The 57,333-nt window shown below is 72.4% G+C and carries 49 protein-coding genes and 1 pseudogene (2 of these 50 only partly in view); 31 read left to right on the top strand and 19 right to left on the bottom strand.

Annotated elements, in window-relative coordinates:
• Positions 1–1,964: pseudogene (locus ACGFXC_RS10035) on the top strand (ComEC/Rec2 family competence protein); its annotated part reaches 430 nt to the left of the window's first position; the annotation flags it as partial.
• A gap of 157 nt (positions 1,965–2,121) precedes the next feature.
• Positions 2,122–2,982: a YceI family protein gene (locus tag ACGFXC_RS10030; RefSeq protein WP_393711333.1), complete on the top strand. Its 861-nt coding sequence runs from the start codon at positions 2,122–2,124 to the stop codon at positions 2,980–2,982.
• Between the two features lie 14 nt (positions 2,983–2,996).
• Here ACGFXC_RS10030 and ACGFXC_RS10025 read toward each other — a convergent pair whose 3' ends face one another.
• The gene (locus tag ACGFXC_RS10025) at positions 2,997–3,239 is read right to left on the bottom strand and encodes a hypothetical protein (RefSeq protein ID WP_393711331.1); all 243 of its coding nucleotides are present in this window, start codon (positions 3,237–3,239) and stop codon (positions 2,997–2,999) included.
• A gap of 61 nt (positions 3,240–3,300) precedes the next feature.
• Between ACGFXC_RS10025 and holA the strand changes: the two genes are divergently transcribed.
• On the top strand, positions 3,301–4,293 hold the full coding sequence (holA, locus tag ACGFXC_RS10020; protein ID WP_393711329.1) for a DNA polymerase III subunit delta: 993 nt from the start codon (positions 3,301–3,303) through the stop codon (positions 4,291–4,293).
• Between the two features lie 225 nt (positions 4,294–4,518).
• On the opposite strand, the gene rpsT is transcribed toward holA, so the two are convergent.
• Positions 4,519–4,785 (bottom strand): 30S ribosomal protein S20, encoded by a 267-nt coding sequence (rpsT, locus tag ACGFXC_RS10015; protein WP_266788134.1) that lies wholly within the window; start codon positions 4,783–4,785, stop codon positions 4,519–4,521.
• Between the two features lie 211 nt (positions 4,786–4,996).
• Between rpsT and lepA the strand changes: the two genes are divergently transcribed.
• From lepA to hemW, 3 genes are all read left to right on the top strand, one after another.
• Positions 4,997–6,862, top strand: a complete 1,866-nt coding sequence (gene lepA / locus ACGFXC_RS10010; RefSeq protein WP_393711327.1) for a translation elongation factor 4 — start codon at positions 4,997–4,999, stop codon at positions 6,860–6,862.
• A 289-nt stretch (positions 6,863–7,151) separates the two neighbouring features.
• A complete protein-coding gene (locus tag ACGFXC_RS10005) occupies positions 7,152–9,044 on the top strand; it encodes an AMP-dependent synthetase/ligase (RefSeq protein WP_393711325.1) in 1,893 nt (630 codons plus the stop codon).
• 80 nt (positions 9,045–9,124) lie between these two features.
• Positions 9,125–10,357 (top strand): radical SAM family heme chaperone HemW, encoded by a 1,233-nt coding sequence (gene hemW, locus ACGFXC_RS10000; protein ID WP_393711323.1) that lies wholly within the window; start codon positions 9,125–9,127, stop codon positions 10,355–10,357.
• A gap of 18 nt (positions 10,358–10,375) precedes the next feature.
• On the opposite strand, the gene ACGFXC_RS09995 is transcribed toward hemW, so the two are convergent.
• Together ACGFXC_RS09995 and ACGFXC_RS09990 are read right to left on the bottom strand one after the other, a co-directional pair.
• A complete protein-coding gene (locus ACGFXC_RS09995) occupies positions 10,376–11,179 on the bottom strand; it encodes a DUF3097 domain-containing protein (protein WP_393711321.1) in 804 nt (267 codons plus the stop codon).
• A 28-nt stretch (positions 11,180–11,207) separates the two neighbouring features.
• The gene (locus ACGFXC_RS09990; RefSeq protein ID WP_393711319.1) at positions 11,208–11,939 is read right to left on the bottom strand and encodes an MBL fold metallo-hydrolase; all 732 of its coding nucleotides are present in this window, start codon (positions 11,937–11,939) and stop codon (positions 11,208–11,210) included.
• 193 nt (positions 11,940–12,132) lie between these two features.
• Between ACGFXC_RS09990 and hrcA the strand changes: the two genes are divergently transcribed.
• The 12 genes from hrcA to ACGFXC_RS09930 all read left to right on the top strand — a co-directional run bounded on the left by hrcA (position 12,133) and on the right by ACGFXC_RS09930 (position 23,949).
• On the top strand, positions 12,133–13,152 hold the full coding sequence (gene hrcA / locus ACGFXC_RS09985) for a heat-inducible transcriptional repressor HrcA (RefSeq protein ID WP_393711317.1): 1,020 nt from the start codon (positions 12,133–12,135) through the stop codon (positions 13,150–13,152).
• Positions 13,153–14,289: a molecular chaperone DnaJ gene (dnaJ, locus tag ACGFXC_RS09980; protein WP_393711315.1), complete on the top strand. Its 1,137-nt coding sequence runs from the start codon at positions 13,153–13,155 to the stop codon at positions 14,287–14,289.
• Between the two features lie 145 nt (positions 14,290–14,434).
• Positions 14,435–15,526, top strand: a complete 1,092-nt coding sequence (locus ACGFXC_RS09975) for a nitronate monooxygenase (RefSeq protein ID WP_393711313.1) — start codon at positions 14,435–14,437, stop codon at positions 15,524–15,526.
• A complete protein-coding gene (locus tag ACGFXC_RS09970) occupies positions 15,523–16,266 on the top strand; it encodes a 16S rRNA (uracil(1498)-N(3))-methyltransferase (RefSeq protein ID WP_393711311.1) in 744 nt (247 codons plus the stop codon). Before ACGFXC_RS09975 ends, ACGFXC_RS09970 begins: the two co-directional genes overlap by 4 nt.
• 78 nt (positions 16,267–16,344) lie before the next feature.
• Positions 16,345–16,704: a histidine triad nucleotide-binding protein gene (locus tag ACGFXC_RS09965; RefSeq protein ID WP_393712186.1), complete on the top strand. Its 360-nt coding sequence runs from the start codon at positions 16,345–16,347 to the stop codon at positions 16,702–16,704.
• Positions 16,705–16,707: 3 nt separating this feature from the next.
• Positions 16,708–17,613, top strand: a complete 906-nt coding sequence (locus ACGFXC_RS09960) for a ribonuclease Z (RefSeq protein WP_393711309.1) — start codon at positions 16,708–16,710, stop codon at positions 17,611–17,613.
• 184 nt (positions 17,614–17,797) lie between these two features.
• A complete protein-coding gene (locus ACGFXC_RS09955) occupies positions 17,798–18,937 on the top strand; it encodes a carbohydrate kinase family protein (protein ID WP_393711307.1) in 1,140 nt (379 codons plus the stop codon).
• Between the two features lie 185 nt (positions 18,938–19,122).
• On the top strand, positions 19,123–21,231 hold the full coding sequence (locus ACGFXC_RS09950) for a PhoH family protein (RefSeq protein ID WP_393711305.1): 2,109 nt from the start codon (positions 19,123–19,125) through the stop codon (positions 21,229–21,231).
• Positions 21,232–21,244: 13 nt separating this feature from the next.
• Positions 21,245–21,742: an rRNA maturation RNase YbeY gene (gene ybeY, locus ACGFXC_RS09945; protein ID WP_393711303.1), complete on the top strand. Its 498-nt coding sequence runs from the start codon at positions 21,245–21,247 to the stop codon at positions 21,740–21,742.
• Positions 21,739–23,046 carry a hemolysin family protein gene (locus ACGFXC_RS09940; protein ID WP_393711301.1) on the top strand — a complete coding sequence of 436 codons (1,308 nt, stop codon included), beginning with the start codon at positions 21,739–21,741 and terminating at the stop codon, positions 23,044–23,046. The genes ybeY and ACGFXC_RS09940 overlap by 4 nt, the downstream gene beginning before the upstream one ends.
• Positions 23,043–23,396 (top strand): MmcQ/YjbR family DNA-binding protein, encoded by a 354-nt coding sequence (locus ACGFXC_RS09935; RefSeq protein ID WP_393711299.1) that lies wholly within the window; start codon positions 23,043–23,045, stop codon positions 23,394–23,396. Before ACGFXC_RS09940 ends, ACGFXC_RS09935 begins: the two co-directional genes overlap by 4 nt.
• Before the next feature lie 187 nt (positions 23,397–23,583).
• Positions 23,584–23,949, top strand: a complete 366-nt coding sequence (locus ACGFXC_RS09930) for a cytidine deaminase (RefSeq protein ID WP_393711297.1) — start codon at positions 23,584–23,586, stop codon at positions 23,947–23,949.
• 77 nt (positions 23,950–24,026) lie between these two features.
• Here ACGFXC_RS09930 and ACGFXC_RS09925 read toward each other — a convergent pair whose 3' ends face one another.
• The gene (locus ACGFXC_RS09925; RefSeq protein ID WP_393711295.1) at positions 24,027–25,367 is read right to left on the bottom strand and encodes an MFS transporter; all 1,341 of its coding nucleotides are present in this window, start codon (positions 25,365–25,367) and stop codon (positions 24,027–24,029) included.
• Positions 25,368–25,438: 71 nt separating this feature from the next.
• On the opposite strand from ACGFXC_RS09925, the gene ACGFXC_RS09920 reads away from it, so the two are divergent.
• The 3 genes from ACGFXC_RS09920 to era all read left to right on the top strand — a co-directional run bounded on the left by ACGFXC_RS09920 (position 25,439) and on the right by era (position 29,805).
• Positions 25,439–26,518 carry a GlxA family transcriptional regulator gene (locus ACGFXC_RS09920; protein WP_393711293.1) on the top strand — a complete coding sequence of 360 codons (1,080 nt, stop codon included), beginning with the start codon at positions 25,439–25,441 and terminating at the stop codon, positions 26,516–26,518.
• Positions 26,519–26,581: 63 nt separating this feature from the next.
• A complete protein-coding gene (locus ACGFXC_RS09915) occupies positions 26,582–27,910 on the top strand; it encodes a beta-xylosidase (RefSeq protein WP_393711292.1) in 1,329 nt (442 codons plus the stop codon).
• A 944-nt stretch (positions 27,911–28,854) separates the two neighbouring features.
• Positions 28,855–29,805 carry a GTPase Era gene (gene era / locus ACGFXC_RS09910; protein ID WP_393712184.1) on the top strand — a complete coding sequence of 317 codons (951 nt, stop codon included), beginning with the start codon at positions 28,855–28,857 and terminating at the stop codon, positions 29,803–29,805.
• 44 nt (positions 29,806–29,849) lie between these two features.
• Here era and ACGFXC_RS09905 read toward each other — a convergent pair whose 3' ends face one another.
• From ACGFXC_RS09905 to ACGFXC_RS09890, 4 genes are all read right to left on the bottom strand, one after another.
• On the bottom strand, positions 29,850–30,524 hold the full coding sequence (locus tag ACGFXC_RS09905; protein WP_393711290.1) for an SAM-dependent methyltransferase: 675 nt from the start codon (positions 30,522–30,524) through the stop codon (positions 29,850–29,852).
• Between the two features lie 95 nt (positions 30,525–30,619).
• Entirely contained in the window at positions 30,620–31,435 is an 816-nt protein-coding gene (locus ACGFXC_RS09900; protein WP_393711288.1) for a GNAT family N-acetyltransferase, read from the bottom strand.
• Positions 31,436–31,513: 78 nt separating this feature from the next.
• On the bottom strand, positions 31,514–31,774 hold the full coding sequence (locus ACGFXC_RS09895) for a protealysin inhibitor emfourin (protein ID WP_393711286.1): 261 nt from the start codon (positions 31,772–31,774) through the stop codon (positions 31,514–31,516).
• Between the two features lie 27 nt (positions 31,775–31,801).
• Entirely contained in the window at positions 31,802–32,884 is a 1,083-nt protein-coding gene (locus ACGFXC_RS09890) for a M4 family metallopeptidase (protein WP_393711284.1), read from the bottom strand.
• A 366-nt stretch (positions 32,885–33,250) separates the two neighbouring features.
• Between ACGFXC_RS09890 and leuA the strand changes: the two genes are divergently transcribed.
• From leuA to ACGFXC_RS09865, 5 genes are all read left to right on the top strand, one after another.
• Positions 33,251–35,014: a 2-isopropylmalate synthase gene (gene leuA, locus ACGFXC_RS09885; RefSeq protein ID WP_393711282.1), complete on the top strand. Its 1,764-nt coding sequence runs from the start codon at positions 33,251–33,253 to the stop codon at positions 35,012–35,014.
• Positions 35,015–35,282: 268 nt separating this feature from the next.
• The gene (locus ACGFXC_RS09880) at positions 35,283–35,978 is read left to right on the top strand and encodes a TerB family tellurite resistance protein (protein ID WP_393711280.1); all 696 of its coding nucleotides are present in this window, start codon (positions 35,283–35,285) and stop codon (positions 35,976–35,978) included.
• A 603-nt stretch (positions 35,979–36,581) separates the two neighbouring features.
• Positions 36,582–38,093, top strand: a complete 1,512-nt coding sequence (locus tag ACGFXC_RS09875) for a nucleobase:cation symporter-2 family protein (RefSeq protein WP_393711278.1) — start codon at positions 36,582–36,584, stop codon at positions 38,091–38,093.
• A gap of 94 nt (positions 38,094–38,187) precedes the next feature.
• On the top strand, positions 38,188–38,934 hold the full coding sequence (gene recO, locus ACGFXC_RS09870) for a DNA repair protein RecO (RefSeq protein ID WP_393711276.1): 747 nt from the start codon (positions 38,188–38,190) through the stop codon (positions 38,932–38,934).
• Between the two features lie 11 nt (positions 38,935–38,945).
• The gene (locus ACGFXC_RS09865; protein ID WP_393711274.1) at positions 38,946–39,767 is read left to right on the top strand and encodes an isoprenyl transferase; all 822 of its coding nucleotides are present in this window, start codon (positions 38,946–38,948) and stop codon (positions 39,765–39,767) included.
• A 142-nt stretch (positions 39,768–39,909) separates the two neighbouring features.
• Here ACGFXC_RS09865 and ACGFXC_RS09860 read toward each other — a convergent pair whose 3' ends face one another.
• The 4 genes from ACGFXC_RS09860 to ACGFXC_RS09845 are packed head-to-tail and all read right to left on the bottom strand — an operon-like array spanning position 39,910 to position 43,069.
• Positions 39,910–40,338: a transcriptional repressor gene (locus ACGFXC_RS09860; protein WP_323183433.1), complete on the bottom strand. Its 429-nt coding sequence runs from the start codon at positions 40,336–40,338 to the stop codon at positions 39,910–39,912.
• Between the two features lie 51 nt (positions 40,339–40,389).
• A complete protein-coding gene (locus ACGFXC_RS09855; protein WP_393711272.1) occupies positions 40,390–41,256 on the bottom strand; it encodes a metal ABC transporter permease in 867 nt (288 codons plus the stop codon).
• Positions 41,256–42,071, bottom strand: a complete 816-nt coding sequence (locus ACGFXC_RS09850; protein ID WP_362123417.1) for a metal ABC transporter ATP-binding protein — start codon at positions 42,069–42,071, stop codon at positions 41,256–41,258. Before ACGFXC_RS09850 ends, ACGFXC_RS09855 begins: the two co-directional genes overlap by 1 nt.
• Entirely contained in the window at positions 42,071–43,069 is a 999-nt protein-coding gene (locus ACGFXC_RS09845) for a metal ABC transporter substrate-binding protein (protein ID WP_393711270.1), read from the bottom strand. The genes ACGFXC_RS09850 and ACGFXC_RS09845 overlap by 1 nt, the downstream gene beginning before the upstream one ends.
• A 154-nt stretch (positions 43,070–43,223) precedes the next feature.
• Between ACGFXC_RS09845 and ACGFXC_RS09840 the strand changes: the two genes are divergently transcribed.
• Complete coding sequence (locus ACGFXC_RS09840; RefSeq protein WP_393711268.1) at positions 43,224–44,600, top strand: glycine--tRNA ligase; 1,377 nt, start codon at positions 43,224–43,226, stop codon at positions 44,598–44,600.
• Positions 44,601–44,694: 94 nt separating this feature from the next.
• Here the strand turns inward: ACGFXC_RS09840 and ACGFXC_RS09835 are convergent, their stop codons facing one another.
• The 4 genes from ACGFXC_RS09835 to ACGFXC_RS09820 form a co-directional block, all read right to left on the bottom strand.
• Entirely contained in the window at positions 44,695–45,414 is a 720-nt protein-coding gene (locus ACGFXC_RS09835) for a VC0807 family protein (protein WP_393711266.1), read from the bottom strand.
• 199 nt (positions 45,415–45,613) lie between these two features.
• Entirely contained in the window at positions 45,614–46,207 is a 594-nt protein-coding gene (locus tag ACGFXC_RS09830) for a TetR family transcriptional regulator (RefSeq protein ID WP_393711264.1), read from the bottom strand.
• 21 nt (positions 46,208–46,228) lie between these two features.
• On the bottom strand, positions 46,229–47,287 hold the full coding sequence (locus ACGFXC_RS09825; protein WP_393711262.1) for an aldo/keto reductase: 1,059 nt from the start codon (positions 47,285–47,287) through the stop codon (positions 46,229–46,231).
• Positions 47,288–47,407: 120 nt separating this feature from the next.
• Entirely contained in the window at positions 47,408–48,859 is a 1,452-nt protein-coding gene (locus ACGFXC_RS09820; RefSeq protein WP_393711260.1) for an MFS transporter, read from the bottom strand.
• 52 nt (positions 48,860–48,911) lie between these two features.
• Between ACGFXC_RS09820 and dusB the strand changes: the two genes are divergently transcribed.
• The 4 genes from dusB to ACGFXC_RS09800 all read left to right on the top strand — a co-directional run bounded on the left by dusB (position 48,912) and on the right by ACGFXC_RS09800 (position 55,113).
• Positions 48,912–50,054 (top strand): tRNA dihydrouridine synthase DusB, encoded by a 1,143-nt coding sequence (dusB, locus tag ACGFXC_RS09815; RefSeq protein WP_393711258.1) that lies wholly within the window; start codon positions 48,912–48,914, stop codon positions 50,052–50,054.
• A 366-nt stretch (positions 50,055–50,420) separates the two neighbouring features.
• Entirely contained in the window at positions 50,421–53,129 is a 2,709-nt protein-coding gene (gene ppdK, locus ACGFXC_RS09810; protein WP_393711256.1) for a pyruvate, phosphate dikinase, read from the top strand.
• Positions 53,130–53,542: 413 nt separating this feature from the next.
• Positions 53,543–54,571 (top strand): ArsR/SmtB family transcription factor, encoded by a 1,029-nt coding sequence (locus ACGFXC_RS09805; RefSeq protein WP_393711254.1) that lies wholly within the window; start codon positions 53,543–53,545, stop codon positions 54,569–54,571.
• Between the two features lie 137 nt (positions 54,572–54,708).
• Positions 54,709–55,113 (top strand): VOC family protein, encoded by a 405-nt coding sequence (locus tag ACGFXC_RS09800; RefSeq protein WP_393711252.1) that lies wholly within the window; start codon positions 54,709–54,711, stop codon positions 55,111–55,113.
• Positions 55,114–55,142: 29 nt separating this feature from the next.
• On the opposite strand, the gene nirD is transcribed toward ACGFXC_RS09800, so the two are convergent.
• On the bottom strand, positions 55,143–55,475 hold the full coding sequence (nirD, locus tag ACGFXC_RS09795; RefSeq protein ID WP_393711250.1) for a nitrite reductase small subunit NirD: 333 nt from the start codon (positions 55,473–55,475) through the stop codon (positions 55,143–55,145).
• Positions 55,472–57,333, bottom strand: partial view of a nitrite reductase large subunit NirB gene (nirB, locus tag ACGFXC_RS09790; RefSeq protein ID WP_393711248.1) — the 3' portion only. The gene runs 661 nt beyond the window's last position; only the last 1,862 of its 2,523 coding nucleotides appear in the window; its start codon lies beyond the right edge, outside the window — the gene reads right to left on this strand; it ends in the stop codon at positions 55,472–55,474. Before nirB ends, nirD begins: the two co-directional genes overlap by 4 nt.

Genomic DNA, 57,333 nt, shown 5'->3' with positions numbered 1-57,333 from the left:
GGCCGGACGGGACGCGCACCCGGGTGCGGACGCCGGTACGGGTGCTGGCCGGGCATCCGGGATGGGCCGGACTGCAGCCGTCGACCCGGGTGGCGGTGGTCGCCCGGCTGGCTCCGGGCCGGGACGGGGAACGGGCCGTCGCGCTGCTCCGCCCGGCGGCCGACGCCCCGCCCGCGGTGCGTGGGGGCCCCGATGCGGCGCAGCGCGTCGCCGGGACCCTGCGGGCCGGGCTGCGGGAGGCCACCGAGGGGCTGCCTGCCGACGCCAGGGCCCTGCTGCCGGGGCTGGTGGTCGGGGACACCTCCCGGGTGCCGGCCGACCTGCACGCGGCGTTCGAAGCCACCGATCTGCTGCACCTGCTGGCCGTCTCCGGATCCAACCTGACCGTGGTGCTGTACCTGCTCATCGGGGCCCCGTCCCGCGCGCAGCACGCCGAGCGGGGCGGGCTCGCGCCCCGCCTGGGGCTCTCGCTGCGGGCCACGGCGCTGGGCGGGGCCGCGCTCACGCTGGGCTTCGTGGTGGTGTGCCGGCCCGAGCCGAGCGTGCTGCGGGCCGCCGCCTGTGGCGCCGTGACCCTGCTCGCCATCGCCACCGGGCGGCGCAGGTCCCTGATCCCGGCGCTGGCCGGGGCGGTGCTGCTGCTGGTGCTCTACGACCCGTGGCTGGCGCGGAGCTACGGGTTCCTGCTCTCGGTGCTGGCCACGGGGGCGCTGCTCACCCTCGGGCCCCGGTGGGGGGAGGCCCTGCGGCGGCGCGGGATGCGGCCGCGCCTGGCCGACGCCCTGGGGGCCGCCGCCGCGGCGCAGGCGGTGTGCGCGCCGGTGGTGGTCGTGCTCTCCGCCCGGGTGAGCCTCGTCGCGGTGCCGTGCAACCTGCTGGCGGAGCTCGCGGCGGGGCTGGCGACGGTGCTCGGCTTCGCGTCGCTCGCCGTGGCCCCGGCGTGGATGGGGGCGGCGAAGGCGCTCGCCTGGTGCGCGGGGGTGCCGGCCGGGTGGATCGCCGCCGTGGCGCGGACCGGGGCGCGGCTGCCGGGGGCGGAACTGCCGTGGCCGGGCGGGGCCGTCGGGGGGCTGCTGCTGGGGGTGGTCACGTTGGCCGTCGTGGGGCTCGGGGTCCGGTACGGGCGCCTGCGGGCGGTGCGGTGGGGGCTGGTGGTGGTGCTGCTGCTCGTGGTGCTGCGGCCGCCCCTGTTGACCCGTACGCTCACCGGCTGGCCACCGCCGGACTGGCGCTACGTCCAGTGCGCCGTCGGCCAGGGGGACGCCGCCGTCCTGTCCGCCGGTCCGGGGACGGCCGTCGTCGTGGACGCGGGCCCGGAACCCGGGCCGGTGGACGCCTGCCTGCGCGCCCTGGGTGTGAGCCGTGTCCCACTGCTCCTGCTGACCCACTTCCACGCGGACCACGTCGGCGGGCTCTCCGGGGTGCTGCGGGGCCGGTCCGTCGGTGTGATTCAGACCACCACCCTGGAAGAGCCGCCCGGGCAGGCCGCGATGGTCCGGCGGATCGCCGCGGCGGCCGGGGTGCCCGTGGTGGCGGCGGGTGCGGGGGAGCGGCGCAGGGCCGGGCCGCTGGAGTGGCGGGTGCTGTGGCCGCCCGCCGCGGGGCCGGCGCCGGAGGGGCCCAACGACGCCAGCGTCGTCCTGCTGGTGCGCACGGCGGGGCTGACGCTCCTGCTGCCGGGCGATCTCGAACCGCCCGCGCAGCAGGCCCTCTTGAGGGAACACCCGGAGCTGGGGCCGGTGGACGTGCTCAAGGTGGCCCATCACGGTTCGGCGCACCAGGACCCCGGGCTGCTGGAAAGGATCCGGCCAAGGCTCGCCATCGTCCCCGTCGGTGCGGACAACCGCTACGGGCACCCCGCACCAGGTACGCTCTCGCAGCTGAGGGCCCGTGGGACGGCCGTACTGCGCACCGACGAGGACGGCTCCGTGGCCGTTACCGCGAGCGGTGCGGGGATACGAGCGTTTCCGGCCGGACGGCGGCGGACCCGGCCCGGGCATACCGGGCGCGACCGCTCTGTTTGCCCACAACCCGACAGCATGATCGAATGCGTCTTCGCCAGAACGGTCCAAGTCCACACAGCACGGGGGTGCATCAGTCATGTTCGGACGCCGACGGGGGATGGAAACGGCCGGAAGTGCCGGCTCACACACATCAGCGACCCTGACCCTGCCGCCCACGGCCCGGCTGCTGAGCTGCCGGGTCCTCGACACCGTCCACCAGCCCGTGCGCCAGGCCAAGTTCGAGGTCACCGACCCGATCGGCAGACGGGTCGTCAGCGGGGAGACGGACCCCTACGGGGGGTTCACGGCCGCCATGCCGGAGGGGGAGTACCGGCTCTCCGTCACCGCCGAGGGCTACGCGCCCTTCCACGGGGCGACGCTGGTCGGGGACCCGGCGCAGCCCGGTACGGCGGAGATCATCCTGGACTCGGTGGAGCCGCCGCTGCTGCCGCAGCCCGGCCACTGGGAACTCGACCCGACGCATTCGTCGATCGGGTTCACCGCCCGTCACATCGGCTTCGCCCGGATCCACGGCCGGTTCACGACCTTCGCCGGAGCGGTACGGATAGCCGAGCGCATGGAGGACTCCTCCATGCACGTCATCATCGACGCGGCGAGCATCGACACGGGTCTGCGGATGCGGGACGACCACCTGCGGTCCGCGGACTTCCTCGACGCCGCCCGCTACCCGACGGTGGAGTTCTACAGCGAGCGCTTCATCCACCGCAGCGGCAGCCGCTGGGCGGTGGCCGGCGCGCTCACCCTGCACGGCGTCAGCCGGTCCGTGACCCTCGACACCCAGTACCTGGGCACGGGTACGGGCCTGGAGGGGGAGCCGCGGGCCGCCTGCCGGTCCACCGCCGAGCTGCCCCGCGAGGACTTCGCCCTGAACTGGCAGTCGATCCTGGCGCACGGCATCGCGGCGATCGGGCCGAGCGTGGAAGTGGGGCTGGACGTGCAGATCGTCCACAAGGCGTAGCCGCGGGTCCGCTGCTACGGGGCTTCCAGCCAGCCCTCGTACTCGGCGGCGAGGTCGTCCAGCGCCGTGACGTCGAGGCGTTCGCGCGGATCCTCGACGACGACCAGCCACTGGGCGTCCTCGGCGTCGTCCTCGCCGGCGAGGGCGTCGCGGACCAACTGGGGTTCCTCGGGCAGGCCGAAGCGGTCGGCGGCCTCCCGGGCCACCTCCTCGGCGGCGTCGCGGTCGGGCAGGACCAGTACATGTCGCACGTTCACCCGACCATTCTCGGGCACCGGGAGCGGGGGACTGTCGGTGGGCCGTGGGATGCTGGGGACGATGGCCACCAGGAAGAACCCCACCGACGAACCGCTCGCCCCGCTCACCCTCGCGGTGGGGCAGGAGGACCTGCTCCTCGACCGTGCCGTGCGGGAGGTGGTGACGGCGGCCCGCGCCGTCGACGCCGATACCGATGTGCGAGACCTCACCTCCGACCAGCTCCAGCCCGGTACGCTGGCCGAACTGACCAGCCCCTCGCTGTTCTCCGAGCGCAAGGTGCTGATCGTCCGCAACGCGCAGGACCTGGGCGCGGACACGGTGAAGGAGGTCAAGGCCTACATCATCGCGCCGTACGAGGAGATCACCCTGGTCCTGCTGCACGCCGGCGGGGTCAAGGGCAAGGGCCTGCTGGACGCGGCCCGCAAGGCAGGGGCCCGGGAGGTCGCCTGCCCGAAGATGACGAAGGCGGCGGACCGGCTGTCGTTCGTACGGGGCGAATTCCGGACGCTGGGGCGTTCGGCGACCCCCGAGGCCTGCCAGAACCTGGTCGACGCGATCGGCAGCGACCTGCGGGAACTGGCGAGCGCGGTGACGCAGCTGTGCGCGGACGTCGAGGGCACCATCGACGAGGCCGTGGTCGGCCGCTACTACACCGGGCGGGCCGAGGCCTCCAGCTTCACCGTCGCCGACCGGGCGGTCGAGGGCCGGGCCGCCGAGGCCCTGGAGGCCCTGCGCTGGTCCCTGTCCACCGGGGTGGCCCCGGTGCTGATCACCAGCGCGCTGGCCCAGGCGGTCCGGGCGATCGGGAAGCTGGCCTCCGCACCGCGCGGGGCCCGCCCGGGCGACCTCGCGCGGGACCTCGGCATGCCGCCGTGGAAGATCGACCGGGTCCGTCAGCAGATGCGCGGCTGGTCGGCGGACGCCGTCTCCGACGCGCTGCGCGCGGTGGCCGCGGCCGACGCGGGGGTCAAGGGCGGCGGCGACGACCCCGAGTACGCCCTGGAGAAGGCGGTCGTCGCGGTGGCCCGCGCGGCCCGCCCGCAGCGCCACTAGCCCGAGCCCTGCACCGGCCCGGGCCCGCACCGGTCCGGCCGGGCACCGCGGGGCAGCACGAAGGCCCCGGCCGCCGCCCTGGGGAAGGGTGGTGGCCGGGGCCTTCGTCTACTGCTGGTGTGCGCCGCACCCGCGTGGCGAACGCAGGCCGCGTGCGGCGCGGTGAGCCGGTCCGGAGCGGGAGAGAGGGCCCGCTGGGTCCTTACCGGCGTTTCACATCAGAGCTCAGCCCTGGAGGGTGGCAACCTTGGAGGCCAGCGCCGACTTCTTGTTGGCGGCGGCGTTCTTGTGGATGACACCCTTCGAGACAGCCTTGTCGAGCGCACGCGCGGCGGCGCGGGAAGCCACGGTGGCCTTCTCGACGTCACCGGCGAGGACGGCCTCGCGGGCCTTGCGGATCGCGGTCTTGAGCGACGACTTGACGGCCTTGTTACGCAGGCGCGCCTTCTCGTTGGTCTTGTTCCGCTTGATCTGGGACTTGATGTTCGCCACGAAAGAGCCTTTTCAGGTTCAGAGTTTGATCTTCGGATTGTGTCCCGACAGCTGAGAGGGCATACGAGACACAGCTGCCCAGGCTACCAGGCGCGCTCCGACCGGCCCAAACCGAGCGCACTGCCCCGTCCATGGGACCATGGGAGTCTGCGTAAAGATCCGACGAGAGCCGGAAACGCTTCCGACTGCGACCCGAGAATCAGGACACTGCGTGCCCGCGATCCCCAGCCACGTGCCCGAGCCGAGCCGTACCGACCCGGCGCTGATCCGCAACTTCTGCATCATCGCGCACATCGACCACGGCAAGTCGACGCTCGCCGACCGGATGCTGCAGCTCACCGGCGTCGTCGACCAGCGGCAGATGCGCGCCCAGTACCTCGACCGCATGGACATCGAGCGTGAGCGCGGCATCACGATCAAGTCGCAGGCGGTCCGTCTGCCCTGGTCCCCCACGGAGGGTGCGGGCCAGGGCAGCACGCACATCCTGAACATGATCGACACCCCCGGTCACGTCGACTTCACCTACGAGGTCTCGCGCTCCCTCGCCGCCTGCGAGGGCACGGTCCTGCTCGTGGACGCCGCCCAGGGCATCGAGGCGCAGACCCTCGCCAACCTCTACCTGGCGATGGAGAAGGACCTCGCGATCGTCCCGGTCCTGAACAAGATCGACCTGCCGGCCGCCCAGCCGGAGAAGTTCGCCGAGGAGCTGGCGAACCTGGTCGGCTGCCAGCCGGAGGACGTGCTGCGGGTCTCGGCGAAGACCGGTCTCGGCGTGGACGCGCTGCTGGACAAGATCGTCGCCACGGTTCCGGCCCCGGTCGGCCCGAAGGACGCCCCCGCCCGCGCGATGATCTTCGACTCGGTCTACGACTCGTACCGCGGCGTCGTGACCTACGTCCGTGTCGTCGACGGCCAGCTCAACAAGCGCGAGCGCATCCGGATGATGTCCACCGGCGCCACCCACGAGCTGCTGGAGATCGGCGTCTCCTCCCCGGAGATGACCCCCTCCGACGGCCTGGGCGTCGGCGAGGTGGGCTACATCATCACCGGTGTGAAGGACGTCCGTCAGTCCAAGGTCGGTGACACCATCACCAGCCTGAACAACGGCGCGACCGAAGCCCTCGGCGGCTACAAGGACCCGCGTCCGATGGTCTTCTCGGGCCTGTACCCGCTCGACGGTTCGGACTACCCGGACCTGCGCGAGGCCCTGGACAAGCTCCAGCTCAACGACGCCGCGCTGGTCTACGAGCCGGAGACCTCGGCGGCGCTGGGCTTCGGCTTCCGCGTCGGCTTCCTCGGCCTGCTCCACCTGGACGTGGTCCGCGAGCGCCTGGAGCGCGAGTTCGGCCTCGACCTGATCGCCACCGCGCCCAACGTGGTGTACCGGGTGGTCATGGAGGACGGGAAGGAGGTCACCGTCACCAACCCGAGCGAGTTCCCCGAGGGCAAGATCAAGGACGTGTTCGAGCCGGTCGTCCGCGCCACCCTGCTCGCGCCCTCCGAGTTCATCGGCGCGATCATGGAGCTCTGCCAGCAGCGCCGCGGCACCCTCCTCGGCATGGACTACCTCTCCGAGGACCGGGTCGAGATCCGTTACACCCTCCCGCTCGCGGAGATCGTCTTCGACTTCTTCGACCAGCTGAAGTCCAAGACGCGCGGCTACGCCTCCCTCGACTACGAGCCCACCGGCGAGCAGGCCTCCGGCCTGGTCAAGGTCGACATCCTGCTGCACGGCGACAAGGTCGACGCCTTCTCCGCCGTCACCCACAAGGACGCCGCCTACGCCTACGGCGTGCGCCTGGTCGCCAAGCTGCGCGAGCTCATCCCGCGGCAGGCCTTCGAGATCCCGATCCAGGCCGCCATCGGCTCCCGCGTCATCGCCCGCGAGACCATCCGCGCCATCCGCAAGGACGTCCTCGCCAAGTGCTACGGCGGCGACATCTCCCGCAAGCGCAAGCTGCTGGAGAAGCAGAAGGAGGGCAAGAAGCGGATGAAGATGGTCGGCTCCGTGGAGGTCCCGCAGGAGGCCTTCATCGCCGTCCTCTCCAGCGACGAGTCCGGCGCCAAGAAGAAGTAACCGGCCGGTAACCGAAAGCTGCGGCGACCGGCAGTGCCAAGCGGTCACCAAGGGCGGGTCAAGAAGTAGCCTCGCCCCATGTCTGACAAAAGGGCCCACATGCATACGCATGGGGGCCCTTTTCGTTATCAAGCGGCCGCTCGGGGGCTCTTACGCGGCGGGCGCACGGCCTCTACGCTGATCACTGCTCGATGGTTACTCGCCAGTTTCAAAAGCTGCCAGCACCACCCGCCCGTCCCAAGCGCCCCCACGCCCACGCCCTGCCGCGTGGACCGGTCCGGAGGATGTCGTGAGCGACACACAGACCATGATCGAGAACCGTCCGCCCACCGTGGCGGCCCTCTTCCTTGAGCGGGTCGCCGCCACGCCGAACGCGGAGGCCTACCGCTTCCCCGTGCCGGCGGCCGGTCCGGAGGGCGGCCCCGACGACTGGAAGTCGCTCAGCTGGGGCCAGGCGGCCGAGCGGGTCTTCGCCATCGCCGGCGGTCTGATCGCCCTCGGCCTGCGCTCCGAGGAGCGGGTCGCCCTCGCCTCCAACACCCGGGTCGAGTGGATCCTCGCCGACCTCGGCGTGATGTGCGCGGGCGGCGCGGTCACCACCATCTACCCCAGCACCAACGCGGAGGAGTCCTCCTACATCCTCGCGGACTCCGAGAGCCGGGTGCTGATCGCCGAGGACGCGGCCCAGCTGGCGAAGGCGCGCGAGCGCCGGGCCGGCCTGCCGAACCTCGCCCACGTGGTGGTCCTGGACGCGGCCGACGCGGTCGCCGCCGAAGGCGACCCCGAGGGCTGGGTGCTCTCCCTCGCCGACCTGGAGGCGCTGGGCAACGCGCACCTCGCCGAGCACCCCGAGGCGGTCCGGGAGCGGATCGCGGCCATCACCGCGGACCAGCTCGCCACCCTGATCTACACCTCCGGCACCACCGGCCGCCCCAAGGGCGTCCGGCTGCCGCACGACAACTGGTCGTACATGGCCAAGGCCACCGTGGCCACCGGGCTGATCACCAAGGACGACGTCCAGTACCTGTGGCTGCCGCTGGCCCACGTCTTCGGCAAGGTGCTGACCTCCGGCCAGATCGAGGTCGGCCACGTCACCGCGGTCGACGGCCGGATCGACAAGATCATCGAGAACCTGCCGATCGTGCAGCCGACCTACATGGCGGCCGTTCCGCGCATCTTCGAGAAGGTCTACAACGGCGTGGCCGCCAAGGCCCGGGCCGGCGGCGGCGCCAAGTACAAGATCTTCCAGTGGTCGGTGGGCGTCGCCCGCGAGTACGCCAAGGTCACCCAGGACAACTTCCGCCGCACCGGCCGGGCCACCGCCCCCTTCGGCCTCGCCACCAGGCACAAGGTCGCCGACGCGCTCGTCTACTCCAAGCTCCGCGAGGCCTTCGGCGGCAACCTGCGCGCCGCCGTCTCCGGCGCCTCCGCGCTCGCCCCCGAGATCGGCTACTTCTTCTCCGGCGCGGGCATCCACATCCTGGAGGGCTACGGGCTCACCGAGTCCAGCGCGGCCTCCTTCGTCAACCCCGGCGAGGCCTACCGCACCGGGACCGTCGGCAAGCCGCTGCCCGGCACCGAGGTCCGCATCGCCGACGACGGCGAGGTCCTGCTCCGCGGCCCCGGCATCATGCAGGGCTACCACGGCCAGCCCGACAAGACCTCCGAGGTGCTGGAGAGCGACGGCTGGCTGCACACCGGCGACATCGGCGAGCTGTCGCCCGACGGCTACCTGCGCATCACCGACCGCAAGAAGGACCTGATCAAGACCTCGGGCGGCAAGTACGTCGCCCCCGCCGAGGTCGAGGGCCAGTTCAAGGCGATCTGCCCGTACGTGTCGACCATCGTCGTGCACGGCGCCGACCGGAACTTCTGCTCCGCCCTGATCGCCCTCGACGAACCGTCGATCCTGGTCTGGGCGGCCGAGAACGGCCTGGAGGGCAAGACGTACGCGCAGGTCCTGGCGGCGCCCGAGACCGCCCGCCTGATCGAGACCTACGTCCAGACCCTCAACGAGGGCCTCCAGCGGTGGCAGACGGTCAAGAAGTTCCGTCTCCTGCCCCGCGACCTGGACGTCGAACACGGCGACCTCACGCCCAGCCTCAAACTGAAGCGGCCGGTCGTCGAGCGCGAGTTCAAGTACCTCATCGACGAGATGTACGAGGGCGCCCGCGAGGCCTGACCGGGCCCGGCGGCGAGCACGCCGGCCGGCCCGGCGGCGAGCGCGTAAACGACCTTCGGGCAGTGCGGGACAATGGATCCATGCCTTCCGCACTGCCCGACGGTGAACCCATGCCCGAAGACGGCTCGCTGCCGTCGCACGCCCTGGCGGGTGCCGGGGACCGGCCGCTCGGGTTCTACCTGCACGTCCCGTACTGCGCGACGCGCTGCGGCTACTGCGACTTCAACACCTACACGGCCACCGAGCTGCGGGGCACCGGCGGTGTGCTCGCCTCCCGGGAGAACTACGCCGACACCCTGATCGACGAGGTCCGCCTGGCCCGCAAGGTGCTCGGCGACGACCCCAGGGCCGTGCGCACCGTCTTCGTCGGCGGCGGCACGCCCACTCTGCTGCCCGCGCGGGACCTCGTACGGATGCTCGCGGCGATCCGGGACGAGTTCGGGCTGGCCGAAGACGCCGAGGTGACCACCGAGGCCAATCCGGAGTCCGTGGACCCGGCCTACCTCGCGGAGCTCCGCGCGGGCGGCTTCAACCGGATCTCCTTCGGCATGCAGAGCGCCCGGCAGCACGTCCTGAAGGTGCTGGACCGCACCCACACCCCCGGCCGCCCCGAGGCCTGCGTCGCGGAGGCCCGCGCGGCGGGCTTCGAGCACGTCAACCTGGACCTGATCTACGGCACCCCCGGCGAGTCCGACGAGGACTGGCGGGCCACCCTGGCCGCCGCCCTCGGCGCGGGCCCCGACCACGTCAGCGCCTACGCCCTGATCGTCGAGGAGGGCACGCAGCTGGCCCGCCGGATCCGCCGCGGCGAGGTCCCGATGACCGACGACGACGTCCACGCCGACCGGTACCTGATCGCCGACTCCGTGATGGCGGAGGCCGGGTACTCCTGGTACGAGGTCTCCAACTGGGCCACGACCGAGGCCGGGCGCTGCCTGCACAACGAGCTGTACTGGCGCGGCGCCGACTGGTGGGGCGCCGGCCCCGGGGCCCACTCGCACGTCGGCGGGGTCCGCTGGTGGAACGTCAAGCACCCCGGCGCCTACGCGGCGGCCCTGGCCGCGGGGCGTTCCCCGGGCGCGGGGCGCGAGCTGCTGTCGGCCGAGGACCGGCGCGTGGAGCGGATCCTGCTGGAGCTGCGGCTGGCCGACGGCGTCCCGCTGTCGCTGCTCGCCCCGGCCGGGCTCGCCGCGGCCGGCCGGGCACTGGCCGACGGGCTGCTGGAGGCGGCCCCGTACGGCGCCGGGCGCGCGGTACTGACCCTGCGCGGGCGGCTGCTGGCCGACGCGGTGGTCCGGGACCTGGTCGACTGACCGCGCCCGCTGCGGCGCCTAGGCGGGCGCCGTGACGAAGTCGATCAGTTCCTCGACGCGGCCCAGCAGGACGGGCTCCAGGTCCCGGTACGAGGACACCCGGGACAGGATGTGCTGCCAGGCGGCCCCGGTGTTCTCGGGCCAGCCCAGGGCCCGGCACACGCCCGTCTTCCAGTCCTGGCCGCGCGGGACCACCGGCCAGGCCGGGATGCCGAGGGCGGACGGTTTCACCGCCTGCCAGACGTCCACGTACGGGTGGCCCACCACCAGCACGTCGGGGCCGTCCACGGACGCCGCGATCCGGGACTCCTTCGAGCCCGGCACCAGGTGGTCGACCAGCACGCCCAGGCGGGCGTCCGGGGCCGGGGCGAAGCCGGCCACCACCGCGGGCAGGTCGTCGACGCCCTCCAGGTACTCCACGACGACCCCCTCGACGCGCAGGTCGTCGCCCCAGACCCGCTCCACCAGCTCGGCGTCGTGGCGGCCCTCCACGTAGATCCGCCCCGCCCGCGCCACCCGGGCCCGCGCACCGGGGACGGCCAGCGAGCCCGAGGCCGTGCGGGCGGGCGCGGCGGGCGCCCGGGAGGGGCGGACCAGGGTCACCACCGCGCCCTCCAGCAGGAAGCCGGCCGGCTCCATCGGGAAGACCCGCCGCTTGCCGAAGCGGTCCTCCAGGGTCACGGTGCCCGCCTCGCAGCCCACCACGGCCCCGCAGAAGTCGGTGCCCGCCACCTCGACGACCAGGTCGGGGTCGGCGGGCACCTCGGGCACGGGCCGGGCGCGCTTCCACTGCGGGGTCAGGTCGGGGGAGTACTCACGCATCCGGCCGACGATAGGAGAGCGGCCCCGCTCACGCCTCCGACACGCCGAACCGGGCCGCCAGTGTGGCGCGTTGCGCACGGACGAAGCCGGCGTCGACCACCGCTCCGTGGCCGGGCACGTACAGCGCGTCCTCCCCGCCCAGGGCGAGCAGCCGGTCCAGGGCCGCGGGCCACTGTCCGGGCACCGCGTCCGGGCCGGCCTGGGGCTCGCTCGACTCCTCCACCAGGTCCCCGCAGAACACCGTCTCCCGCTCGCCGGGCACCAGTACGGTCAGGTCGTGCTGCGAGTGCGCGGGCCCGAGGTTGGCCAGCAGCACCCGGGCGCCGCCCAGGTCCAGGGTCCGTTCGTCCGACACCGGGTGCTGCGGCGCCCGCGTCAGGGCGGCCGCCCCGGCCGCCTCCGTCGCGTCCAGGCCGTGCCGGCGGGCGCTCGCGGACAGCTCCTCGCGGCCGCCCGGGGTCCCCAGGAGCCGGTCCAGGCCGACGGCCCCGTAGAACGATGCCTCCGGGAAGGCGGGAGCACCCAGGACGTGGTCGAAATGTCCGTGTGTGAATGCGATATGGGTCACGCTCCGGCCGGTCAGCCGCTCCGCTTCCGACCGCACCAGCGCCCCCTCGCGCACGCACGAACCGGGGTCGATCAGGAGCACCGACTCGTCCCCCACCACCAGTCCCACCGTGCAGTCCCACACCGGAAGCCGTCGGCGTCCGACGCGTCCGGTCAGCCGTTCCCAGCCCGCCTCTTCCCAACGTACGTCCATGCGGCGACGCTACCCTGGCGGGCCGCCCTTGCCCGGGGCGCACTACCCACCCGTACACTGACCGGGGGATCTCTGGCACTCGGGCGCTCAGAGTGCCAACGAGGGGACCAGCGGGACCGGCCGGGCCAGCCAGACCGGCGGACCGGCCACAGACCGACGACCGACAGACCGACCGCATCCGGAGGTGTGCGCGATGCTCAGTGAACGCAGACTCGAAGTGCTGCGCGCCATCGTCCAGGACTACGTCGGAACGGAGGAGCCGGTCGGCTCCAAGGCCCTCACCGAGCGGCACCGGCTCGGCGTCTCGCCCGCGACCGTGCGCAACGACATGGCCGTGCTGGAGGAGGAGGGCTACATCGCCCAGCCCCACACCAGCGCGGGCCGGATCCCCACCGACAAGGGCTACCGCCTCTTCGTCGACCGCCTCGCGGGGGTCAAGCCGCTGTCCACGCCCGAGCGAAGGGCGATCCAGAACTTCCTCGACGGGGCCGTGGACCTCGACGACGTGGTCGGCCGGACGGTGCGGCTGCTCGCGCAGCTCACCCGGCAGGTCGCCGTCGTCCAGTACCCCTCGCTGACCCGCTCCACCGTCCGGCACGTCGAACTGCTGTCGCTGGCCCCGGCCCGGCTGATGCTCGTGGTGATCACGGACACCGGGCGGGTCGAGCAGCGGCTCGTCGACACCCAGACCCCCTTCGGCGAGACCTCCGTCGCCGACCTGCGGGCACGGCTCAACAGCCGGGTCGTCGGCCGTCGGTTCACCGACGTGCCGCAGCTCGTGCAGGACCTTCCGGAGTCGTTCGAGACCGACGACGACCGGGCGACCGTCAAGGCCGTCCTGGCGACGCTCCTCGAAACGCTGGCCGAGGAGGCGGAGGAGCGGCTGATGATCGGCGGCACCGCCAACCTCACCCGCTTCGGACATGATTTCCCCCTGACGATCAGGCCGGTGCTCGAAGCGCTGGAGGAGCACGTCGTGCTCCTCAAGCTGCTGGGCGAGGCCAGTGAGTCGGGGATGGCCGTACGCATCGGTCACGAGAACGCTTACGAGGGGCTCAACTCCACGTCGGTCGTCTCGGTCGGCTACGGTTCGGGCGGCGAAGCAGTCGCCAAACTCGGCGTGGTCGGACCGACCCGCATGGACTACCCCGGAACGATGGGAGCGGTACGCGCAGTGGCACGTTACGTCGGACAGATCCTGGCGGAGTCGTAAGTGGCCACGGACTACTACGCCGTACTCGGCGTGCGCCGCGACGCTTCCCAGGACGAGATCAAGAAGGCCTTCCGGCGCCTCGCGCGTGAACTCCACCCGGATGTGAATCCGGATCCGAAGACGCAGGAGCGCTTCAAGGAGATCAACGCGGCCTACGAGGTGCTCTCGGACCCGCAGAAGAAGCAGGTCTACGACCTCGGCGGCGACCCGCTGTCCTCCTCGGGCGGCGGTGGCGCCGGCGGCTTCGGAGCCGGCGGCTTCGGCAACTTCTCCGACATCATGGACGCCTTCTTCGGCCAGAGCCAGCAGCGCGGACCGCGCTCGCGGACCCGCCGCGGCCAGGACGCCATGATCCGGCTCGACCTGGAACTGGACGAGGCCGCCTTCGGGACGACCAAGGACATCCAGGTCGACACAGCCGTCGTCTGCACCACCTGCTCGGGCGAGGGCGCCGCCCCCGGCACCTCCGCGCAGACCTGTGACATGTGCCGCGGCCGCGGTGAGGTCTCGCAGGTCACCCGGTCCTTCCTGGGCCAGGTCATGACCTCGCGCCCCTGCCCGCAGTGCCAGGGCTTCGGCACCGTGGTCCCGACCCCGTGCCCCGAGTGCGCGGGCGACGGCCGGGTCCGCTCCCGCCGCAGCCTGACGGTCAAGATCCCGGCCGGCGTCGAGAACGGCACCCGGATCCAGCTCGCGGGCGAGGGCGAGGTCGGCCCCGGCGGCGGCCCCGCCGGCGACCTGTACGTGGAGATCCACGAACTGCCGCACCCGACCTTCCAGCGCCGCGGGGACGACCTGCACTGCACCGTCACCATCCCGATGACGGCGGCCGCGCTCGGCACCAAGTGCCCGCTGGAGACGCTGGACGGCCTGGAGGAGATCGACATCCGCCCCGGTACCCAGTCCGGCCAGGCCATCCCGCTGCACGGGCGCGGCGTCACGCACCTGCGCGGCGGCGGCCGCGGAGACCTCATCGTGCACGTCGAGGTCACCACCCCCGCCAAGCTGGACGCCGCCCAGGAGGACCTGCTGCGCCAGCTCGCGAAGCTGCGCGGCGAGGAGCGCCCGACCGGCCAGTTCGCCCCCGGCCAGCAGGGCCTGTTCAGCCGCCTGAAGGACGCCTTCAACGGCCGCTGAGCCACACCGAACGGCACGTACGAGCCCGGTCCGGGGACGCCCCGGACCGGGCTCCGTGCTTCCCTCACGGGGGGAGGGAAGCGGACTATGCCAGGCGAATTGCCGTGATTCGGTGCGGTGCGCCGGACGTGGCACGATGCAGTCCATGTCCTCCGCACCGAACGGTCTCCACCAGTACCCGATCGTGCAGGCCCCCATGGCGGGCGGGGTCTCCGGCCCGCCCCTCGCCGCCGCCGTGTGCGAAGCCGGCGGCCTGGGCCACCTCGCCGGCGGCTACAAGACCGCCGACGGCATGTACCAGGAGATCAAGCAGCTGCGCGGACTCACCCGCCGGCCCTTCGGCGTCAACCTCTTCCTCCCGCAGACCGGCTACGTCGACCCCGCCGCCGTCGAGGCCTACCGCGGGCAGCTCGCCGGCGAGGCCGCCTGGTACGGGGTCTCGCTCGCCGAGGAGGACATCATCGGCACCTGCGACGACGGCTACGAGGCCAAGCTCGCCATCCTCCTGGAGGACCCGGTCCGGGTCGTCTCCTTCACCTTCGGCTGCCCCGCCCCCGAGGTCCTCGCCCGCCTGCGCGCTGCCGGTACCCACACCGTCGTCACCGTGACCTCCGTAGAGGAGGCCCGCACCGCCCAGGAAGCGGGCGCCGACGCCGTCTGCGTCCAGGGCGTCGAGGCGGGCGGCCACCAGGGCACCCACCGCGACGATCCGGAGACCGACGGCACGGCCGGCGTCGGCCTGCTCTCGCTGGTCGCGCAGGTGCGCGAGGCCGTGGCGCTCCCGATCACCGCCGCGGGCGGCCTGATGCGCGGCGCGCAGATCGCGGCGCTGCTCGCGGCGGGCGCGGAGGCGGCGCAGCTCGGCACGGCCTTCCTGGTCTGCCCGGAGTCCGGCGCGCACCCCCTGCACAAGAAGGCGCTGACCGACCCGCTGTTCGGGCACACCGAACTCACCCGGGCCTTCTCCGGACGCCCCGCCCGGGGTCTGGTCAACCGCTTCATGCGGGAGCACGGACCGTACGCCCCGGCCGCCTACCCGCAGGTCCACCACATCACCGCGGGACTGCGCGCGGCGGCCGCCGCGGCGGGCGACCCGCAGGGCATGGCCCTGTGGGCGGGACAGGGCCACCGGCTGGCGCGGGCCCTGCCCGCGGGAGCGCTGGTGGAGGTGCTGGCGGCCGAACTGGCCGAAGCACAGAGCGCGTTGAAGGTGTTGCAGATGAGGAGAGCGTCATGACGGCCCCCGTGTTCGTGGTCGAAGAGGTCCCCGCGGGGCCCGAGTTCGTACTGGACGGCCCCGAAGGCCGGCACGCGGTGTCGGTCAAGCGGCTCACCCCGGGCGAGGAGCTCGTCCTCACCGACGGCCGCGGGCACTGGGCGGACGCCGTCGTCCGGGCCGCCGAGGGCAAGGACCGGCTGGTCGTCTCCGTCACCGCGACCGCCGAGGAGCCCGAGCCGGCCGTACGGATCACCGTGGTGCAGGCGCTGCCCAAGGGCGACCGGGGCGAGGTCGCCGTCGAGACGATGACGGAGACCGGCGTCGACGCCATCGTCCCCTGGCAGGCCTCCCGCTGCATCACCCAGTGGCGCGGGGAGCGCGGGGCGAAGTCACTCGCCAAGTGGCGCGCCACCGCCCGGGAGTCGGGCAAGCAGTCCCGCCGCGTGCGGTTCCCCGAAGTGGACGAGGTCCTGTCCACCAAGCAGGTCGCCGCCCTGCTGGCCGGGGCGGACCTGGCCCTGGTGCTCCACGAGGACCGGGAGACCGCCTCGCAGGCCCTGGCGACCGCCCCGCTGCCCGCCTCCGGCTCCGTGGTGCTCGTCGTCGGCCCCGAGGGCGGGGTGTCGCCCGAGGAGCTCGCCGCCTTCGCCGCGGCCGGGGCCCACCCGTACCGGCTGGGGCGCTCGGTGCTGCGGACCTCGACGGCGGGGACGGCCGCGACCGCGGTCCTGCTGGCGCGCACCGGCCGCTGGTCGTAGTCCGCTACAGGGAGCCCGACGGCCGGGGCGCGGACGGTTACGATGCCCGGACCGATCAACGACACGGGAGGCACGGCCATGGCCGGGGAACCGCAGGCGGACTGCCTGTTCTGCAAGATCGTCGCGGGGACCATCCCGGCGACCGTGGTCCGCGAGACCGAGACGACCGTCGCCTTCCGCGACATCAGCCCGCAGGCGCCGACGCACGTCCTGGTCATCCCCAAGGCGCACTACCCCGACGGCGCCTCCCTCGCCGCCGCCGAGCCGGCCGTCGCCGCCGACGTGCTGCGCGAGGCCGGACAGGTCGCGGCCGACGAGAAGATCGTCGACCACGGCTACCGGGTCGTCTTCAACACCGGTGCCGGAGCCGGGCAGACCGTCTTCCACGCCCACGCGCACGTCCTCGGCGGCCGCGGCCTCCAGTGGCCCCCCGGATAGCACGTGTCCGTACGAGAGTTCGTGGTCCTGGGCACCGCCAGCCAGGTACCCACCCGGCACCGCAACCACAACGGTTACCTGCTGCGCTGGGACGGCGAGGGCATCCTCTTCGACCCGGGCGAGGGCACGCAGCGCCAGATGCTGCGGGCCGGGGTCGCCGCGCACGACATCAACCGGATCTGTGTCACCCACTTCCACGGTGACCACAGCCTCGGCCTGGCCGGGGTGATCCAGCGGATCAACCTCGACCGGGTCCCGCACCCGGTGACCGCGCACTACCCGGCCTCGGGGCAGAAGTTCTTCGACCGGCTCCGCTACGCCACCGCCTACCGGGAGACCGTCCGGCTGCGCGAGGAGCCGGTGGAGCGGGACGGGATCCTGGCCGAGGGGCCCCCGTACCTCCTGGAGGCGCGCAGGCTCTCGCATCCGGTGGAGTCCTTCGGCTACCGGGTGACCGAGCCGGACGGCCGCCGGATGGTTCCGGAGCTGCTCGCCCGGCACGGGATCAAGGGCCCCGACGTGGGCCGGATCCAGCGCGAGGGGCGGCTCGGCGAGGTCACCCTGGAGGACGTCAGCGAGCACCGGGCCGGGCAGCGGTTCGCCTTCGTCATGGACACCCGGCTCTGTGACGGGGTGGACGAGCTGGCGCGGGGCTGCGACCTGCTGGTGATCGAGTCGACCTTCCTCGACGCCGACTCCGCGCTGGCCCGCGACCACGGGCACCTCACCGCGGGCCAGGCGGCGCGGGTGGCGCGGGACGCGGGCGTGCGGCACCTGGTGCTGACGCACTTCTCGCAGCGCTACCCGGACCCGTCGGAGTTCGAGCGCGAAGCCCGCGCGGCCGGCTTCGAGGGCGAGCTGACGATCGCGGCGGACCTCGTACGGGTCGCCGTGCCGAAGCGGCCGTAGGCCCCCGGCCCCGCCCCGGGGCCGTGAGCCCCCGGCCCCGCTGCGCCGCCCGGCCCCCGTCCGGCGGCTCCCCGGCCGCCTCCCCGCCCGGCGCGGGGCGTGACGGGGCACGAGCGGACGGTGATGTACGTCACACTGGGTTTCGCTCCTGCCGGGCACGGGCAGGGCTCGCAGCTTTCCACCCATGAACCGCAAGCAGAAACGACACTTCAACGGGGAGCACATCGTGACCAGTCGGGACAGCCGCACCATCCGCCCGGGCAAGCTGGACCCGCTGGGCCCGCTGCGCGACCCCCAAGACCCGGGCTGCGACGTCTTCCTGACCGGCACGGTCTTCCTCGACATCATCTTCACCGGCCTCGACTCCGCCCCGGTGCGCGGTACGGAGTCCTGGGCGCGCGGCATGGGGTCCAGCCCCGGCGGCGTCGCCAACATGGCCACCGCCCTGGCCCGGCTCGGCCTGCGCACCTCGCTGGCCGCCGCGTTCGGCGACGACCACTACGGCGAGTACTGCTGGGACGCCCTCGAACAGGGCGAGGGCATCGACCTGTCGATGTCACGGACCGTCCCCGGCTGGCACAGCCCCGTCACCGTCTCCATGGCCTACGAGGGTGAGCGCACGATGGTCTCCCACGGCCACGAGGCCCCACCCCCCACCGGGCCCGGCCCCTTCCCCTGGTGTCCGGCGCAGACCCGGGCCGCCGTGGCCTCGCTCGCGGCCGGACCGGCCGAGGGCTGGGTCGCCGAGGCCGCCCGCCGGGGCTCGCGGATCTTCGCCGACGTCGGCTGGGACGACACCGGACGCTGGGACCTGGCCGCCCTGCCCGACCTCGGCCACTGCGAGGCCTTCCTGCCCAACGCCGGCGAGGCGATGCGCTACACCCGGACCGAGTGTCCGCGCGCCGCGGCCCGGGCCCTCGCGGAGAAGGTCCCGGTCGCGGTGGTGACCATGGGTGCGGAGGGCTCGTACGCGGTGGACGCCCGCACCGGGGAGACGGCCGAGGTCCCGGCGATCGCGGTGGACGCCCTGGACCCGACCGGCGCCGGGGACGTGTTCGTGGCCGGGTTCGTCACCGGCAGCCTGGCGGGCTGGCCCCTGGCCGACCGGCTCGCCTTCGCGGGGCTGACCGCCGCGCTCTCGGTCCAGGAGTTCGGCGGCTCCCTCTCCGCCCCGGGCTGGCCCGAGGTGGCCCACTGGTGGCGCACCGCCCCGGAGGCCCTGCGCGGCCGCTACGCCTTCCTCGACGCCCTGCTGCCCCCGGGCGCCACCCCCGCCGCGCGCCGCCGCGCGGTACCCACCATCGGCTTCCGCCACCCCGTCTAGGCCGTCTCGCCCGGCCCGGCCCCGGGCCGACCGCGTCCCGTACGGGAACGGCGGGGGAACACCCGGGGGCCGGACCGGAAAACCCCTCGGGGAAGCCCCGGCGTGGACGTACCCTTGGTACTCCGGAGGTCGACGACCCGAGCGGCCCCTCAGCGGGAGGTATGCGCAGGCCACAGTGCCGGCCCATGACTCAGACACCGACAGCCCACACCCCCGCGCCGGGCCAGGCGCGAGCCCACTTCACCGTACCGGCGACGCACCCGATGGTGACGGTGCTCGGCTCGGGCGACGCGCTGCTGCGCGTGATCGAGAAGGCCTTCCCGAAGGCCGACATCCATGTTCGGGGCAATCAGGTCAGCGCGATCGGACCGGCCGACGAAGTCGCCCTGATCCAGCGCCTGTTCGACGAGATGATGCTGGTGCTGCGCACCGGGCAGTCGATGACGGAGGACGCAGTGGAACGCTCGATCGCCATGCTCAAGGCGAACGGCACCGGCGGTGGCGAGGCGGAGACCCCGGCCGAGGTGCTCACCCAGAACATCCTCTCCAGCCGCGGGCGCACCATCCGCCCCAAGACCCTGAACCAGAAGCGGTACGTCGACGCGATCGACAAGAACACGATCGTCTTCGGCATCGGCCCCGCCGGTACCGGAAAGACCTACCTCGCCATGGCCAAGGCGGTCCAGGCCCTGCAGTCCAAGCAGGTCAGCCGGATCATCCTGACCCGCCCGGCGGTCGAGGCGGGCGAACGCCTCGGCTTCCTCCCCGGCACCCTCTTCGACAAGATCGACCCGTACCTGCGCCCCCTGTACGACGCCCTGCACGACATGCTGGACCCGGACTCGATCCCCCGCCTGATGGCGGCGGGCACCATCGAGGTCGCCCCCCTCGCCTACATGAGGGGAAGGGCGCAGCCGGTCTTCACGAAGGTCCTGACCCCGGATGGCTGGCGGGCCATCGGCGACCTCCGGGTCGGTGACCTCGTCGTGGGGTCCGACGGTGAGCCGACACCCGTCCTCGGGGTCTACCCGCAGGGCGAGAAGGACATCTACCGCGTCACGGCCCAGGACGGCTCCTGGACGCTCTGCTGCGGCGAGCACCTGTGGACGGTCCGCACGGCGTCGGACAAGCGCCGGGACAAGCCGTGGCGGGTCCTGGAGACCAAGGAGATGATCGGCGGCCTCCGGGCGGCGCACGCGCGCCGCTACGAACTGCCGATGCTCACCGCCCCGGTCGCCTTCCCCGAGCGCGAGGTCCCGATGGACCCCTATGCTCTGGGACTCCTGCTGGGCGACGGATGCATCACCGGTTCCACGACGCCCTCCTTCTCGACGGGGGACGAGGAACTCGTCCGGGCGCTCGAGGCCGCGCTGCCCGGTGTCACCGCCCGGCACAGGGGCGGTCCCGACTACGTGCTCAACAGGGTGAAGTCGCCCGGAGACGTGGTCACGCTGGAGAACCCGGTCACCAGGGTCATGCGCGAGCTGGACCTGCTCGGCTCCCGCTCGCATTCCAAGCACGTCCCCGACGACTACCTCTTCAACACGCAGGACGTGCGCCTCGCGGTGCTCCAGGGGCTGCTCGACTCCGACGGGGGCCCGGTCACCCAACGGGACCGCAGCTGCCGGATCCAGTATTCGACCACGTCGATCCTCCTGCGGGACGATGTGATCGCCCTCGTTCAGTCCCTCGGCGGGGTGGCCTACACCCGGCGCCGTGCGGCGGAGGGCCGCGAGCAGGGCACCGCCCTGGCGGCCCACCGGTACGACGCGCACATCGTGGACATCAGGCTCCCGGAGGGCGTCGAACCCTTCCGCCTCAGCCGCAAGCGGGAGACCTACCACGCGGCCGGCGGCGGTGGGCGCCCGATGCGGTTCATCGACTCCATCGAGCCCGCGGGGCGCGAGGAGGCCGTCTGCATCCAGGTGGCCGCGGAGGACTCGCTGTACGTCACGCAGGACTACCTGCTGACGCACAACACCCTCAATGAGGCCTTCGTGGTGCTCGACGAGGCGCAGAACACGACCACCGAGCAGATGAAGATGTTCCTGACCCGGCTCGGGTTCGATTCGAAGATCGTGATCACCGGTGACGTCACGCAGGTGGACCTGCCCGGCGGGGCCCGCAGCGGTCTGCGGCAGGTGCAGGACATCCTCGAAGGGGTGCCCGACATCCACTTCTCGCGGCTCACGTCCGAGGATGTCGTCCGGCACAAGCTGGTCGGCCGTATCGTCGACGCGTACGAGAAGTACGACGACAGCCAGCAGGCCGCGAACGGCCACCAGCGGAAGTAGAGCTCAGCGCACCATGTCGATCGACGTCAACAACGAGTCCGGAACCGAGGTCGACGAGCAGGCGATCCTCGACATCGCCCGCTACGCGCTCACCCGGATGCGGATCCACCCGCTGTCCGAGCTCTCCGTCATCGTCATCGACGAGGACGCCATGGAGCAGCTCCACATCCAGTGGATGGACCTGCCCGGACCGACCGACGTCATGTCCTTCCCGATGGACGAGCTCCGGCCGCCGTCGAAGGACGACGAGGAGCCCCCGCAGGGGCTCCTCGGTGACATCGTGCTGTGTCCCGAGGTGGCGAAGAAGCAGGGCGAGGACGCCCCGACGCAGCACTCCATGGACGAGGAGCTCCAGCTCCTGACCGTCCACGGGGTGCTGCACCTGCTCGGGTACGACCACGAGGAGCCGGACGAGAAGGCCGAGATGTTCGGGCTCCAGGCGGCGATCGTCGACGGCTGGCGCGCCGAGCGGGGCGTGACCGGTCCGTCGCCCGCGCCCACCGTCTCGTGACCGCGCCCCAGCTGATCGCCGGCGCGGTACTGCTGGTCGTGGTGGCCTGGTTCGCGGCGTGCGCCGAGTCCGGGATCGCACGGATCTCCGGCTTCCGGGCCGAGCAGGCCGTACGGGAGGGGCGGCGCGGCAGCGCGAAGCTCGCGCAGGTCGCCGGGGACCCGACCCGCTACCTGAACGTGGCGCTGCTGGTCCGGGTCACCTGCGAGATGGCGGCGGGCGTGCTCGTCACGTACGTGTGCCTCGACGAGTTCGGCGAGAACTGGACCGCGCTGCTGGTGGCCATCGGCGTCATGGTGCTGGTGTCGTTCGTGGCGGTGGGCGTGTCCCCGCGCACGATCGGCCGCCAGCACCCCCTGAACACCGCGACGGCGGCCGCGTACGTCCTCGTGCCGCTGGCGCGGGTGATGGGGCCGGTCCCCCAGCTGCTGATCCTCATCGGCAACGCGCTCACGCCCGGGAAGGGCTTCCGCAAGGGGCCGTTCGCCTCGGAGGCGGAGCTGCGGGCGATGGTCGACCTGGCGGAGAAGGAATCGCTGATCGAGGACGACGAGCGCCGGATGGTGCACCAGGTCTTCGAACTCGGCGACACGCTCGTGCGCGAGGTGATGGTGCCGCGCACCGATCTGGTGTGCATAGAGCGGTACAAGACGATCCGTCAGGCGACGACGCTGGCGCTGCGCTCCGGTTTCTCGCGGATCCCCGTGACGGGGGAGAACGAGGACGACATCGTCGGGATCGTGTACCTGAAGGACCTCGTGCGCCGCACCCACATCAGCCGGGAGGCGGAGTCCGACCTGGTCTCGACGGTGATGCGGCCGGCGGTGTTCGTGCCGGACACCAAGAACGCGGGTGACCTGCTGCGCGAGATGCAGTCGGTGCGCAACCACGTGGCGGTGGTGATCGACGAGTACGGCGGCACGGCGGGCATCGTCACGATCGAGGACATCCTGGAGGAGATCGTCGGTGAGATCACCGACGAGTACGACCGGGAGATCGCGCCGGTGGAAGAGCTGGGCGAGGACCGCTACCGGGTGACGGCCCGGCTCGACATCACCGACCTGGGCGAGCTCTTCGGGGTCGAGGCCTTCGACGACGAGGACGTGGAGACGGTCGGCGGACTGCTGGCCAAGGCCCTGGGCCGGGTCCCGATCGCGGGGGCCTCCTCGGTGGTGGAGCTGCCGGACGGGCGCCCGCTGCGGCTGACCGCGGAGTCGCCGGGCGGCCGCCGGAACAAGATCGTGACGGTGCTCGTGGAGCCGGTGGCGCCGGTGGACGCCGCCTCGGACGAGGAGGACGGATGACCCCGGCGGAGCTGCGCGCCCTGTGCCTGGAGTTCAACGCGGCCGTGGAGGAGTTCCCCTTCACGCCGGAGACCTCGGTGTTCAAGGTGCTGGGGAAGGTGTTCGCGCTGACGGCGCTGGACGCCGAGCCGCTCAAGGTCAACCTCAAGTGCGATCCGGAGGAGGCGCTGCGCCTGCGCGCCGAGCACGCGGCGGTCGTCCCGGGATGGCACATGAACAAGCGGCACTGGAACACGGTGACGGTCGGCGGGCTGCCGGACGCGCTGGTGCGGGAGCTGGTGGAGGACTCGTACGACCTCGTCGTGGCGGGTCTGCCGAAGGCGGACCGGCTGCGGCTCGACCGTCCCTGAGCGTGCGGACCGTGGAATGCCCGAAGGTCCAAGGTCCAAGGTCACGGGGAATCGGGACCTTCGGATCATCGGCAACGCGCTGGACGCGCCTAGGTTTGCCCTTGTGTCCGAGGGGTGGGGACGGAGGGGAGGGCGCCTCGGCGGGGTCGTCGCACGACCGCGCCGGGGCGCTCCCTAAGCTTTCCCCATGAGCGAGAGCACCGTGGGCACCGGGATCGACCCCGAGGACAGCAAGATCATCACGTTGGCGCGCAGCGCCCGGGCCCGCAACGGGGTCGCGGAGGGCGCGGCGGTCCGCGACGAGACCGGCCGTACGTACGTCGCCGGCACCGTGGAGCTGGACTCCCTGAAGCTGAGCGCCCTCCAGACGGCGGTGGCCATGGCCGTGGCCAGCGGCGCCCGGTCCCTGGAGGCGGCGGCCGTGGTGAGCGCCGCCGACGCCCCGGCCGCGGCCGACCGGGCGGCGGTCCGCGACCTCGGCGGCCCGGACACCCCCGTCCTGCTGGCCGGCCCGGACGGCGCCCTGAAGTCGGCCACCCCCGCCGGGGCCTGAGCCGCCCGGACCCCTGACGGCCGCGCCGCCCGGGCCGTTCGCCGCCGCCCGGGCCGTCCGCCGCCGCCCCGGGCCGCTCAGCCGGCCACCGCGGGGGCGGCGGCCGGGGCCGGGCGGCGGATGACCATCGCCATCAGCGCCGCCACCGCGCACAGGCCGCCCGCCGCGTACCAGACGAGGTCGTAGGAGCCGAAGGCGTCGCGGGCCACTCCGCCCAGGAAGGCCACGAGCGCCGCGCCGACCTGGTGCGAGGCCAGGACCCAGCCGAAGACGATCGCGCTGTCCTGCCCGTAGTGCTCGCGGCACAGGGCGATGGTCGGCGGGACGGTCGCGACCCAGTCCAGGCCGTAGAAGACGATGAAGAAGACCATCGGCGGGTGCACGGACGGCGCCAGCAGCACCGGCAGGAACAGCAGGGACACCCCGCGCAGGGCGTAGTACACGGCCAGCAGGCGGCGGGCCGCGAAGCGGTCGGTGAACCAGCCCGAGGCGATGGTGCCGAGCACGTCGAACACGCCGACCACGGCGAGCAGTCCGGCGGCCGCCGTCACCGGCATCCCGTGGTCGTGGGCCGCCGGTACGAAGTGGGTCTTGACCAGGCCGTTGGTGGAGGCTCCGCAGATCGCGAAGGTGCCCGCCAGCAGCCAGAACGGTTCCGTACGGGCCGCCTTGAGCAGGACGGAGACCGCCCGCCGGGCCGCGCCCGCCACCGGGGCGGGCTTGTCGGCGTAGACGCCGCCGTAGGGGGCGAGCCCGACGTCGGCCGGGTGGTCGCGCAGCAGCAGCCACACGAACGGGACGACGGACAGGGCCGCCAGCGACACGGTCACCGCCGCCGGGCGCCAGCCGTGGTGCTCGACCAGCCAGGACAGCAGCGGCAGGAAGACCAGCTGTCCGGAGGCGCCCGCCGCGGTCAGGATGCCGGTGACCAGGCCGCGCCGGGCGGTGAACCAGCGGTTGGTCACCGTCGCCGCGAAGGCCAGCGCCATGGAGCCGCTGCCCAGGCCCACGAGGACGCCCCAGTACAGCACCAGCTGCCAGGACGCCGTCATCCACACGGTGGCCAGTGAGCCGGCGGCTATGACCGTCAGGGCCAGGGCGACGACCTTGCGGATGCCGAAGCGGTCCATCAGGGCGGCGGCGAAGGGGGCGGTGAGTCCGTAGAGCGCGAGGTTGACGGAGACGGCGAAACCGATGGTCCCGCGCGACCAGTCGAATTCCGCGTGGAGCGGCTCGATGAGCAGGCCGGGCAGGGAGGCGAAGGCGGCGGCGCCGATGATCGTCACGAAGGCGACGGCCGCGGCGAACCAGGCCCGGTGGACGCGGCCGGCCGGACGGGGGGCCCGCCGGGCGGGCGCGGTCTCGGAGACGGGCGGGGGCGTGGGATCGGGCGTGGGGGTGGGCGCTGTCTGGGTCACGCCGACAGCTTCCGGCCCGCGGGCCCCCGTACGACAGTGGCCTGACCGACATGCTTCGATACGATCGGGCCATGGCCACCGCCCCCGAGACCCCGGACACCAGCGCGCCGCGGGCCCACCGCGTCGTCGTGCTCGCCCTCGCCGGGCTGCTGCCCTTCGAACTCGGCATCCCGCACCGGATCTTCGGCCGCGCCAAGGACCCGGCCGGCCGGCCCCTCTACGAGATCCTCACCTGCGGCCTCGCCCCGGGCCCGGTGCCCACGGACGCCGACTTCGCGGTGGCGGTCGAGCACGGTCCCGAGCTGCTGGCCACGGCCGACACGGTGGTGGTTCCGGCCTCCTACGAACTGGGCCCGGTGCACGCCGAGGGCCGGCTGACCGGCGAGCTCGCCGCCGCCCTGGCCCGGATCCGGCCCGGTACCCGGCTCGTGTCCATCTGCACCGGCGGCTACGTCCTGGCCGCCGCCGGCTATCTGGACGGCCGCCGGGCCACCACCCACTGGGCCTCCGCCGAGCACTTCCAGCGGACGTTCCCGGCCGTGCGGGTCGACCCCGGCGTGCTCTACACGGACGACGGCGACGTGCTCACCTCCGCCGGAGTCGCCGCCGGCATCGACCTGTGCCTGCACATCGTCCGCCGCGACCACGGCGCGGCCGTCGCCAACGAGGTGGCCCGGCGGACCGTCGTACCGCCCCACCGGGAGGGCGGGCAGGCGCAGTTCATCCAGCGGCCCGTGCCCGGACCGGAGCAGGCCAGCACCACGGCCGCGCGCGCCTGGGTGCTGGACCGGCTGCACGAGCCGCTGCGGCTGACCGACCTCGCCCGGCAGGAGGCCGTGTCGGTGCGGACCTTCACGCGCCGCTTCCGCGAGGAGTCGGGGGTCAGCCCCGGCGAGTGGATCACCGCCCAGCGGGTGGAGCGGGCCCGGCGGCTGCTGGAGCGGACGGGGCTCCCGATCGAGACGGTGGCGCGGGAGACGGGCTTCGGGACGGCGCAGTCGCTGCGCAAGCACGTCCAGGCCGCGCTGGGGGTGAGCCCGACGGCCTACCGGCGCACCTTCCGGGCGGCGGAGCCCGGTGGCCCGGGGCTCGCGTCCGGCACCCCGCCATCTTCTGATGGGCCATCAGTCGCTGCCGGTTCCGCGCCTTGACTTCTCCCGGCGCCCGCTCGTGAATGGCCCCCTGTCGGGGCGACGGAACGCGGGGGGCGGGCAGTGCGAACAGGCGCGCGCAACAGGGGATGGCGGGCGGCCACCGGGGTGGCGGTGCTCGCGGCCGTGGGCGGGGGCGCGCTGAGCGGACCCGCTGCCGCCGTGGAGGAAACGCCCCCGGGCCAGGTGGAGTTCCCGGTGCACTGCCTGCCGCCCCAGGAGGCCGGAGCGCCGCCCGCCGACGGCCCCACGACGGCCCGGATCAGCGTCGACGACCCGGCCCCGCGGGTGGGCGACACCGTCACCGTGACCTACCGGGTGGCCCGGACCCCCGCCGTGAACCCGCTGACCTCCGCACTGCCCGCCGACGTCCTCACCCCGGCCGGCCGGGTGGTGCTCGGCGGCGCGCAGAGCGGCGAGGTCACCGTGGTCGGCCCCACGCGCAACGAGCCCGTACCGGCGGGGGCGCCCCTGCCCGAGGTCACCATGACCGGCACCTTCACCGTCACCGCCCCCGGCGCGATCACCCTCGCCCCCGGCGGCTACACCCTGCACACCGGCCACCTGCTCGACCTGGACACCGTCTGCGAGGTCACCGGCGCACCCGTCTCCGAGCGCCTCACCGCGAGCCCGCTGCCCACCGCCAACCTGCGCCGCGTCCTGCTCACCACCGCCTACGGGGCGCCGGGCGCCCGGGTCCGGGTCACCGCGGCGGGCTTCGCGCCGGGCGCCGGCGTGACCGTGGCGGGCCGCGCGGGCGCCGCCGAGACGGCCGACCGGGCTGCGGGCACCGCCGACGCGCGCGGGGAGTTCACCGTCGAGCTGCCCGTCACGGACCGGGCCACGACCGCGCTGGTGGCCTACGAGGGACCGGCCTGGTCGGCGCGACGCGGCTCGGGCCCGGCCCCGTACGCGGTGGTCGAGCCGGCCGCACCGGCGCCGCGCACCCAGCAGGTGCGCGCCACCGTCGAGCCGGGCACCCTGGCCATGACCCAGGCGGGGGACGCGGTGACCCTCGGCGCGGTCTCGTACGGGGACGGCGGCGCGGCCCCGGGCCGGATCGGCACCGTCACCGTCAAGGACGCCCGCGGCGGCCCGGCGGGGTGGTCCCTCACGGGCCGGGTCACCGACTTCGCGGGCCCCGGCGGCCTGCGCCTGCCGGGCGGCTCCCTGTCCTGGACGCCGTCCTGCACCGCGGCGCCGGGCAGCCCCAGCCCCTGTACGCCGGGCAGCGCGGGCCCGGTCGGCCCGGACGGGGCGGTCCTGGCGGGCACCCCCGACGCCCCCGTGACCGGGGGGACCTTCACCGTCGACGCCACGGTGGAGCTCCGCCTCCCCGCCTACACCCCGCCGGGGGCGTACACGGCGGTGCTGACCCTGACGCTGTCGTGAGGCGGGGCGGCTCCGGCGCCCTCCTCGGCCTCCTCGGCCTCCTCCTCGGTGTCCTGCTCGGGGTCTTCCCGCTGCCCGGGAGCGCCGCCACGGCGGCCGCCGCCGACAACGGGCAGTGGTCGGTCCTGCCCGCCGCCACCGCCGTCGGTCAGCGCCCGTACTTCTACCTCGCCGCCGCGCCCGGCGGGACCGTCCGGGACGCCGTCACCATCGCCAACCGCACCGACCGGCCGCGCACCTTCCGGCTCTACGCCGCCGACGCCTACAACACCGCCCGCGACGGCGGCTTCGCGCTGCGCGGCCCCGACGAACCACGGCTGGCCGCTGCCGCGTGGGTACGGCTGGACCGGGAGCGGGTCACCGTGGCGCCCCGCGGCGCGGTGGACGTCGGCTTCGGGCTCACCGTTCCCGACCGCGCCGAACCGGGGGACCATCCCGGCGCCGTGGTGGCCCTGGAGGACGACGCCCCGGCCCCCGCCGCCGCGGGCGCCGGCGGCATCGGCGTCCGCCAGGCCGTCGCGGCCCGGCTGTACCTGCGGGTCAGCGGACCCACCGCGGCCGCCCTCGCGGTGGAGGACGTACGGGTGGCCGCCGACGGGCGGGGCGCCGAGGTCTCGTACACCCTCCACAACCTCGGCAACGTCACCCTGCGCCCCCGCGCGTTCCTCACGGCCGCCGGGGCCCTGGGACGCCCCCTGCCGGGCCGCTCGCTCACCGGGGTGCCGGCCGAGTTGCTGCCCGGGCGGCAGGTCCGTCTCACCAGCCGCTGGACGGACCCGCCGGAGCTGGAGTGGGCCCGCGTCACGGTGCGCGCCGAGGCCTCCGGGATCACCGCCACGGGGACCGCCGACCACGCCGCGCACCCCCTGCTCAACCTCGCCGTGGCGCTCGGTACGGCCCTCGTGGCGGTGGCCTGGTCGGCGCTGGGAGCCGCATCGGGGAGAATGGCCCGTATGAGCGATCGTTCCCCCGAGCCCACCGCCCCGCACCGCGCGGGCTTCGCCTGTTTCGTCGGCCGCCCCAACGCGGGCAAGTCGACCCTGACCAACGCGCTCGTGGGCACCAAGGTCGCGATCACCTCCAACCGGCCGCAGACCACGCGCCACACGGTCCGCGGCATCGTGCACCGCCCCGACGCCCAGCTCGTCCTGGTCGACACCCCCGGCCTGCACAAGCCGCGCACGCTGCTCGGCGAGCGGCTGAACGACATCGTGCGCACCACCTGGGCCGAGGTCGACGTGATCGGTTTCTGCCTGCCCGCCGACCAGAAGCTCGGCCCCGGCGACAAGTTCATCGCCAAGGAGCTCGCGGGGATCAAGAAGACCCCGAAGATCGCCATCATCACCAAGACCGACCTGGTCGAGTCCAAGGTGGTGGGCGAGCAGCTGATCGCCGTACACCGGCTCGCCGAGGAGCTCGGCTTCGAGTGGGCGGAGATCGTCCCCGTCTCGGCGGTCGGCGACAGCCAGGTCCAGCTGCTGGCCGATCTGATCGCCCCGCTGCTGCCGGAGAGCCCCCCGCTGTACCCGGAGGGCGACCTGACCGACGAGCCCGAGATGGTCATGGTCGCGGAGCTGATCCGCGAGGCGGCGCTGGAGGGCGTGCGCGACGAGCTGCCGCACTCCATCGCCGTGGTGGTCGAGGAGATGATCCCGCGCGAGAACCGGCCCGCGGACCGGCCGCTGCTCGACATCCACGCCAACGTGTACATCGAGCGCCCCAGCCAGAAGGGCATCATCATCGGCCCCAAGGGTTCGCGCCTGAAGGAGGTCGGGATGAAGTCGCGCAAGCACATCGAGGCGCTGCTCGGCACCCCGGTCTTCCTCGACCTGCACGTGAAGGTCGCCAAGGACTGGCAGCGCGACCCCAAGCAGCTCCGCAAGCTCGGCTTCTAGCGCGGCCGCCGCACCGGCTCCCGGCGCGGCCGCCGCACCGGCTCCTAGCGCAGCCGCCGCACCACCACCGCGTTGTCCGTACGGGTCCCGGGCGTGCCGTCAGGCAGGTTCTGGACCCGTTCGTGTTCCGCGGCGACCAGTACCTCCCAGGCCCCCTCGGGCAGTTCGAGCTCGGCCACGACCTGGTCGGGGGTGGGGAAGCGGACCGCCCGCTGGAGTTCGTCCATGGCCGCGGTGTCCTGCCAGGGCGCCCAGCCCGCGTGGCCGGCCACCAGCAGCACCCCGCCGGGGGCCACCGCGCGGGCGGCCGTGTGCAGGATCCGCTCGCGCGGGAACGCGCCGAAGGTGTGCAGGAAGCAGGCGGAGACCAGGTCGTACTCCCCCGCGGGGAACGAGTCGGCCAGGTCGTGCCGCTCCCACGCGACGCGGTCGGCGACCCCGGCGTCACGGGCGTGGGCGGCCGCCCGCTCCAGGGCCACCCCGGAGATGTCGGTCCCGGTGACCCGCCAGCCGCGCCGGGCCAGCCACAGCGCGTCACCGCCCTCACCGCAGCCGAGGTCCAGGGCGCGGCCGGGGGTCAGGCCGGAGGCCTCGCGGACCAGGACGGCGTTGGGGTTGCCGCTCCAGACCCGCTCGCGGTAGCGGTCGTCCCAGTAGGACTCCCCCCAGCCGCTTCCGGGGGTCTGCTGCTGCGTCTGCTGGTGCCGGTGGTCGGACACGGGGCCTCCAAGGTGGTGCCGGACGGGACACCGCCGATGTTGCGCCGACGGTGGTGCCCCGGCAAACATCGTTGCCGTTCCGGCAAACCGGCGGCCTACGCCTCCGGGGGCTCCGCGATCAGGGCGGTTCCGACGCGGCGGAAACCGGCGCGGCCGTAGATCCGGGCCACGTCCTCGTCACCGGCCGACAGGAACACCGTCCGGGCTCCGCGCCGGCGGGCCAGCCCGATCAGGGCGGCCGTCACCGCGAGGGCCAGCCCCTGGCGCCGGGCGGCGGGCAGCGTGCCCACGCCGACGATCTCGGCGACGTCGCCGACCGGGTTGTACTGGCCCGAGCAGAGCACCACCCCGTCGCGCACGGCAGCCGCCATGCCGGTGCGGCCGTCCGCGAGCATCGCCGAGACGCGGTCCCGGCGGGCCTGCGTCTGCGGGTCCTCCAGGGCCCGCGCCAGTGCGGCGGGACCGGCCGCGCCCGGGGCCGTCCCCGGCGCGGCGAAGGCCAGGGCGGGCACCGTCACCGCCGCCCGCAGCAGCGGGTCCCCGGCGTCGAGCAGCCGCACGTCCGGGTGCGGCGGGAGCGGTTCGGCAGCGGAGTCCAGCACCATCAGCGGGTGAGCGTGGACGTGCAGCCCCGCGGCCTCCACGGCGGCCCGCAGGGAGGGGCAGGATTCGGCCACCCACTCGAAGGATTCGGGCACCTTCAGTTCCCGCTGCCGCTCCAGCACCCTGCGCACGTCGTCGGCGGTGACGCCGGAGCCGGAGCCGCCGAGCGCGGGCCGGGCGTAATAGGCCCAGCCGTCGCCCTCCTGGACGAAGAGGGTCAGGGGGCCGAAGTCCTCGCCCCGCGCACCGCCCACGCGGGGGACGGTGTCGTAGTAGCGCTCCAGGACGGCCAAGATCGTTCCAGTCATCCGGACATCCAAGCAAAGCCGCCGCGCCCGGTCACCCGGTTTCGGCGGCCCGCCCCGGGCACCCCCTCGTGCGCCCCCTCAGGCGCCCTCCTTGAGGACCCGCGAGATCAGGCTCCGCTGGGCGTCCGAAAGGTGCGGGTCCCGGCAGGACACCGTCCGTCCGTCCACCGTGATCCGGTACGAGAACCCGTCCGGGACCCCGCCGGCCGCCGGGCCGGGCCGCAGGGCCAGCAGGGCCAGGTCCCGCAGCTCGTCCTCGTCGGCCCGGCCCGAGGTGTCCACCTCGGCCCGGCGCTCGATCCCCGCGAAACCGCCCGTCCGCACCACTTCGATCCGCACGCGGCCTCCTCGCCCCGGAACGGCCCGCTACCCCAGGCCCACCGTCGCCCAGGCCTTCTGCAGGGCCCGGTGCTCGGCACCGCCGTCACCGTAGCGGGCCACGGCGGCCGCCACCGACAGCCGGGCGAAGTCCGCGAAGTCCGCCCGGGCCTCCAGCTGCCCGCCGGTCAGGGTGTCGTACCAGATCTGCCCCGCCCGCTCCCAGGCCTTGCCGCCGAGTTCGCTCGCCGCGACGTAGAAGGCGTGGTTGGGGATCCCGGAGTTGATGTGGACCCCGCCGTTGTCCCCGGAGGTGGTGACGTAGCCGTCCATCGTGGCCGGCTGCGGGTCCTTGCCGAGCTCGTCGTCGTCGTACGCCGTCCCCGGCGCCTTCATCGAGCGCAGGGCCGTCCCGCTCACGTTCGGCCCCAGCAGCCCGGCCCCGATCAGCCAGTCCGCCTGGTCGGCGCTCTGTCCGAGGGAGTACTGCTTGATCAGGGAACCGAACACGTCGGACATGGACTCGTTGAGGGCGCCCGACTGGCCGTGGTAGTCGAGGTTCGCCGTGTACTGGGTGACGCCGTGGGTCAGCTCGTGCCCGATGACGTCCACCGACACGGTGAAGTCGAGGAACAGCGCTCCGTCCCCGTCGCCGAAGACCATCTGCTCGCCGTCCCAGAAGGCGTTGTTGTAGTCCTGGCCGTAGTGCACGCTCGCGTCCAGCGCCAGCCCGGAACCGTCGATCGAGTTCCGCCCGTAGCCCTTCAGGAAGAGTTCGTACGTGGCGCCGAGCCCGGCGTAGGCGCGGTTCGCGGTGGCGTCCTTGACCGCCTCGTCGCCCTCCCCGCGCACCTTCTTCCCGGGCAGCCGGGTGCGGTGCTGGGCGTCGTAGACCGTGCGGCGGGGCCCCTCCCCGGCGGCCGGCGCGTCCGGCTCGGCCGCGACGATCCCGCGGACGGCGCTGATCCGCCGCCGGGTCCGCAGGGAGGCGTCCAGTTCGAGGGTGCGCTGCGCGGCGTCGGCCCGGGCGGAGTCCGCGGACCGGGCGGCCCGTTCGAGCAGGTGCGGCGGGACGACGGTGCAGAAGACGGGGCGGGCGGCGCTGCGGCCGGGGGAGGAGTAGGCATCCATGCCCGGCAATGTGGCAGTGGGTCACCCCCGTGTCACTAGCCGCAACCATGATTCATTCGACTGTCTGAATGGCGTCCCGGCGCGTTGACGGATCACCCTGACCTCCGTCGAGATGAAGAGACCTAGCTCACAAACAGCACAAATCGGACACACGGGTCTTGCATACTGAAACACGTCCTCGCGATGCGGGGCGGCTCGGTTAGGCTCGACCCATCATGCGTTTCGGGCTGCTTCTCCTTAGCTGCCGCGGCGAGGGTCTGTAGTCGTAGGCCGGCCCCCTCCCCGCGGAGTTTGGTGTTGCGGTTTTTACGACCGCCGTCGGCCGTTCCAGCGAACTACACGCGGACACGCGAGGAGCCCAACGCCATGAGCCAGCAGCCTTTTGTCGGTCGCCCCACGCCCATCACCAACGCGACCCACACCCAGAAGTCCTCCGGCATGCCGATCCACAAGTACGGCCGGTACGAGCAGGTGGACATCTCCGACCGGACCTGGCCGGACGCCCGCGTCACCAAGGCCCCGCGCTGGCTCTCCACCGACCTGCGCGACGGCAACCAGTCGCTGATCGACCCGATGACCCCCGCCCGCAAGCGCGAGATGTTCGACCTGCTGGTGCGGATGGGCTACAAGGAGATCGAGGTCGGCTTCCCGTCCTCCGGCGAGACCGACTTCGCCTTCGTGCGCTCCATCATCGAAGAGGGCGCGATCCCGGACGACGTCACCATCTCCGTACTGACCCAGGCCCGCGAGGACCTGATCGAGCGGACCGTGGAGTCCCTGGTCGGCGCCCACCGCGCCACCGTCCACCTGTACAACGCCACCGCCCCCACCTTCCGCCGCGTGGTCTTCCGCGGCTCGAAGGAGCAGATCAAGCAGATCGCCGTCGACGGCACCCGCCTGGTCATGGAGTACGCCGACAAGCTGCTGGGCCCGGAGACCACCTTCGGCTACCAGTACAGCCCGGAGATCTTCACCGACACCGAGCTGGACTTCGCCCTGGACGTCTGCGAGGCCGTCTGCGACGTGTGGCAGCCGGCCGAGGGCCGCGAGATCATCCTGAACCTGCCCGCCACCGTGGAGCGCTCGACGCCCTCCACCCACGCGGACCGCTTCGAGTGGATGGCCCGCAACCTGACCCGCCGCGAGCACGTCTGCATCTCCGTGCACCCGCACAACGACCGCGGCACCGCCGTCGCCGCCGCCGAGCTGGCCCTGATGGCCGGCGCCGACCGCATCGAGGGCTGCCTGTTCGGGCAGGGCGAGCGCACCGGCAACGTCGACCTGATCACGCTGGGCATGAACCTCTTCTCCCAGGGCGTCGACCCGCAGATCGACTTCTCGCAGATCGACGAGATCCGTCGCACCAGCGAGTACTGCAACCAGATGGAGGTCCACCCGCGCCACCCCTACGCGGGCGACCTGGTCTACACCGCCTTCTCCGGCTCCCACCAGGACGCCATCAAGAAGGGCTTCGACGCCATGGAGGCCGACGCGGCCGCCGCCGGCAAGACGGTCGACGACATCGAGTGGGCGGTGCCGTACCTGCCCATCGACCCCAAGGACGTCGGCCGCTCCTACGAGGCGGTCATCCGCGTCAATTCGCAGTCCGGCAAGGGCGGCATCGCCTACGTCCTGAAGAACGACCACAAGCTGGACCTGCCGCGCCGCATGCAGATCGAGTTCTCGCGGATCATCCAGGCCAAGACCGACGCCGAGGGCGGCGAGGTAACGCCGAAGGCGATCTGGGACGTGTTCTCGGACGAGTACCTGCCCAACCCCGAGAACCCGTGGGGCCGCATCCAGCTGCGCTCCGGTTCGACGGCCACCGACAAGGACGGCACGGACACGCTGACCGTCGAGGCGGTCGTGGACGGGGTCGAGGCCGTGCTGAACGGCACCGGCAACGGTCCCATCTCCGCCTTCTTCGACGCGCTGGCCGGCATCGGCGTCGACGCCCGCCTGCTGGACTACACCGAGCACACGATGAGCGAGGGCGCCTCGGCCGTGGCCGCCTCGTACATCGAGTGCGCGATCGACGGCCGCGTCCTGTGGGGCATCGGCATCGACGCCAACACCACCCGCGCCTCCCTGAAGGCGGTCATCTCCGCCGTCAACCGCGCGGGCCGCTGACGCCCGTACGAGAGCCCCGTCCCCGCCGGCCGCGCGGGGGCGGGGCTCCGCCGCCCCCCGGCCCCGTACGGGCCCCCGGCGGCCCGCGGCGGGGGCCGTGCGGCGGGCGCCGAGGGAGCCCGGCGGCGCACCCGGCCGCGGGGGCGCAACTCGGCCAACTGCGGGCCCCCGTACGAGGTTGTCTTGTCACACGACTGACGCATCCTCATCGATGTGGCTAACATCACGCCAACCCGGCGATGTTGCCGGAAGGTTACGGAGGTGCGACGTGCTGCCAGTTCGGGGTGGGGACGGCCGGAAGCTGACGGCCTGGGGCATCCGTACCACCTGGAGCACCGTGGGCGACGGGGAGTTCTTCTGCCCCGGCTGCGGCGGTGACCGCAACTACCGCAGGCGGACCGGACGCCGGCGGTTCACCGTGCTGGGCGTACCGCTGCTGCCCCGCGGCCACGCCGGGCCGGTCGTGGAGTGCCAGGCCTGCCGCCGGCGCTTCGACACCGAGGTGCTGGACCACCTCACCACCACCCGCTTCTCCTCGCTGCTGCGCGACGCCGGGCACACGGTGGCGCTGGCCGTGCTGGCCGCGGGCGGGACCGCCTCGCGCAGCGCGCTGGAGGCCGCCGTGTCGGCCGTACGGGCCGCCGGGTTCCAGGACTGCACCGAGGAGCAGCTGGAGTCCCTCGTGGAGTCCCTGGCCACCGACGAGGGCAGGCTCGGGCTGTACGACGGGCCCGAGTGCTGCGGGGCCGCGCTCTCGATCGAGCTCCACGAGGCGCTCGAACCGCTGGCCGCGCACCTGGCCGGACCGGGCCGCGCGTCGATCCTGCTCCAGGGCGCGCGGATCGCCCTCGCCGACGGGCCGTACATCCCGGCCGAGCGCGAGGTGCTGGCCACCGTGGGCGCCGCGCTGCGGATGGGCTCGGACGAGGTGAGCCGGCTGCTGTCGGCGGTGCGGGCGCCGTAGCCGCACGCGTACGCGGTTCCGGGCTCGGCGGGGAGACCTCCCGCCGGGCCCGCTCGCGTTCCCGGGCCGCCGGGGGCCCGGTCGCATCCGAAAGCGTCCGGATTCCTTCGTTCCGAGGTAACGATCCGGTCCGGCGTGGCCGAACAGCGCTGATTCGGAGCGCCGGGCCGGGGGCGCGGGCCCTCCCGCCGCGCTCGGCCGTCCACGCCTCGGACAGCCGCGGTCCCGGACCCGTCGGCGCGCGTCCGCGGCGAGCGAACGCCCCAAGGGCAGGTCAGGCGGGTCGGGTTCGCGGGTGCGCAGGGCGCATCGGGCCGGCCGCGGTCCGCCGGCCATACTCCCGTGACACGAGTCGGCGCCACTGGAGGAAGCTCCAGACCCCACGGCCGTCAGCCTCAACACTTTGTGTAAGCAGACGATATGTGTGAGCCCTCCCACAGGCGTTCAATTCCGGTCACACGACGAGACGCCGCCGGAAACACAGCGGGGCTTCGATCTACGTGTTCTCCCTGACACCCCGGCGGACCAACGGGTTAGCGACCCACTCCGGCCGGGACCACCAGATTCCTCTCAGTCACCTACCTTTCGAAGGGCAAGGCAGAGATGGCACGTGTCGCCGCCCGGCTTTCCACCGACGGAGAGCAGAGCACGCACCCGGTCGACGAGGTGCTCCCCCTCCCCAAGCTCGCGCTGTACGGCTTCCAGCACGTACTCGCCTTCTACGCCGGCGCGGTGATCGTCCCGATCATCGTGGGCAGCGCGCTCAAGCTGAGCCCGCAAGAGCTCGTCTACCTGATCAACGCCGACCTCTTCACCTGCGGCATCGCCTCGATCGTGCAGGCCTGGGGCATCGGCCGGGTCGGCGCCCGGCTCCCGATCATCCAGGGCGTCACCTTCACCGCCGTCTCCCCGATGATCGCCATCGGGCTCGGGGCCGGCGGCGGCACGGCCGCCCTGCTGGTGATCTACGGCGCGGTCATCACCGCCGGTCTGGCCACCTTCGCGTTCGCCTGGCTGCCCGCCAAGGCCTTCCGCGCCGTGATGCGGCTCTTCCCGCCGGTGGTCACCGGTACGGTCATCACCATCCTCGGCATCGTGCTGCTCCCCGTCGCCCTCAAGGACACCGTCGGCGGTGCCCCGCTGGTCGGCGACGGCGGGGACCCGGCGCAGCTGGCCTACGCGGCCGGCACGATGCTGTTCGTCCTCGTACTGATGCGGGTCGGCGGGCAGTTCCTGTCCAGCATCGCGGTCCTGCTCGGCCTCGTCGGCGGCACCCTCGTCGCCTTCCTGCTCGGCGACGCGAAGTTCGGCGCGGTCTCCACCTCGGACTGGATCGGCGTCACCACCCCCTTCCACTTCGGCGCCCCGAAGTTCGAATGGTTCCCGATCTTCCTCATGCTGATCGTCATGCTGATCACCATGGTGGAGACCACCGGTGACACCTACGCGGTCGGCGAGATCGTCGGCAAGGACATCGACAGCGAGACCGTGGCCCGCGCCCTGCGCGCCGACGGCGCCGCGACCGCAGTCGGCGGCCTGCTGAACTCCTTCCCGTACGTGGCCTTCGCCGAAAACGTCGGTCTGGTCCGGGTCACCAAGGTCAAGAGCCGCTTCGTGGTCGTCGCCGCGGGCGTCATCATGATCGTGCTGGGGCTGCTGCCGAAGGCCGCCGCGATGGTCGCCGCGATCCCGCCGGGCGTGCTCGGCGGCGCCGCCACCGTGATGTTCGGCATGGTCGCCCTGGCCGGCATCCAGACCCTCGGCAAGGTGGACCTCAAGGAGGAGAAGAACGCCCTGATCGTCGGTGTCTCCCTGGCCTTCGCGCTCTTCCCGGCCACCATCCCCGCCTTCTTCGAGAAGCACATGAGCGCGGACCTGTCCTCCCTGCTCAACAGCGGCGTCACCCTCGGCGCCACCGCCGCGATCGTGCTCAACCTGCTCTTCAACGGCGTCTCCAAGGGCGCCGGGCAGGGCGCCGGCCCGGGCTCCGAGGGGGCCGCGGAGCCCTCCCCGGCCGTGCCGGCCCCGGTGCTGCCCGCCGCCGCGGTGCCCGCCCCGGCCGCGCCCGCCGCCGGGCCCGCGAAGGCCGACGACGCCGCGACCCCGGCGTCCTGAACCTCCCAAGGGGTGCCGCCCCCGCCCGGACCCCGGTCCGGGCGGGGGCGAGCGCTGTCCCCGCGCGGGTCCCCGTACAGGCGACAATGGGCGCATGAGTCTGTTCCGCGACGACGGCATCGTGCTGCGCACCCAGAAGCTGGGCGAGGCGGACCGCATCATCTCGCTGCTCACCCGCGGTCACGGCCGGGTACGGGCCGTCGCGCGCGGAGTGCGGCGCACCAAGTCCAAGTTCGGCGCCGGGCTGGAACCCTTCTCCCACGCCGACGTGCAGTTCTTCGCCCGCGGCAGCGATCTGATCGGCCGCAGCCTGCCGCTGTGCACGCAGACCGAGATCATCGCCCCCTACGGCAACGGCATCGTCACCGACTACGCCCGCTACACCGCCGGCACCGCGATGCTGGAGACCGCCGAGCGCTTCACCGAGAACGAGGGCGAACCCGCCGTCCAGCAGTACCTGCTGCTCGTGGGGGCCCTGCGCACCCTCGCGCGCGGCGAACACGAACCGCACCTGATCCTCGACGCCTTCCTGCTGCGCTCCCTCGCCGTCAACGGCTACGCGCCCAGCTTCGAGAACTGTGCGAAGTGCGGCATCCACGGCCCCAACCGGCACTTCTCCGTCGCCGCGGGCGGAGTGGTGTGCGGGGACTGCCGCGTTCCCGGCTCCGTCGTACCCTCGTCGGAGGCCATCGCCCTCCTCAGCGCGCTGCTGACGGGCGACTGGAAACACGCGGACGCCTGCGAGGCGCGCCACGTGCGGGAGGGCAGCGGGCTGGTCTCGGCCTATTTGCACTGGCATCTGGAGCGCGGGCTACGCTCCCTGCGATACGTCGAGAAATAGGAGCTGGGCACATGGCACGACGCGGGATTCTGGGACGTTCTCGCCGCGAGTACAAGGTTCCCGAGCCGCACCCGTCCGGTGCGCACCCCCCGAAGATCCCCGGCGAGCTGGTCCCCAACCACGTGGCCGTCGTCATGGACGGCAACGGCCGCTGGGCCAAGGAGCGGGGTCTGCCGCGCACCGAGGGGCACAAGGTGGGCGAGGGCGTCGTGCTCGACGTGCTCAAGGGCTGCCTGGAGATGGGCGTCAAGAACCTCTCCCTGTACGCCTTCTCGACGGAGAACTGGAAGCGCTCGCCCGACGAGGTCCGCTTCCTGATGAACTTCAACCGCGACGTGATCCGCCGCCGCCGCGACGAGATGAACGAGCTGGGCATCCGCATCCGCTGGGTCGGCCGGATGCCGAAGATGTGGAAGTCCGTGGTCCAGGAGCTCCAGGTGGCCCAGGAGCAGACCGTCGACAACGACGCCATGACCCTGTACTTCTGCGTGAACTACGGCGGCCGCGCCGAGATCGCGGACGCGGCGCAGGCCATCGCGCGGGACGTGGCGGCCGGGCGGCTGGACCCCTCGAAGGTCAACGAGAAGACCTTCGCGAAGTACCTGTACTACCCGGACATGCCGGACGTGGACCTCTTCCTGCGCCCCAGCGGCGAGCAGCGCACCTCCAACTACCTGCTCTGGCAGAGCGCGTACGCGGAGATGGTCTACCAGGACGTGCTGTGGCCCGACTTCGACCGCCGCGACCTGTGGCGGGCCTGCCTGGAGTACGCCCAGCGCGACCGCCGCTTCGGCGGCGCGGTCCCGAACCAGTCGGAGAACGCCGCGGGCTGACCGCACCGCCCGCCCCGCCCGGCGCCTGCGCGTCCACCGCGGCCCCGGCGGGGCCCCGGGGGCTGCCCGAGCGCGCGGCGACGGAGCCGGCCGACATCGACCGGATCCGTTCGATCTTCGACCGGAACCCGACCAGGGCGTCCTAGCCGGCCGCCGCGCAGTCGGCGCAGGTGCCGAAGATCTCCACGGTGTGGGCCACGTTCACGTAGCCGTGCTCGGCCGCGATGGACTCGGCCCACTTCTCCACCGCGGGGCCCTCGACCTCGACCGCCTTGCCGCACTTGCGGCAGACCAGGTGGTGGTGGTGCTCGCCGGTGGAGCAGCGCCGGTAGACGGACTCGCCGTCGCTGGTGCGCAGCACGTCGACCTCGCCGGCGTCCGCCAGGGACTGGAGGGTGCGGTAGACCGTGGTCAGGCCCACGGAGTCGCCGCGGTGCTTGAGCATGTCGTGCAGCTCCTGGGCGCTGCGGAACTCGTCCACCTCGTCCAGCGCCGCCGCCACGGCGGCCCGCTGCCGGGTGGATCGTCCTCGTACTGGCGCGGTATTCATCTCGCCAGGCGCAGTCGCCACCGGTTCCTCCTCGTTTCGGCCTCGGCTCATTGTGCCAGGCGGCCGCTGCGGCTAGACCGTCACGCCGTCCCGGGTGCAGACCTCCTCGGACGCCACGGCGGCCCGCGCACGGCGCCTGGCCAGCGGTGCGGACAGGGCCGTGGTCGTGGTGAAGACCACGATCGCGAGCAGCACGATCGTCGCTCCGGACGGCGCGTCGATGTAGTACGTGGCCGTCGTGCCGGCGAGCGAGACCACGACGCCGATGACCATGGCCAGGGTCAGGGTCGCGGTGAACCCGCGCGTGATCCGCTGGGCGGCGGCGACGGGGATCACCATCATGGCGCTGACCAGCAGCAGGCCCACGATGCGCATGGCGACGGTGACGGTGACGGCGGCGGTGACGGCCATCAGCAGGTTCAGCGCGCGCACCGGCAGTCCCGTGACCCGGGCGAACTCCTCGTCCTGGCTGATCGCGAACAGCTGGCGGCGCAGCCCGAGGGTGACGGCGACCACGAAGACGGCGAGCACGACGACGGCCGTGATGTCCTCGGCCGAGACGGTGGTGATGGAGCCGAAGAGGTAGCTGCTCAGGTTGGCGGTGGAGCCGCCGGGCGACAGGTTGATGATCATCACGCCGCCCGCCAGGCCGCCGTAGAACAGCATGGCGAGGGCGATGTCCCCGCTGGTCTTGCCGCGGGAGCGGATCAGCTCCATGCCGACCGCGCCGATCACCGCGACCAGCGTGGCCATCCACACCGGGCTGGCGTTGAGCAGGAATCCGAGCGCGACGCCGGTCATGGCGACGTGCCCGATGCCGTCGCCCATGACGGCCTGCCGGCGCTGGACGAGGTAGGTGCCGATCGCCGGAGCCGTCAGACCCACCAGGAGGGCCGCGAGCAGGGCCCGCTGCATGAAGGCGTAGTCGAGGATCTCCATCAGCTCAGCAGTCCCGTCCGCAGGGGTTCGGCGTCGTGCGCCGCGTGGGGGTGTACGTGGTCGTGGCCGGGCAGGGCGTGCTGGCCCACGGCCTCCGGGGGCGGGCCGTCGTGCGTGACGCAGCCGTCGCGCAGGACGACGGCCCGGTCGATCAGCGGCTCCAGCGGGCCCAGCTCGTGCAGGACGAGCAGCACCGTCGTACCGGCGGCCACCTGCCGGCGCAGGGCGTTCGCCAGGACCTCCTGGTTGGCCAGGTCCACGCCGGCCATGGGCTCGTCCATGATCAGCAGTTCGGGTTCCACGGCGAGCGCCCGGGCTATGAGCACCCGCTGGTGCTGGCCGCCGGAGAGGGCGTTGACCGACGCGTCGGCGTACCCCTCCATGTCGACCAGTGCCAGGGCTCGCTCGACGGCGGCCTTGTCCGCCTTGCGCAGCAGCCCGAAGCGGGTGCGGGCCAGCCGGCCCGCGGAGACGACCTCGCGGACGGTCGCGGGGACGCCGCTGGCGGCGGTGGTGCGCTGGGGGACGTAGCCGATCCGCGACCACTGGCGGAAGCGCTGGAACTCGGTGCCGAAGAGGGACAGCGAGCCGCCGGTCAGCGGGACCTGGCCGACCACGGCGCGCACGGCGGTGGACTTGCCGGAGCCGTTGGCGCCGAGCAGGGCGACGACCTCGCCGCTGCGCACCACGAGGTCGATCCCGCGCAGCACGGGGCGCGAGCCGAGCGAGGCCGTGGCCCCGCGCAGGGATATGACGGTCTGGTCCGGGGCCTCTTGCGGCGTGGACTGCATGGCGCGCGCCTCCGTTACTGCCATTACTTGCTCCCGAGTGCCTTCTGGAGGTTCTTCAGGTTGGACCGCATGACCTCGAAGTAGTCAGCGCCCTGGGACTTGTCGGTGATTCCCTCGAGGGGGTCGAGGACGTCGGTCTTCAGACCGGTGTCCCGGGCGAGGCTCTTGGCCGTCTTGTCGCTGGCCAGCGTCTCGAAGAAGACGGTGGAGACATTGTCCTGCCTGGCGACGGCCTGGAGCTCCTTCATGCGGGCCGGGCTGGGCTCGGCCTCGGGGTCGACGCCGGAGATGCCCTCCTGGTCGAGCCCGTAGCGCTCCGCGAGGTAGCCGAAGGCGGAGTGGGTGGTGATGAAGGTCTTGGAGGCGGTGTTCTTCAGCCCGTCCTTGAACTCGGTGTCCAGGGCGCCCAGCTCGGCCACCAGCGCGTCGGTGTTCTTGCGGTAGTCGGCCGCGTGGTCCGGGTCGGCCTTCTCCAGGGCCGCTCCCAACCCCTTGGCGATCTCCGCGTACTTGTTGGGGTCGAGCCACACGTGCGGGTCCTCGCCGGCCTCGCCGTGGGCGTGGTCGTGGCCCTCGCCCCCGCCCTCGGCGGCGTGGTCGTGGTCCTCGTGACCGGAGGCGCCGTGCACTTCGAGCCGGGTGAGGGTGGCGGCGTCGACGACGTTCTTCACGCCGGACTGGGCCACGGCCTTGTCCACGGCGGGCTGGAGGCCCTTGAGGTAGAGCACCACGTCGGACTCGGAGAGCCGCCCGGTCTGCTTCGGGGTGATCTCCAGGTCGTGCGGCTCGACGCCCGGCTTGGTGAGGCTGTCGACCGCGACGTGGTCCTTGCCGATCCGCTCGGCGAGGAACTGCATCGGGTAGAACGACGCCGTCACGGCGAGCTTGCCGTCCTTGCCGCCGCCACCGCCGGAGGCCGTGCCGGTGCAGGCGGTGAGGGCCGTCGCGGCGAGGGCGACGGCACCGGCGAGGGCGACGGCACCGGCGAGGGCGGCCGTGGGTATGAGGCGTCGTACGTTCATGACATCCATTTTCATCAAAGATGGAAACGATTGTCAAAAACCCAGGTGGGCGGACCGCGCGGCTCCGTAGAAGGGGTCCCCGATTTGATAGGGGGGGTGTGGGCGCCGGTAACCTGAAGACTTCGCCGTTCGTCCTCGTAATGAAGAGAGCACCGTGGCCGCCGACAAGATCGAAACCATCGTCAGCCTGAGCAAGCGCCGTGGCTTCGTTTTCCCTTGCAGTGACATCTACGGCGGCTCCAGGGCTGCCTGGGACTACGGTCCGCTCGGTGTCGAGCTCAAGGAGAACATCAAGCGCCAGTGGTGGAAGGCGATGGTCACCGGGCGCGAGGACATCGTCGGCCTCGACTCGTCCGTGATCCTGGCCCCCGAGGTCTGGGTGGCCTCCGGCCACGTCGCGACCTTCTCGGACCCGCTGACCGAGTGCACCGCCTGTCACAAGCGCCACCGCGCGGACCACCTGGAAGAGGCGTACGAGGCCAAGCACGGCCGCCTGCCCGCCAACGGTCTTGCCGACATCAACTGCCCCCACTGCGGTGTGAAGGGCCAGTTCACCGAGCCCAAGCAGTTCTCCGGCATGCTGGAGACCCACCTCGGCCCGACCCAGGACTCGAAGGCGTACCTGCGCCCGGAGACCGCGCAGGGCATCTTCACCAACTTCGCCCACGTGCAGACCACCTCGCGCCGCAAGCCGCCCTTCGGCATCGCGCAGATGGGCAAGTCCTTCCGCAACGAGATCACTCCGGGCAACTTCATCTTCCGCACGCGCGAGTTCGAGCAGATGGAGATGGAGTTCTTCGTCAAGCCGGGCGAGGACGAGCAGTGGCAGGAGTACTGGATGGGCGAGCGCTGGAACTGGTACCGCGACCTCGGCATCCGCGAGGAGAACATCCGCTGGTACGAGCACCCGAAGGAGAAGCTGTCCCACTACTCGAAGCGCACCGCCGACATCGAGTACCGCTTCAACTTCGGTGGTAACGAGTTCTCCGAGCTCGAAGGCGTCGCCAACCGCACCGACTTCGACCTCAAGGCGCACTCCGCCGCCTCCGGCCAGGACCTCACGTACTTCGACCAGGAGGCCGGCGAGCGCTACACCCCGTACGTCATCGAGCCGGCGGCCGGCGTGAACCGCGCCATGCTCGCCTTCATGCTCGACGCGTACAACGAGGACGAGGCCCCGAACGCCAAGGGCGTCATGGAGAAGCGCACCGTGATGCGCCTCGACCCGCGCCTGGCGCCGATCAAGGTCGCCGTCCTGCCGCTGTCCCGCAACGCGCAGCTGTCGCCGAAGGCCAAGGGCCTGGCCGCCGACCTGCGCAAGAACTGGAACATCGAGTTCGACGACGCGGGCGCCATCGGCCGCCGCTACCGCCGCCAGGACGAGGTCGGTACGCCCTTCTGCATCACCGTCGACTTCGACACCCTGGACGACAACGCGGTGACCGTGCGCGAGCGCGACACCATGAAGCAGGAGCGCGTCTCCCTGGACCAGATCCAGAGCTACCTCGGCAGCCGTCTGCTCGGCTGCTAGGCCAGGACGTACGAAAGGCCGGTGGCCCGGTGCGCGATCCGCGCACCGGGCCACCGGCCTTTCCCCTTGCCCGTACGGCCTCCCGTACGAGCGGCTACGCGGGCGCCGCACCGCCCCCGGCGGCCGCCGCCCCGGCCAGGGCGGCGGCCCGGGCCTCGCCCTCGGCCTGGGCCCGCCTCGAGTAGCGGACGGTCCACAGGATCAGACCCCCCAGGAACCCGTAGATCAGGAAGGGGTTCAGGATCACCATCGTGGAGGTGGGCAGGGTGAAGGCCAGCACGACGCGCAGGGCGGCCTCGACGAGGTAGGCCACGCCCCAGACGGTGGTCATGCGGCGCATCACCGCGCGGAAGTCCGGGTACTGCCAGAGGCCGTTGAACTCGGCCACGCCCTCCTTGGTGCCGTCGGTGCCGAACTTGCGGCCGAAGTAGAACATCAGCGGCCGCGGGGCGAGCAGCGTGGCGAGGCAGAGCAGGCCGAACAGCCCCGTCACGGCCGAGTCCTTGATCAGCAGGGTCCGGGCCGAGTGGGTGCCGACGAGGGTGACGAACGCAGTGATCACGAGGAACACCAGCGTGACGACGGCGAACTCGTCGAGCTTGCGGCGCCAGGCCACGTGGACGGCGCTGTCGAGCACCGGCCAGATGCCGCTGAGCAGGAGCGCCGAGAACTCGCTCCAGCCGTGGTCCTCGGTGAGGGTGTTGAAGGTCAGGATCGGGGCGACCACATTGAGGCCGATGGTCAGGACCCAGCCGATGGCGGTGGCGGCGCCGGAGCGTGCGGGAGGTTTCTGCTGTGCGGTCTCGCCTGACAAGGTTCCCCCTGGTACGTGCCTGAATGACGTGCGGTAAAGGGACCGTAAGGACCCCGCACGGGCACGGACAAGGCACGCCGGACCAAAATGATCGCCAAGCTGTCCGGACGGCCGGGTTCCGAACCGCCTCCGGGCAGGCCCCGGATCCGCCCCGTCCCGCCGCGGACAAGCCGCAGGTCAGACGCAGTTCAGGCGCGGGTCAGGCGCGCAACCCCCGGATGATCAGCGAGGTGACCGCCTCGAACTCGGTGACGATCGTCGGCGAGAGCCAGTCCGCCGCGTACTGCGGATCGTGGAAGCGCCCGGTCGCGTCGAAGACGGCGCGGGCGGCGGCCGGGACGTCGGGCGCCGCCAGGGTGCCGGCGGCGACGCCCTCCGCGATGATGCGGGTCAGCTGCTCGATGAGCTGGCCGAGGTGGGCGTCGACCACCCCGCTGTTCTCCGCGAGCAGCACGGTGTACGTGGCGAACAGCTCCGGATCGGCCCCGGCCTTCTGGCGTTTGGCGGCGAAGAGCGCCTCCAGCCACGACTCCAGCTTGGAGGGGGCCGCCTCGGCCCCGGCCGAGGTGATGCCCTCCAGCATGACCTCGCTCTTGGCGAGCCAGCGCTCGGTGACGGCCTCGCGCAGCGCCGCTTTGGACGGGAAGTGCCGGTACACGCTGCCGTGGCTGACGCCCAGCGCCCGCGCCACGTCCACCACGGTCGCCTTGCCGGGACCGAAGCGGCGCAGCACTTCCTCGGTGGTTTCGAGGATGCGCTCGGGGGTCAGGGGCTCGGCAGCAGCGGGGGGCATGGGTACGACCGTACCGTTCGCTCAGTGCTCACTGTCGAGGTGGGCCATCTGGGCCGCCGGGTAGCGCTCGCCGGCCGCAGCTCCGGCCGGGACGGCCTCCTCGATGGCCGCCAGGTCGGCGCCGGTCAGCTCCACCCGCATGGCACCCAGTGCCTCGGTCAGCCGGTCCCGGCGGCGGGCGCCCACCAGCGGGACCAGGTCGAGGCCCTGCTTCGGCCCCTGCGCGAGCACCCAGGCGATGGCGGTCTGGGCGACGCTCACGCCCTTCGCGTCGGCGATCTTGCGCAGCGCCTCGACGAGGTCGAGGTTGTGCTGGAGGTTGTCGCCCTGGAAGCGGGGGCTCATGCCCCGGAAGTCGCCGGGGGCCAGCTCGCGGTCGCGGCCGAAGTGCCCGCTGATCAGCCCGCGGGAGAGCACCCCGTACGCCGTGACGCCGATGCCCAGCTCGCGGGCGGCCGGCAGGATCTCGGCCTCGATGCCGCGGGAGATCAGGGAGTACTCGATCTGGAGGTCGGAGATCGGGGCCACCGCGGCGGCCCGGCGCAGGGTGTCCGCGCCGACCTCGGAGAGGCCGATGTGGCGGACGTGCCCGGCCTGCACGGCTTCGGCGATGGCGCCGACGGTCTCCTCGATCGGGACGTCCGGATCCACGCGGGCGATCCGGTAGATGTCGATGTGGTCCCGGCCGAGTCGCTGAAGGGAGTAGGCCAGGAAGTTCTTGACGGCCTCGGGCCGGCCGTCGTACCCGGTGAAGCCGCCCTCGACGGTGCGCAGGGCCCCGAACTTGACGCTGGTCAGCGCCTGCTCCCGGGCGGCGGTCGGCGCGGTGCGCAGGGCTTCGCCGATGAGCAGCTCGTTGTGGCCCATGCCGTAGAAATCGCCGGTGTCGAGGAGCGTGTTCACGCCGGCGGGGGCGGCCTCCAGGAAGGCGTGGATGGTCGCGAGGGACTCGGCCCGGTCGGCCTCGCCGTAGAGCGCGGACATGCCCATGCAGCCCAGCCCCAGCGGGAAGACGGTGGGACCGGTGGCGCCGAGCCGGCGGGTGGTCGCGGTCGCGGAGGTGTTCTCGTTCGTCGTCATGGAACGAGAATGGCATGACGGGTGACAGCTTTCAATATCTGTCACCCGTCAGTGCGGCTGGCCTCGGACCGGAGGGCCGGACGGCCGCCCCGGACGGCGGGGGAGGGAGGAGGGGGAGCGTCAGGCCAGCGGGGGAGCGGCGGCCGTGGCGGAGGGAACGGGGGAGGGCTCCAGCTCGCGGGCCGCCCGGCGGGCCGTCGCGTCGGCCCAGGGGCCGGTGGTGGCGGCCCCGACGACCAGGACCAGCAGCCCGCAGGCGGTGATGATCCACCAGGCGGGCCGGGTGGCCGCCGCGAAGTCCCCGCCGCCGGCCGTCCCGGCGGCCAGCACCGCGCCGATCACCGCCACGCCCAGGGCCCCGCCGGTCTGCCGGCTGGTGGAGGCCACGGCGGCCGCGACCCCCGCCTGGGCGCGCGGCATCCCGGACACCGCCGTATTGGTGATCGGGGCGTTGACCAGGCCGAAGCCGATGCCGAAGAGCACGTACCCGGCGAACATCAGGGGCGTGGAACCCTCCGCCGAGAACACCGCGAACAGCAGCCCGCTCGCCCCCATGGTCACCCCCGCCACCAGCAGCGGCAGCCGCGGGCCCCGGGTGGCCACCAGCCGCCCCGAAACGGGCGCGCACAGGAAGGCGAAGGCCGCCATCGGCAGCATGTAGAGCCCGGCGTCCAGCGCGCTCAGCCCGCGCACGTCCTGGAGGTAGAGGGTGTTCAGGAAGAGGAAGCCCGACAGTGCGGCGAAGGCGCTCACCGCCAGTACCGTCGCGCCGCTGAAGGGCACGCTCCGGAAGAACCGGGGGTCGATCAGCGGCTCCGCGCGCCGGGGCTCGTAGACCAGCAGCCCCACCAGCGCGGCCACCGCGGCCGCGCCGCAGCCGAGGGTCTGCGCGGAGGTCCAGCCCGCCGCCGGGGCTTCGATGATCGCGTACGTCACCGTCCCGAGCAGGGCCATGACCAGCAGCTGGCCCACCGGGTCGGGCCGCCGCGGCCGGTCGGACCGGGACTCGGGGATGTAGCGCAGGGTCAGCGCGAGGGCCACGAGCCCGACGGGGAGGTTCACCCAGAAGATGGACCGCCAGCCCACGGAGTCCACGAGCAGTCCGCCGATCAGCGGCCCGGCGGCCATCGAGATGCCCACCACCGCGCCCCAGACGCCGATGGCGCGGGCCCGTTCCTTGGGGTCGGTGAAGGTGTTGGTGATGATCGACATGGCGACCGGGTTGAGCATCGAGCCGCCGACGGCCTGGATCATCCGGAAGGCGATCAGCCATTCGAGGGTCGGCGCGAGCGAACAGAGCACCGAGCCCGCCGTGAAGAGGACCAGGCCCGTCGCGAAGACCTTGCGCCGCCCGATCCGGTCCGCCGTCGAGCCGGCCAGCATCAGCAGCGAGGCGAGGACCAGGGTGTACGCGTCGATCGTCCACTGCATGCCGGAGACCGAGGCGTGCAGGTCGCGGCGCATCGAGGGGAGGGCGACGTTCAGGACGGTGTTGTCGAGGCTGACGATGAGCAGGCTCATGCAGCAGATCGCCAGGACGAGCACACGCCGCCGGGGACTCATGTGATGCATATTGCCGATAGTACGGCTAACTAACGAACAAGGCGTGCGCGACAATGGGGGGATGACCACGCTCCCCCCGCCCCTCGCGATCGGCCCGCACACCGTGCAGCCCCCGGTGGTGCTCGCGCCGATGGCAGGCATCACCAACGCCCCGTTCCGCACCCTCTGCCGCGAGTTCTCGGGCGGCAAGGGGTTGTTCGTGAGCGAGATGATCACGACCCGCGCCCTGGTCGAGCGCAACGACAAGACCATGCAGCTGATCCACTTCGACGCGACGGAAAAGCCCCGCTCGATTCAGCTGTACGGGGTGGATCCGGTGACGGTCGGCAAGGCCGTGCGGATGATCGTCGAAGAAGACCGCGCCGACCACATCGACCTGAACTTCGGCTGCCCCGTCCCCAAGGTCACCCGCAAGGGCGGCGGCTCGGCCCTGCCCTACAAGCGCAACCTGCTGCGCGCGATCCTGCGCGAGGCCGTCGCGGGCGCCGGGGACCTGCCGGTGACCATGAAGATGCGCAAGGGCATCAACGACGAGCACCTCACCTACCTCGACGCCGGCCGGATCGCCGTCGAGGAGGGGGTCACCGCGATCGCCCTGCACGGGCGCACCACCGCCCAGCACTACGGCGGCACCGCCGACTGGGACGCCATCGCGCGGCTCAAGGAGCACGTCCCGGAGATCCCGGTGCTCGGCAACGGCGACATCTGGTGCGCCGAGGACGCGCTGCGCATGGTCCGCGAGACGGGCTGTGACGGCGTGGTCGTGGGGCGCGGCTGCCTGGGCCGGCCGTGGCTGTTCAACGACCTGGTCGCGGCCTTCGAGGGCCGCCCGGAGGACTTCCACAAGCCGACCCTGCGCGAGGTCGCGGCCACCATGCACCGGCACGCGCAGCTGCTGGGGGAGTGGATCGGGGACGAGGCCCGCGGGGTGATCGACTTCCGTAAGCACGTGGCCTGGTACCTCAAGGGCTTCGCCGTGGGGTCGCAGATGCGCGGCAAGCTGGCCGTCACCTCCTCCCTGGCCGAATTGGACGCTCATCTGAGCGAGCTGGATCTGGATCAGCCGTGGCCCGACGACGCGGACGGCCCGCGCGGCCGGACGTCCGGAAACAACCGGGTTGTCCTGCCCGAGGGCTGGTTGAAGGATCCGTACGACTGTGCCGGGGTGAGCGAGGACGCCGAGCTGGACACGTCCGGAGGCTGACAAATCGCCCTCAGTGCGGCGTGATATACGCCACGCATGGGAGATGTTTCGCTCAGATGAGCGCAGAAGTCACGGGTAAGACTTTCAAAGGGTGGCACTGGGTGCCACCCTTTCTGCGTTCAAGACTTGAACGCAAATGGATCGATGATCGCTCATCCGAGCGGAATCAGGCCCTGAAGGGGCACCCTCTCTTCGGGAAATGAAGGATCACAGGGGGTTTCCTCTACCCGTGAGTTACTTTCGATCTGCTGGCGCACGGGTGGTTACAGCCTCATGACGACCAAGTGGACGTACCCAGAAGCCTTCGATCTGGGTATGTTCCTGGCCGTCAGGGCAGCCACCCGAGTCCTCGAGGAGTCGAGACCCGTGTCGGAAAACAAAGATCAGAAGCTCGTCTACGACTTCACCGAGGGCAACCGGGACCTCAAGGACCTTCTCGGCGGCAAGGGAGCCAACCTCGCCGAGATGACCAACCTTGGTCTCCCCGTGCCTCCCGGCTTCACCATCACCACCGAGGCCTGCAAGGTCTACCTGGAGAGCGGCTCGGCCCCGGCCGCGCTGCGCGACGAGGTCAGCGCGCACCTCGCCGCCCTCGAGGCGAAGATGGGCAAGAAGCTGGGCCAGTCGGACGACCCGCTGCTGGTCTCCGTCCGCTCCGGAGCCAAGTTCTCCATGCCGGGCATGATGGACACGGTCCTCAACATCGGCCTCTCCGACGAGTCCGTCGCGGGCCTCGCCGCCCAGTCCGGCGACGAGCGCTTCGCCTGGGACTCCTACCGCCGTCTGATCCAGATGTTCGGCAAGACCGTCCTCGGCGTCGAGGGCGAGCTCTTCGAGGACGCCCTCGACGAGGCCAAGGCCGCCAAGAAGGTCACCGTCGACACCGACCTCGACGCCGCGGACCTGAAGACGCTGGTCGCGTCCTTCAAGAAGATCGTCGCGAAGGAGGCCGGCCGCGCGTTCCCGCAGGACGCCCGCGAGCAGATGGACCTCGCCGTCGAGGCGGTCTTCAACTCCTGGAACACCGACCGCGCGAAGCTCTACCGCCGCCAGGAGCGCATCCCCGGCGACCTGGGCACCGCCGTCAACATCTGTTCCATGGTCTTCGGCAACCTCGGCCCCGACTCCGGCACCGGCGTCGCCTTCACCCGCGACCCCGCCAGCGGCCACCAGGGCGTCTACGGCGACTACCTGCAGAACGCGCAGGGCGAGGACGTCGTCGCGGGCATCCGCAACACCGTCCCGCTGGCCGATCTGGAGCAGATCGACAAGGTCTCGTACGACCAGCTCATGGCGATCATGGAGACGCTGGAGACCCACTACAAGGATCTCTGCGACATCGAGTTCACCATCGAGCGCGGCCAGCTGTGGATGCTCCAGACCCGCGTCGGCAAGCGCACCGCCGGCGCCGCCTTCCGCATCGCCACGCAGCTCGTGGACCAGGGCCTGATCGACGAGGCCGAGGCGCTCCAGCGCGTCACCGGCCACCAGCTGGCGCAGCTGATGTTCCCGCGCTTCGACGACGCGGCCAAGAGCACCCTGCTGGGCCGCGGCATCGCCGCCTCCCCGGGCGCGGCGGTCGGCAAGGCCGTCTTCGACTCGTACACGGCCGTCAAGTGGTCCCGCTCCGGCGAGAAGGTCATCCTGATCCGCCGCGAGACCAACCCGGACGACCTGGACGGCATGATCGCCTCCGAGGGCATCCTGACCTCGCGCGGCGGCAAGACCTCGCACGCCGCCGTCGTCGCCCGCGGCATGGGCAAGACCTGTGTCTGCGGCGCCGAGGAGCTCGACGTCGACACCAAGCGCCGCCGGATGACGGTCGGCGAGACGGTCATCGAAGAGGGCGACGTCGTCTCCATCGACGGCTCCACCGGCAAGGTCTACCTCGGCGAGGTACCCGTCGTACCGTCCCCGGTCGTCGAGTACTTCGAGGGCCGCATGCACGCCGGAGCCGACGACGCCGACGAGCTCGTCGCCGCCGTGCACCGGATCATGGCCTACGCGGACCGCGTCCGCCGCCTGCGGGTGCGCGCCAACGCCGACAACGCCGAGGACGCGCTGCGCGCCCGCCGGTTCGGAGCTCAGGGCATCGGCCTGTGCCGCACCGAGCACATGTTCCTCGGCGAGCGCCGCGAGCTGGTGGAGCGGCTGATCCTGGCGGACACCGACGGCGAGCGCGAGGAGGCACTCAGTGCCCTCCTGCCGCTGCAGAAGAAGGACTTCGTCGAGCTGTTCGAGGCGATGGACGGGCTGCCCGTCACGGTCCGCCTCCTGGACCCGCCGCTGCACGAGTTCCTGCCCGACATCACCGAGCTCTCGGTGCGCGTCGCCCTCGCCGAGTCCCGCAAGGACGCCAACGAGAACGACCTGCGCCTGCTCCAGGCCGTGCACAAGCTGCACGAGCAGAACCCGATGCTGGGTCTGCGCGGCGTCCGGCTCGGTCTGGTCATCCCCGGTCTGTTCAAGATGCAGGTCCGGGCCATCGCCGAGGCCGCGGCCGAGCGCAAGAACGCCAAGGGCGACCCGCGCGCCGAGATCATGGTCCCGCTCGTGGGCACCGTCCAGGAGCTGGAGATCGTCCGCGAGGAGGCCGACCAGGTCATCGCCGAGGTCGAGGCCGCGACGGGCACGGAGCTCAAGCTGAGCATCGGCACCATGATCGAGCTGCCCCGCGCCGCCCTGACCGCCGGCCAGATCGCCGAGGCCGCGCAGTTCTTCTCCTTCGGCACGAACGACCTGACCCAGACCGTGTGGGGCTTCTCCCGCGACGACGTCGAGGCCAGCTTCTTCACCGCGTACCTGGAGAAGGGCATCTTCGGGGTCTCGCCCTTCGAGACCATCGACAAGGACGGCGTCGGCTCGCTGGTCCGCAGCGCCGTGGAGTCCGGCCGGGCCACCCGCCCCGACCTCAAGCTCGGCGTCTGCGGCGAGCACGGCGGCGACCCGGAGTCGGTGCACTTCTTCCACGAGGTCGGCCTCGACTACGTCTCCTGCTCGCCCTTCCGGATCCCGGTGGCGCGCCTGGAGGCCGGTCGCGCGGCCGCCGAGTCGAAGGGCTCCGACAGCCGCTGAGCCTCGCGGGGACCGGTCATCGCCGGTCCCGCCCCGACCGCGCCCGTCCCCGGTGTCCTGACCGCGGGGGACGGGCGCGCCTTCTTTTCGAAGGCGGGGTATCGCCGCATATTCAACGAAGTCTTTACGGCACCAGGCGGTGGACGGATCCCCACCCGTCCACCGCCTGCCGCCTATCCGCCAGGCACGTCGGCGCTTCCCTGTGCGACCGACCGCCAGGCCCCGCAAAGCCCCCCACGGCCTTCACGGAGCGTTTCGGTCGCACCGGAGTGTGCCTGGCGGAGTACAGGATTTCGCTTGTCACGCCCCTGCCGAAAGGGGTTTCAACTGTGGCCGAAAGGGCGTGGTGACCACGTGTGACGGCATGCATACTCATGGGGCGGGGGGATTGCGGTTGCACAGCTGGGGGTTCGGTGCTTCGTATCCATTTCACTGGAGTGGACCTGGCACGCGTACGGATGGCAGGGCGTCCCGATGCGTTGTGGGAAACGATTCTTAGTTTTCACCGCTTAAGAGACCGGCGTGATGTCCGGTTGTTCGGTGAATGGCGTACGGAAACCCGGAGCCGGTTGAATGGTGAAACAAGGCTGCTCGGCGCGCTCATACCGGCGCGCGGCTATTTCCCGGATTTCCTGACGCCCACCGAGGGGCAGTACGGGTGGGACGTCGGCCTCGACGCCTTGCGCGGGCTGCGCCCCGAGCGGCTGCGGCGCGAGCTCTCCCTCGTGGGATCCGGCTCCGGTACGGGCTTCGGCGCGGCCTTCGGGACCCCGCCGCCCTCCCGGCTGCGGGAGTTCATCGACGGCGGCACCAAGCACCTGCCGCGGCTGCTGGCGGAGCTGCGCGGATACCACCGGGCGGCGGTGGAGCCGTACTGGACCCACATCCAGGCGCAGATAGAGGCCGAGCGGGCCGCGCGCGGCCGGGCGCTGCTCGACGGCGGCGCCGACGAACTGCTCGCCTCCCTGCCGCCGATGCTGCGCTGGCGGGCGCCGGTGCTCGAATGCGAGTACCCGGTGGACCGCGACGTACGGCTGCGCGGGCGCGGGCTGCTGCTCCAGCCGTCCTTCTTCTGCCGCCGCACCGCGGTGACCCTGCACGATCCGGAGCTGCCGCCCGTGCTGGTCTATCCGGCGGCGGCCCCACTGGCGTCGGCGGCGGCCGCCGGGGAGGCCGCCCGGCCGGCGGAGGAGCAGCGCCAGCGCACGCTGGGCAAGCTCGTGGGCCACACCCGTTCCGTGGTGCTGCGGGCCATCGGGGACGGGGCCACCACCAGCGAACTGGCCCGCCGCGCCGGGGTCTCCCTCGCCTCGGCGAGCCAGCACGCCTGCGTGATGCGCGAGGCGGGCCTGGTGACGACCCTGCGCCACGGCAACGCCGTCCTGCACACGGTGACCCCGCTGGGCGCGGCCCTCCTCAAGGGCGGCGCCGTGGCGTCCTGAGGGCCGGCGGCCGCGCGGCGGATCCTGGGGAAGAAAGTTTCCCGGAGAGCGATGAGTCCGGGGCCGGGCCCCGGTCTACCCCTCGGAAGCACCGCACGCGCCGGGCCCGCCGGACACACGAGAGAAGAGACACCGAGATGACCACCATGATCTTCGTCAACCTGCCCGTGAAGGACCTCGACGCGACCAAGGCCTTCTGGGGCAAGCTCGGTTACTCCTTCAACGCCCAGTTCACCGACGAGAACTGCGCCTCCATGCCCATCACCGACAGCATCGTCGCGATGTTCCTCACCGAGGCCCGCTACAAGGACTTCACCCACAAGGCCATCGCCGACGCCACCACCACCTCCGAGGTCCTGCTCTGCCTGAGCGCCGAGAGCCGCACCGCCGTCGACGCGCTCGTCGACGCGGCGGTGGCGGCCGGGGCCGGTGAGCCCCGCCCGCCGCAGGACCACGGAGTCATGTACGGCCGGGCCTTCGACGACCTCGACGGCCACACCTGGGAGATCATGTGGATGGACCCGTCGATGGTCCAGGGCTGACGGCCGCGCGGCCGGCCCGGCAGGCCCCCCTACGAGGCCCCGGCGGTCCGCACCGGATACGTCCGGACCGCCACCTCCTCGTCGTCCAGGCAGCGCCCCGACTCCAGGTCGAAGCGCTGCTTCAGCAGCGGCGAGGCCACGAACGGCCGGCCCGCCGCCCGCCCCAGCAGCCCGCGCGAGAGGACCTGGGCCCCGGTGAAGGGGTCCCGGTTGCCGATCGCGTACGGACGCCCGGCCCGGTCGAGGAACACCGCCGCCTGGCTCCCGTCGGGCAGCAGGGCGGCGACACCCCGGCCCGGGGTGAGCGCGGACAGCTCGCACACCGCCAACCAGCCGTCGGCCACCTTCAATTCCAAGGTCATCGGACCCCTCCGATCGTCAGGACGGCCAGATCGGGCTTGACCTGGTCGCGTTCGGGGACGAACCGCACCGTCGGGTCGGGGGCGCCGGGCGCGTTCACGAAGGACACGAACCGGCGCATCCGCTCGGGGTCGCGGAGCGTCTCCGCCCACTCGTCGCGGTAGTGCGCCACGTGCCCGGCCATCAGCGCCTCCAGCTCCGCGCACAGTCCGAGCGAGTCGTGCACGATCACGTCCCGCAGGTGGTCCAGGCCCCCCTCCAGCCGCTCCAGCCAGGTGGAGGTCCGCTCCAGCCGGTCGGCGGTGCGGATGTAGAACATCAGGAACCGGTCGATCAGCCGCACCAGTTCGGCGTCCGAGAGGTCCTGTGCGAGCAGGTCGGCGTGGCGCGGGACCGCGCCGCCGTTGCCGCCGACGTAGAGGTTCCAGCCGCTCGCCGTCGCGATGACGCCGAAGTCCTTGCTCTGCGCCTCCGCGCACTCGCGGGCGCAGCCGGACACCGCCGACTTCAGCTTGTGCGGGGCGCGCAGACCCCGGTAGCGCAGCTCCAGGCCGATGGCCATGCGGACGCTGTCCTGGACCCCGTAACGGCACCAGGTGCTCCCCACGCAGGACTTCACCGTCCGCAGGGCCTTGCCGTACGCGTGCCCGGACTCGAACCCGGCGTCGACGAGCCGGGCCCAGATGCCGGGCAGCTGGTCGACGCGGGCGCCGAAGAGGTCGATCCGCTGGCCGCCGGTGATCTTCGTGTAGAGGCCGAAGTCGCGGGCCACCTCGCCGATCACGATCAGCTTGTCGGGGGTGATCTCCCCGCCCGGGATGCGCGGGACGACCGAGTACGAGCCGTTGCGCTGGAGGTTGGCCAGGAAGTGGTCGTTGGTGTCCTGGAGGGCGGCCTGCTCCCCGTCGAGGACGTAGCCGCTCGCGCCGAGGGCGGCGGCGAGGGAGGCGATGACCGAGCCGACCGCGGGCTTGCAGACCTCGCAGCCGTCGCCGCCGCGGGCCTCCGGGCGGCCGTGGGCGTCCAGGATCTCCCGGTACGAGGTCAGGCGCCGGGTCCGGACGATCTCGTAGAGCTCCGCCCGGGTGTACGGGAAGCAACCGCACAGCCCCTGGCCGTCGGCGGCCGGCAGCAGCTGGCCGATCACCTTCAGGCAGCCCCCGCAGCCGGTGCCCGCCTTGGTGCACCGCTTGACCTCGGGCAGGCTCGCGCAGGCACTGATCGCCTTCTTGGTGACGTTGTGGCAGGAGCAGACCACCGCGGAGTCGGGGAGCGTGGAGGGGCCCAGTCCGCTCGCGGGGCCGAGCCCGGCGGGCAGCACCAGCTGCTCGGGGGCGACCGGCGGGACGCTGCCGGTGAGCGGGCGCAGCAGCCCGTAGGCGTCGGCGTCGCCGACCAGCACCCCGCCGAGCAGGACCCCCTCGGGGGAGACCACGAGCTTCTTGTAGACGCCCGAGCGGGCGTCGGACCACACCACCGCGAGGCTGCCGGGCGTCGTCCCGTGCGCGTCGCCGAAGGAGGCCACGTCCACGCCGAGCAGCTTGAGCTTGGTGGACAGGTCGGCCCCGGTGAACTCCCGCGCGCGGCCCAGCAGGTCCTCGGCGGCCGTCGCGGCCATCTCGTAGCCGGGCGCGACCAGTCCGTAGACCCGGCCGTCGGCGGCCAGGGCGCATTCGCCGACGGCGTACACCCGCGGGTCGGAGGTGCGGCAGCGGGAGTCGACGACGATCCCGCCGCGCTCGCCGACGGCCAGTCCGCAGGCGCGGGCCAGCGCGTCGCGGGGGCGGATCCCGGCGGAGAAGACGACGAGGTCCGTCGCGACGGCCGAGCCGTCCGAGAGCCGCATGCCGCTGACGGAGC

The sequence above is a fragment of the Streptomyces sp. NPDC048507 genome (assembly GCF_043199995.1).
Classification (GTDB): Bacteria; Actinomycetota; Actinomycetes; order Streptomycetales; family Streptomycetaceae; genus Streptomyces.
The sequence above is the reverse complement of the archived record's forward strand: the minus strand, read 5'-3'. Positions and strand labels throughout refer to the sequence as shown.

Excerpts from the sequence above, each read along its gene's own strand:
- ACGFXC_RS09990 (WP_393711319.1), bottom strand. The coding sequence starts at position 11,939 with ATGGACGTACGTTGGGAAGAGGCGGGCTGGGAACGGCTGACCGGACGC.
- ACGFXC_RS09830 (WP_393711264.1), bottom strand. The coding sequence starts at position 46,207 with ATGCCCCCCGCTGCTGCCGAGCCCCTGACCCCCGAGCGCATCCTCGAA.
- ACGFXC_RS09850 (WP_362123417.1), bottom strand. The coding sequence starts at position 42,071 with ATGGCAGTAACGGAGGCGCGCGCCATGCAGTCCACGCCGCAAGAGGCC.
- ACGFXC_RS09975 (WP_393711313.1), top strand. The coding sequence starts at position 14,435 with ATGTCCTCCGCACCGAACGGTCTCCACCAGTACCCGATCGTGCAGGCC.
- ACGFXC_RS09935 (WP_393711299.1), top strand. The coding sequence starts at position 23,043 with ATGACCCCGGCGGAGCTGCGCGCCCTGTGCCTGGAGTTCAACGCGGCC.
- ACGFXC_RS09930 (WP_393711297.1), top strand. The coding sequence starts at position 23,584 with ATGAGCGAGAGCACCGTGGGCACCGGGATCGACCCCGAGGACAGCAAG.
- recO (WP_393711276.1), top strand. The coding sequence starts at position 38,188 with ATGAGTCTGTTCCGCGACGACGGCATCGTGCTGCGCACCCAGAAGCTG.
- era (WP_393712184.1), top strand. The coding sequence starts at position 28,855 with ATGGCCCGTATGAGCGATCGTTCCCCCGAGCCCACCGCCCCGCACCGC.
- ACGFXC_RS09865 (WP_393711274.1), top strand. The coding sequence starts at position 38,946 with ATGGCACGACGCGGGATTCTGGGACGTTCTCGCCGCGAGTACAAGGTT.
- ACGFXC_RS10030 (WP_393711333.1), top strand. The coding sequence starts at position 2,122 with ATGGAAACGGCCGGAAGTGCCGGCTCACACACATCAGCGACCCTGACC.
- ACGFXC_RS09825 (WP_393711262.1), bottom strand. The coding sequence starts at position 47,287 with ATGACGACGAACGAGAACACCTCCGCGACCGCGACCACCCGCCGGCTC.
- ACGFXC_RS09875 (WP_393711278.1), top strand. The coding sequence starts at position 36,582 with ATGGCACGTGTCGCCGCCCGGCTTTCCACCGACGGAGAGCAGAGCACG.
- hemW (WP_393711323.1), top strand. The coding sequence starts at position 9,125 with ATGCCTTCCGCACTGCCCGACGGTGAACCCATGCCCGAAGACGGCTCG.
- ACGFXC_RS09900 (WP_393711288.1), bottom strand. The coding sequence starts at position 31,435 with ATGACTGGAACGATCTTGGCCGTCCTGGAGCGCTACTACGACACCGTC.
- hrcA (WP_393711317.1), top strand. The coding sequence starts at position 12,133 with ATGCTCAGTGAACGCAGACTCGAAGTGCTGCGCGCCATCGTCCAGGAC.
- ACGFXC_RS09950 (WP_393711305.1), top strand. The coding sequence starts at position 19,123 with ATGACTCAGACACCGACAGCCCACACCCCCGCGCCGGGCCAGGCGCGA.
- leuA (WP_393711282.1), top strand. The coding sequence starts at position 33,251 with ATGAGCCAGCAGCCTTTTGTCGGTCGCCCCACGCCCATCACCAACGCG.
- ACGFXC_RS09995 (WP_393711321.1), bottom strand. The coding sequence starts at position 11,179 with ATGCGTGAGTACTCCCCCGACCTGACCCCGCAGTGGAAGCGCGCCCGG.
- dusB (WP_393711258.1), top strand. The coding sequence starts at position 48,912 with ATGACCACGCTCCCCCCGCCCCTCGCGATCGGCCCGCACACCGTGCAG.
- nirD (WP_393711250.1), bottom strand. The coding sequence starts at position 55,475 with ATGACCTTGGAATTGAAGGTGGCCGACGGCTGGTTGGCGGTGTGCGAG.
- ACGFXC_RS09890 (WP_393711284.1), bottom strand. The coding sequence starts at position 32,884 with ATGGATGCCTACTCCTCCCCCGGCCGCAGCGCCGCCCGCCCCGTCTTC.
- ACGFXC_RS09820 (WP_393711260.1), bottom strand. The coding sequence starts at position 48,859 with ATGCATCACATGAGTCCCCGGCGGCGTGTGCTCGTCCTGGCGATCTGC.
- ACGFXC_RS09800 (WP_393711252.1), top strand. The coding sequence starts at position 54,709 with ATGACCACCATGATCTTCGTCAACCTGCCCGTGAAGGACCTCGACGCG.
- ybeY (WP_393711303.1), top strand. The coding sequence starts at position 21,245 with ATGTCGATCGACGTCAACAACGAGTCCGGAACCGAGGTCGACGAGCAG.
- ACGFXC_RS09920 (WP_393711293.1), top strand. The coding sequence starts at position 25,439 with ATGGCCACCGCCCCCGAGACCCCGGACACCAGCGCGCCGCGGGCCCAC.
- ACGFXC_RS09965 (WP_393712186.1), top strand. The coding sequence starts at position 16,345 with ATGGCCGGGGAACCGCAGGCGGACTGCCTGTTCTGCAAGATCGTCGCG.
- ACGFXC_RS09855 (WP_393711272.1), bottom strand. The coding sequence starts at position 41,256 with ATGGAGATCCTCGACTACGCCTTCATGCAGCGGGCCCTGCTCGCGGCC.
- ACGFXC_RS09955 (WP_393711307.1), top strand. The coding sequence starts at position 17,798 with ATGAACCGCAAGCAGAAACGACACTTCAACGGGGAGCACATCGTGACC.
- ACGFXC_RS09970 (WP_393711311.1), top strand. The coding sequence starts at position 15,523 with ATGACGGCCCCCGTGTTCGTGGTCGAAGAGGTCCCCGCGGGGCCCGAG.
- holA (WP_393711329.1), top strand. The coding sequence starts at position 3,301 with ATGGCCACCAGGAAGAACCCCACCGACGAACCGCTCGCCCCGCTCACC.
- ACGFXC_RS09845 (WP_393711270.1), bottom strand. The coding sequence starts at position 43,069 with ATGAACGTACGACGCCTCATACCCACGGCCGCCCTCGCCGGTGCCGTC.